63 protein-coding genes (1 of these 63 only partly in view) are annotated in these 56,335 nt (G+C 62.3%); 59 read left to right on the forward strand and 4 right to left on the reverse strand.

What is annotated here, in order from left to right; translation table 11 throughout:
• Positions 1–43 precede the first annotated feature (43 nt).
• From ABD283_RS02360 to rpsI, 48 genes are all read left to right on the forward strand, one after another.
• Positions 44–667 (forward strand): CueP family metal-binding protein, encoded by a 624-nt coding sequence (locus tag ABD283_RS02360; RefSeq protein ID WP_344223464.1) that lies wholly within the window; start codon positions 44–46, stop codon positions 665–667.
• 121 nt (positions 668–788) lie between these two features.
• Positions 789–1,985: a 4-hydroxybenzoate 3-monooxygenase gene (locus tag ABD283_RS02365; RefSeq protein ID WP_344223465.1), complete on the forward strand. Its 1,197-nt coding sequence runs from the start codon at positions 789–791 to the stop codon at positions 1,983–1,985.
• A gap of 45 nt (positions 1,986–2,030) precedes the next feature.
• Positions 2,031–2,846, forward strand: coding sequence for a protocatechuate 3,4-dioxygenase subunit beta (gene pcaH, locus ABD283_RS02370; protein ID WP_129702470.1), 816 nt, complete (start codon positions 2,031–2,033; stop codon positions 2,844–2,846).
• A complete protein-coding gene (gene pcaG / locus ABD283_RS02375) occupies positions 2,839–3,414 on the forward strand; it encodes a protocatechuate 3,4-dioxygenase subunit alpha (RefSeq protein WP_095796573.1) in 576 nt (191 codons plus the stop codon). Before pcaH ends, pcaG begins: the two co-directional genes overlap by 8 nt.
• The gene (locus ABD283_RS02380; protein WP_344223466.1) at positions 3,411–4,856 is read left to right on the forward strand and encodes a lyase family protein; all 1,446 of its coding nucleotides are present in this window, start codon (positions 3,411–3,413) and stop codon (positions 4,854–4,856) included. The genes pcaG and ABD283_RS02380 overlap by 4 nt, the downstream gene beginning before the upstream one ends.
• On the forward strand, positions 4,853–5,641 hold the full coding sequence (locus ABD283_RS02385) for an alpha/beta fold hydrolase (protein ID WP_344223467.1): 789 nt from the start codon (positions 4,853–4,855) through the stop codon (positions 5,639–5,641). The genes ABD283_RS02380 and ABD283_RS02385 overlap by 4 nt, the downstream gene beginning before the upstream one ends.
• Before the next feature lie 14 nt (positions 5,642–5,655).
• On the forward strand, positions 5,656–6,063 hold the full coding sequence (locus tag ABD283_RS02390; protein ID WP_344223469.1) for a carboxymuconolactone decarboxylase family protein: 408 nt from the start codon (positions 5,656–5,658) through the stop codon (positions 6,061–6,063).
• A gap of 173 nt (positions 6,064–6,236) precedes the next feature.
• Entirely contained in the window at positions 6,237–7,448 is a 1,212-nt protein-coding gene (locus tag ABD283_RS02395) for a thiolase family protein (protein ID WP_344223470.1), read from the forward strand.
• Between the two features lie 41 nt (positions 7,449–7,489).
• Entirely contained in the window at positions 7,490–8,188 is a 699-nt protein-coding gene (locus ABD283_RS02400) for a 3-oxoacid CoA-transferase subunit A (RefSeq protein WP_344223471.1), read from the forward strand.
• On the forward strand, positions 8,185–8,844 hold the full coding sequence (locus ABD283_RS02405) for a 3-oxoacid CoA-transferase subunit B (protein WP_344223472.1): 660 nt from the start codon (positions 8,185–8,187) through the stop codon (positions 8,842–8,844). Before ABD283_RS02400 ends, ABD283_RS02405 begins: the two co-directional genes overlap by 4 nt.
• 103 nt (positions 8,845–8,947) lie before the next feature.
• Positions 8,948–9,742: an IclR family transcriptional regulator domain-containing protein gene (locus ABD283_RS02410; RefSeq protein ID WP_344223473.1), complete on the forward strand. Its 795-nt coding sequence runs from the start codon at positions 8,948–8,950 to the stop codon at positions 9,740–9,742.
• A 252-nt stretch (positions 9,743–9,994) separates the two neighbouring features.
• The gene (gene rpsL, locus ABD283_RS02415; RefSeq protein ID WP_016998029.1) at positions 9,995–10,369 is read left to right on the forward strand and encodes a 30S ribosomal protein S12; all 375 of its coding nucleotides are present in this window, start codon (positions 9,995–9,997) and stop codon (positions 10,367–10,369) included.
• Positions 10,369–10,839 carry a 30S ribosomal protein S7 gene (gene rpsG / locus ABD283_RS02420; RefSeq protein WP_016998030.1) on the forward strand — a complete coding sequence of 157 codons (471 nt, stop codon included), beginning with the start codon at positions 10,369–10,371 and terminating at the stop codon, positions 10,837–10,839. The genes rpsL and rpsG overlap by 1 nt, the downstream gene beginning before the upstream one ends.
• A gap of 79 nt (positions 10,840–10,918) precedes the next feature.
• Positions 10,919–13,033, forward strand: coding sequence for an elongation factor G (gene fusA, locus ABD283_RS02425; protein WP_344223474.1), 2,115 nt, complete (start codon positions 10,919–10,921; stop codon positions 13,031–13,033).
• Positions 13,034–13,192: 159 nt separating this feature from the next.
• Positions 13,193–14,383, forward strand: coding sequence for an elongation factor Tu (gene tuf, locus ABD283_RS02430; RefSeq protein ID WP_344223475.1), 1,191 nt, complete (start codon positions 13,193–13,195; stop codon positions 14,381–14,383).
• A gap of 537 nt (positions 14,384–14,920) precedes the next feature.
• Positions 14,921–15,229, forward strand: a complete 309-nt coding sequence (rpsJ, locus tag ABD283_RS02435; RefSeq protein ID WP_003803825.1) for a 30S ribosomal protein S10 — start codon at positions 14,921–14,923, stop codon at positions 15,227–15,229.
• Between the two features lie 16 nt (positions 15,230–15,245).
• On the forward strand, positions 15,246–15,902 hold the full coding sequence (gene rplC, locus ABD283_RS02440; protein WP_344223476.1) for a 50S ribosomal protein L3: 657 nt from the start codon (positions 15,246–15,248) through the stop codon (positions 15,900–15,902).
• Positions 15,903–15,908: 6 nt separating this feature from the next.
• Positions 15,909–16,538, forward strand: coding sequence for a 50S ribosomal protein L4 (rplD, locus tag ABD283_RS02445; RefSeq protein WP_344223477.1), 630 nt, complete (start codon positions 15,909–15,911; stop codon positions 16,536–16,538).
• Positions 16,535–16,840 carry a 50S ribosomal protein L23 gene (gene rplW, locus ABD283_RS02450; protein ID WP_016997045.1) on the forward strand — a complete coding sequence of 102 codons (306 nt, stop codon included), beginning with the start codon at positions 16,535–16,537 and terminating at the stop codon, positions 16,838–16,840. The genes rplD and rplW overlap by 4 nt, the downstream gene beginning before the upstream one ends.
• Before the next feature lie 31 nt (positions 16,841–16,871).
• Positions 16,872–17,711, forward strand: coding sequence for a 50S ribosomal protein L2 (rplB, locus tag ABD283_RS02455; RefSeq protein ID WP_344223478.1), 840 nt, complete (start codon positions 16,872–16,874; stop codon positions 17,709–17,711).
• A gap of 12 nt (positions 17,712–17,723) precedes the next feature.
• Complete coding sequence (gene rpsS / locus ABD283_RS02460; RefSeq protein ID WP_016997047.1) at positions 17,724–18,005, forward strand: 30S ribosomal protein S19; 282 nt, start codon at positions 17,724–17,726, stop codon at positions 18,003–18,005.
• A 51-nt stretch (positions 18,006–18,056) separates the two neighbouring features.
• Entirely contained in the window at positions 18,057–18,422 is a 366-nt protein-coding gene (gene rplV / locus ABD283_RS02465; protein ID WP_016997049.1) for a 50S ribosomal protein L22, read from the forward strand.
• Positions 18,423–19,265, forward strand: a complete 843-nt coding sequence (rpsC, locus tag ABD283_RS02470; protein ID WP_344223479.1) for a 30S ribosomal protein S3 — start codon at positions 18,423–18,425, stop codon at positions 19,263–19,265. It abuts the gene before it with no gap.
• Positions 19,265–19,681 carry a 50S ribosomal protein L16 gene (gene rplP, locus ABD283_RS02475; RefSeq protein ID WP_016997053.1) on the forward strand — a complete coding sequence of 139 codons (417 nt, stop codon included), beginning with the start codon at positions 19,265–19,267 and terminating at the stop codon, positions 19,679–19,681. Before rpsC ends, rplP begins: the two co-directional genes overlap by 1 nt.
• A 3-nt stretch (positions 19,682–19,684) precedes the next feature.
• Positions 19,685–19,990, forward strand: a complete 306-nt coding sequence (gene rpmC, locus ABD283_RS02480; protein WP_344223480.1) for a 50S ribosomal protein L29 — start codon at positions 19,685–19,687, stop codon at positions 19,988–19,990.
• Positions 19,987–20,271, forward strand: coding sequence for a 30S ribosomal protein S17 (rpsQ, locus tag ABD283_RS02485; RefSeq protein ID WP_016997057.1), 285 nt, complete (start codon positions 19,987–19,989; stop codon positions 20,269–20,271). The genes rpmC and rpsQ overlap by 4 nt, the downstream gene beginning before the upstream one ends.
• Positions 20,272–20,843: 572 nt before the next feature.
• A complete protein-coding gene (gene rplN / locus ABD283_RS02490; RefSeq protein ID WP_095796586.1) occupies positions 20,844–21,212 on the forward strand; it encodes a 50S ribosomal protein L14 in 369 nt (122 codons plus the stop codon).
• Position 21,213: 1 nt separating this feature from the next.
• On the forward strand, positions 21,214–21,558 hold the full coding sequence (rplX, locus tag ABD283_RS02495; RefSeq protein ID WP_344223481.1) for a 50S ribosomal protein L24: 345 nt from the start codon (positions 21,214–21,216) through the stop codon (positions 21,556–21,558).
• Positions 21,558–22,127 (forward strand): 50S ribosomal protein L5, encoded by a 570-nt coding sequence (rplE, locus tag ABD283_RS02500; RefSeq protein WP_344223482.1) that lies wholly within the window; start codon positions 21,558–21,560, stop codon positions 22,125–22,127. The genes rplX and rplE overlap by 1 nt, the downstream gene beginning before the upstream one ends.
• A gap of 75 nt (positions 22,128–22,202) precedes the next feature.
• Positions 22,203–22,601: a 30S ribosomal protein S8 gene (rpsH, locus tag ABD283_RS02505; protein WP_344223483.1), complete on the forward strand. Its 399-nt coding sequence runs from the start codon at positions 22,203–22,205 to the stop codon at positions 22,599–22,601.
• A gap of 31 nt (positions 22,602–22,632) precedes the next feature.
• Positions 22,633–23,169: a 50S ribosomal protein L6 gene (gene rplF, locus ABD283_RS02510; RefSeq protein WP_344223484.1), complete on the forward strand. Its 537-nt coding sequence runs from the start codon at positions 22,633–22,635 to the stop codon at positions 23,167–23,169.
• 2 nt (positions 23,170–23,171) lie between these two features.
• Complete coding sequence (rplR, locus tag ABD283_RS02515) at positions 23,172–23,543, forward strand: 50S ribosomal protein L18 (RefSeq protein ID WP_344223485.1); 372 nt, start codon at positions 23,172–23,174, stop codon at positions 23,541–23,543.
• Positions 23,540–24,265 carry a 30S ribosomal protein S5 gene (rpsE, locus tag ABD283_RS02520; RefSeq protein ID WP_344223486.1) on the forward strand — a complete coding sequence of 242 codons (726 nt, stop codon included), beginning with the start codon at positions 23,540–23,542 and terminating at the stop codon, positions 24,263–24,265. The genes rplR and rpsE overlap by 4 nt, the downstream gene beginning before the upstream one ends.
• A complete protein-coding gene (rpmD, locus tag ABD283_RS02525; protein ID WP_344223487.1) occupies positions 24,265–24,474 on the forward strand; it encodes a 50S ribosomal protein L30 in 210 nt (69 codons plus the stop codon). The genes rpsE and rpmD overlap by 1 nt, the downstream gene beginning before the upstream one ends.
• Positions 24,475–24,476: 2 nt before the next feature.
• Entirely contained in the window at positions 24,477–24,947 is a 471-nt protein-coding gene (gene rplO / locus ABD283_RS02530) for a 50S ribosomal protein L15 (protein WP_095796666.1), read from the forward strand.
• A 196-nt stretch (positions 24,948–25,143) separates the two neighbouring features.
• Positions 25,144–26,457: a preprotein translocase subunit SecY gene (secY, locus tag ABD283_RS02535; RefSeq protein WP_344223488.1), complete on the forward strand. Its 1,314-nt coding sequence runs from the start codon at positions 25,144–25,146 to the stop codon at positions 26,455–26,457.
• 99 nt (positions 26,458–26,556) lie between these two features.
• Entirely contained in the window at positions 26,557–27,123 is a 567-nt protein-coding gene (locus ABD283_RS02540; protein WP_344223489.1) for an adenylate kinase, read from the forward strand.
• Positions 27,124–27,239: 116 nt separating this feature from the next.
• Positions 27,240–28,073 carry a type I methionyl aminopeptidase gene (gene map / locus ABD283_RS02545; RefSeq protein WP_344223490.1) on the forward strand — a complete coding sequence of 278 codons (834 nt, stop codon included), beginning with the start codon at positions 27,240–27,242 and terminating at the stop codon, positions 28,071–28,073.
• Positions 28,074–28,111: 38 nt separating this feature from the next.
• On the forward strand, positions 28,112–29,257 hold the full coding sequence (gene rlmN, locus ABD283_RS02550; protein ID WP_344223491.1) for a dual-specificity RNA methyltransferase RlmN: 1,146 nt from the start codon (positions 28,112–28,114) through the stop codon (positions 29,255–29,257).
• 263 nt (positions 29,258–29,520) lie between these two features.
• On the forward strand, positions 29,521–29,742 hold the full coding sequence (infA, locus tag ABD283_RS02555; RefSeq protein ID WP_016997072.1) for a translation initiation factor IF-1: 222 nt from the start codon (positions 29,521–29,523) through the stop codon (positions 29,740–29,742).
• Between the two features lie 90 nt (positions 29,743–29,832).
• Complete coding sequence (gene rpmJ / locus ABD283_RS02560) at positions 29,833–29,946, forward strand: 50S ribosomal protein L36 (RefSeq protein ID WP_016997073.1); 114 nt, start codon at positions 29,833–29,835, stop codon at positions 29,944–29,946.
• A gap of 161 nt (positions 29,947–30,107) precedes the next feature.
• Complete coding sequence (gene rpsM / locus ABD283_RS02565; RefSeq protein ID WP_035959599.1) at positions 30,108–30,476, forward strand: 30S ribosomal protein S13; 369 nt, start codon at positions 30,108–30,110, stop codon at positions 30,474–30,476.
• Between the two features lie 59 nt (positions 30,477–30,535).
• Positions 30,536–30,940 (forward strand): 30S ribosomal protein S11, encoded by a 405-nt coding sequence (gene rpsK / locus ABD283_RS02570; RefSeq protein ID WP_012397714.1) that lies wholly within the window; start codon positions 30,536–30,538, stop codon positions 30,938–30,940.
• A 144-nt stretch (positions 30,941–31,084) separates the two neighbouring features.
• Positions 31,085–32,104 (forward strand): DNA-directed RNA polymerase subunit alpha, encoded by a 1,020-nt coding sequence (locus ABD283_RS02575; RefSeq protein ID WP_344223492.1) that lies wholly within the window; start codon positions 31,085–31,087, stop codon positions 32,102–32,104.
• Between the two features lie 73 nt (positions 32,105–32,177).
• The gene (gene rplQ / locus ABD283_RS02580) at positions 32,178–32,939 is read left to right on the forward strand and encodes a 50S ribosomal protein L17, sunset domain variant (protein ID WP_344223493.1); all 762 of its coding nucleotides are present in this window, start codon (positions 32,178–32,180) and stop codon (positions 32,937–32,939) included.
• Positions 32,940–33,012: 73 nt separating this feature from the next.
• Positions 33,013–33,903 carry a tRNA pseudouridine synthase A gene (locus ABD283_RS02585; protein ID WP_344223494.1) on the forward strand — a complete coding sequence of 297 codons (891 nt, stop codon included), beginning with the start codon at positions 33,013–33,015 and terminating at the stop codon, positions 33,901–33,903.
• A 389-nt stretch (positions 33,904–34,292) separates the two neighbouring features.
• Positions 34,293–34,736 (forward strand): 50S ribosomal protein L13, encoded by a 444-nt coding sequence (gene rplM, locus ABD283_RS02590; protein ID WP_016997080.1) that lies wholly within the window; start codon positions 34,293–34,295, stop codon positions 34,734–34,736.
• A 32-nt stretch (positions 34,737–34,768) separates the two neighbouring features.
• Positions 34,769–35,278, forward strand: coding sequence for a 30S ribosomal protein S9 (gene rpsI / locus ABD283_RS02595; RefSeq protein WP_344223495.1), 510 nt, complete (start codon positions 34,769–34,771; stop codon positions 35,276–35,278).
• 378 nt (positions 35,279–35,656) lie between these two features.
• Here rpsI and ABD283_RS02600 read toward each other — a convergent pair whose 3' ends face one another.
• Both ABD283_RS02600 and ABD283_RS02605 read right to left on the reverse strand, forming a co-directional pair.
• Positions 35,657–36,433 carry an amino acid ABC transporter ATP-binding protein gene (locus ABD283_RS02600; protein WP_344223496.1) on the reverse strand — a complete coding sequence of 259 codons (777 nt, stop codon included), beginning with the start codon at positions 36,431–36,433 and terminating at the stop codon, positions 35,657–35,659.
• Entirely contained in the window at positions 36,430–37,839 is a 1,410-nt protein-coding gene (locus ABD283_RS02605; protein ID WP_425552788.1) for an amino acid ABC transporter substrate-binding protein/permease, read from the reverse strand. The genes ABD283_RS02600 and ABD283_RS02605 overlap by 4 nt, the downstream gene beginning before the upstream one ends.
• Positions 37,840–38,246: 407 nt before the next feature.
• Here ABD283_RS02605 and ppk2 point away from each other — a divergent pair, with 407 nt between their 5' ends.
• Together ppk2 and glmM are read left to right on the forward strand one after the other, a co-directional pair.
• Positions 38,247–39,299 carry a polyphosphate kinase 2 gene (ppk2, locus tag ABD283_RS02610; RefSeq protein ID WP_344223497.1) on the forward strand — a complete coding sequence of 351 codons (1,053 nt, stop codon included), beginning with the start codon at positions 38,247–38,249 and terminating at the stop codon, positions 39,297–39,299.
• Between the two features lie 48 nt (positions 39,300–39,347).
• Complete coding sequence (glmM, locus tag ABD283_RS02615) at positions 39,348–40,700, forward strand: phosphoglucosamine mutase (protein WP_344223498.1); 1,353 nt, start codon at positions 39,348–39,350, stop codon at positions 40,698–40,700.
• An 86-nt stretch (positions 40,701–40,786) separates the two neighbouring features.
• On the opposite strand, the gene mscL is transcribed toward glmM, so the two are convergent.
• Positions 40,787–41,215, reverse strand: a complete 429-nt coding sequence (mscL, locus tag ABD283_RS02620; protein WP_344223499.1) for a large conductance mechanosensitive channel protein MscL — start codon at positions 41,213–41,215, stop codon at positions 40,787–40,789.
• Between the two features lie 150 nt (positions 41,216–41,365).
• Positions 41,366–42,322: a type I pantothenate kinase gene (coaA, locus tag ABD283_RS02625; protein WP_344223500.1), complete on the reverse strand. Its 957-nt coding sequence runs from the start codon at positions 42,320–42,322 to the stop codon at positions 41,366–41,368.
• Between the two features lie 75 nt (positions 42,323–42,397).
• Between coaA and glmS the strand changes: the two genes are divergently transcribed.
• The 9 genes from glmS to ABD283_RS02670 all read left to right on the forward strand — a co-directional run.
• Positions 42,398–44,281 carry a glutamine--fructose-6-phosphate transaminase (isomerizing) gene (gene glmS / locus ABD283_RS02630; protein WP_344223501.1) on the forward strand — a complete coding sequence of 628 codons (1,884 nt, stop codon included), beginning with the start codon at positions 42,398–42,400 and terminating at the stop codon, positions 44,279–44,281.
• A 101-nt stretch (positions 44,282–44,382) separates the two neighbouring features.
• A complete protein-coding gene (locus ABD283_RS02635) occupies positions 44,383–44,754 on the forward strand; it encodes a holo-ACP synthase (RefSeq protein WP_344223502.1) in 372 nt (123 codons plus the stop codon).
• Entirely contained in the window at positions 44,747–46,402 is a 1,656-nt protein-coding gene (locus ABD283_RS02640) for a bifunctional ADP-dependent NAD(P)H-hydrate dehydratase/NAD(P)H-hydrate epimerase (RefSeq protein ID WP_344223503.1), read from the forward strand. Before ABD283_RS02635 ends, ABD283_RS02640 begins: the two co-directional genes overlap by 8 nt.
• Positions 46,403–46,499: 97 nt before the next feature.
• Complete coding sequence (glgX, locus tag ABD283_RS02645; RefSeq protein WP_344223504.1) at positions 46,500–48,689, forward strand: glycogen debranching protein GlgX; 2,190 nt, start codon at positions 46,500–46,502, stop codon at positions 48,687–48,689.
• Between the two features lie 170 nt (positions 48,690–48,859).
• Positions 48,860–51,223: a malto-oligosyltrehalose synthase gene (gene treY / locus ABD283_RS02650; protein WP_344223562.1), complete on the forward strand. Its 2,364-nt coding sequence runs from the start codon at positions 48,860–48,862 to the stop codon at positions 51,221–51,223.
• A gap of 2 nt (positions 51,224–51,225) precedes the next feature.
• Complete coding sequence (gene treZ / locus ABD283_RS02655; RefSeq protein ID WP_344223505.1) at positions 51,226–53,046, forward strand: malto-oligosyltrehalose trehalohydrolase; 1,821 nt, start codon at positions 51,226–51,228, stop codon at positions 53,044–53,046.
• 249 nt (positions 53,047–53,295) lie between these two features.
• On the forward strand, positions 53,296–54,264 hold the full coding sequence (locus ABD283_RS02660) for a bile acid:sodium symporter family protein (RefSeq protein WP_344223506.1): 969 nt from the start codon (positions 53,296–53,298) through the stop codon (positions 54,262–54,264).
• A 173-nt stretch (positions 54,265–54,437) separates the two neighbouring features.
• On the forward strand, positions 54,438–55,766 hold the full coding sequence (locus tag ABD283_RS02665; protein WP_344223507.1) for an enolase C-terminal domain-like protein: 1,329 nt from the start codon (positions 54,438–54,440) through the stop codon (positions 55,764–55,766).
• Positions 55,767–55,853: 87 nt separating this feature from the next.
• Positions 55,854–56,335, forward strand: partial view of a sugar porter family MFS transporter gene (locus tag ABD283_RS02670; protein ID WP_344223508.1) — the start only. The gene runs 1,003 nt beyond the window's last position; only the first 482 of its 1,485 coding nucleotides appear in the window; its start codon is at positions 55,854–55,856; its stop codon lies beyond the right edge, outside the window.

Genomic DNA, 56,335 nt, shown 5'->3' on the forward strand with positions numbered 1-56,335 from the left:
TAAGATGATGTGTGTACGTGCCAGTTCATTGGAGGAGCACCGCATGACTAAGCTTCAGTCAGGCCGTCGACAGAAGCTGATTCTTGCATCTTCGGCAGTCTGTTTCGCATCCGCTCTTGCACTCTCGGGCTGCACAATATCTGCCCCTGAGGCAGTGCCTACATCGTCGGGCGACCTTGCAGTAAAGAGTGACCTCTTGGCTAACCATGGCTTGGAAGGACTTGGTGCGGCGGAAGTCATTGAGCGCTTGGACACTATGCCTGTTTCCAATCGGCCCGCTGGCCTGCAGGCGTCAGTGCAGCCTGATGCGGTCGTGCTTTCTGACACGCAGCAGCGCGAGGCTCGGCTCCCCCTGCCTGAGGATGGGATGTATGTCTCAATCGCTCCTTACAAGAGCCAGACACACGATTGTTATTTTCATAGCCTGACTACTTGTGTCGGCGAGCTGGGTAACACGGACGTGCAGGTCAGACTCACGAGCGGCAGCGGTGAGGTTCTTGTCGATGAAGTGCGCAAGACGTACGACAATGGCTTCCTTGGACTTTGGGTACCGCGTGATATGGACGCCACGCTCAGAATTAGTCACGCAGGTCAGATCGGAACCGCAAGCATCTCGACTAAAAACGAGGACGATCCCACTTGCATCACCAACTTGCGCCTCGCATGAACGATTGACGGGCCTGTGTCGCCAGCGGCTTTCGCATGCGCCATTCCATTCAATGGAAGCACTGTGATGCGAGCCATGTCCGCCACGCATAATGTGAGTCACACGTGCGCAAGGAGGACACATGGTCAAAGAGCGAACAATCGTGGAAACCCAGGTCGGCATCGTGGGCGCAGGCCCCGCCGGGCTGATGCTTTCCCACCTGCTGTACAAGGCAGGTATCGACAGCGTGGTTGTGGAGAAGCGTTCCCACGACGAGATTGCCAACACGCACCGCGCCGGCATTCTCGAGGCCGGCACCGTCAAGATGCTGGTGGAATCCGGCGTTGACGGGAGGGTCCTGACAGAAGGCCACGAACACGAAGGCACCACGTTGCGCTTCGAGGGTGTCAGCCACCGCATCGATTTCCAGAAGCTCGTGGGGGAGTCCGTGTGGCTCTACCCGCAGAACGAGGTGTTCGTCGATCTGGCCGCCGCTCGCAAGCGCGACGGCGGAGACGTCCGCTACGAGGTGACGGACACCCAGATCGTTGACCTCACGTCCGAGCAGCCCAAGATCCTGTGTACCTCGGCTGACGGAGAAGACCTCGAGATCCGCTGCAAGATCCTGGTCGGTGCAGACGGCTCCAAGGGTATTTCCAAGCGTCAGATCCCCGAGGACATCCGTACGGACAACTTCATTGAGTATCCGTTCGCGTGGTTCGGCATCCTGTGTGAGGCTCCGGCCTCGGCTCCCGAACTGATCTACGCGAACTCGGAGCACGGCTTCGCATTGATCTCCCAGCGCAGTGACACCGTTCAGCGCATGTATTTCCAGTGCGATCCCAACGAGAACATCGACGACTGGGACGACGAGCGCATCTGGGCGGAGCTGCAGCGCCGCATCGACGGCCCGGACGGGCTCCAGTTGCAGCGCGGCAAGATCTTCGACAAGACCGTGCTGCCCTTCCGCTCCTATGTATGCGAACCGCTGCGCTACGGGAACATGTTCCTGGTGGGGGACGCCGGGCACACGGTTCCGCCCACCGGCGCCAAGGGTCTGAACCTGGCCTTCTGCGACGTGCGCGTGTTGGCCCCGGCCATCGTCGACTTCTTCGATGAGGGTGACGAGAGCGGTCTGGCCGAGTACTCGGCCAAGGCGCTGGAACGCATTTGGAAGGCGCAGAACTTCTCGTACTGGGCCACCAACCTCATGCACATCCAACCGGGCGAGAACCCGTTCAATCAGAAGCGTCGCCGGGGTGAGTGCGCGTCCATCACCGGATCGGACCGCGGTGCGGCTTACTTCGCCGAGTGCTACACCGGCTGGCCGGACAAATGAGCCACGTATCAACCACCGCAGCTATGTCCCCTAAGGAGATGAATCATGGCAGCTGAAAATCCAGAAGACGCCTTCGAGCCGCTCACGGCCAAGGGCGCCGACGACGCCGCTGACAGCCAGGACCAGCTCAACAACGAGATGGCCCAGATCACCAAGCAGTACGAGGAATCCGGTCGCACGGAGACCCAGCCGCGGCTGGACTACGCGCCCTACCGCAGTTCCATCCTGCGCCACCCCACCAAGGACCCGCGCCACACGGATCCGGAGACCATTGAGCTCTACGCTCCGGCCTTCGGCGAGCGGGACGTGCACAAGCTCGAGTCGGATCTGACCATTCAGGACGGCGGCGAGCCGATCGGTGAGCGCATCCGCATCACCGGCCGCATCCTTGACGGCGATGGCCGCCCCGTGCGCAATCAGCTGGTGGAGATCTGGCAGGCCAACGCCGCGGGTCGTTACATCCACAAGCGCGATCAGCACCCCGCACCCATCGACCCGAACTTCACGGGCGTGGGTCGCTGCCTGACCGGTGACGACGGGTCCTACTCGTTCGTGACCATCAAGCCCGGACCGTACCCGTGGAAGAACCACCAGAACGCATGGCGTCCGGCGCACGTGCACTTCTCGCTCTTCGGCACGGACTTCACCCAGCGCATGATCACCCAGATGTACTTCCCGGGCGATCCGCTGTTCGCGCTGGATCCCATTTACCAGTCGATCGTTGACCCCAAGGCCCGTGAGCGCCTCGTGGCCGACTACGACCACAACGTGTCCGAGCACGAGTGGCTGCTGGGCTACAAGTGGGACATCGTGTTGAGCGGTTCCAACCGGACCTGGACGGAGGATGACAGCAATGTCTGAGAACACCCAACGCCTGGTACCCACCCCGGGCCAGACCATCGGCCCGTTCTACGGGTACGCACTGCCGTACGAGAACGGCGAGAACCTGGTGGATCGCTCGCACCCCGGTTCCGTGCGACTGCACGGCACCGTGTACGACGGCCACGGCGTTCCCGTGCCGGACTCCATGCTGGAAATCTGGCAGGCGGACGAGAACGGCAACGTCTCCCAGGAGACCGGTTCGTTGATTCGTGACGGCTACACCTTCACCGGATTCGGCCGTGTGGCCGTGGACAACGAGGGCCACTACACCTTCACGACCGTCAACCCGGGCCCGACCGAGGCAGGCAAGGCACCGTTCATCTGCCTGACCGTGTTCGCCCGCGGCCTGCTCAACCGGTTGTTCACGCGCATTTACCTGCCCGAGGACACCGAGGCGCTCGCCAACGACCCGCTGCTCTCGGGGCTGTCCGAGGACGAGCGCGCCACCCTGGTGGCCACCCGCGAAGCGGACGGCTCGTTGCGCTTCGACGTGCACCTGCAGGGTGACGGCGAGACCGTGTTCCTGGCCTACCCGGGGCTTGAATGATCAACACAGGTCTTCTCACACCGGGAAGCCACCGGGCGGCTGAGCTGCTCGACGACCGTGCCGTGGCCCGCGCCGTCCTCCTCACGGAGGCGGCGTGGGTCGCGGCCCAGTCACGTCTGGGGCTCGTTCCGGAAGACATCGCTCACACCTGTCGTGAGGCGGTCGACCGCGTCACTCTCGACGAGGTGTCGCTGAACCGACTGGCAGTAGCCTCCGAGGGCGGCGGCAATCCGGTGATTCCGTTGCTCGCCGATTACCGCGCCGCGGTCAAGGAACTGCACGGTTCACCGGTGGCCGCGGTGCACAAGTCCCTCACGAGCCAGGACGTCATGGACACCGCGCTCGCCCTGGTGCTCAAGGCCGCGCAGGACAGTCTGGTGCCGGATCTGCAGCGCACCGGTGACGCGCTCGCCGGCCTGGTCGAGACGCACGCGGAGACCGTCATGGTCGGCCGGACCCTCACCCAGCACGCGCTGCCCATTTCATTCGGCCTCAAGGCGGCCTCGTGGCTTGCGGGGATCGACGACGCCGCTCGCGACGTCCTCGACCGCGCTCACCTTTCCGTCTCCTACGGGGGAGCCGCCGGAACCCTGGCGGCGGGCATGGCCCTGTGTGAGCAGGGTGGCAGCACGGCGGAAACCGCAGAACGACTTTTCACCCTCATCGGTTATTGGGCCGAGGAGCTCGGATTGGCCGTACCGGATCAGGTGTGGCACACCGACCGAGTCCCCGTGCTTCGGGTGGCCGGTTCGCTGGCGGAATCGACCGCAGCAATGGGCCGCATGGCCAATGACGTGCTGTTGATGTCCCGCCCGGAAATGGGGGAGCTGCGCGAACCCACCGCAGAGGGGCGGGGTGTTTCCTCCGCGATGCCACAAAAACAGAATCCGGTGCTGAGCGTGCTGCTCAAGCGGACGGCATTGGCCGCGCCCCACCTGCTGGGGCAGGTCATCTCTGGTGCAGCTGCCGCCGCGGATGAGCGACCGGACGGCGGCTGGCACGCCGAATGGCCTGCGCTCCGCGAGCTCGCGGTATTGACCACCGCGGCGGCGTCGCACGCTGCGGAACTTACCGAAGGCCTGACCGTCAACGCCGATCGGATGGCGCAGAACCTGCGTGAGGCGGGCACCGGCGTGATGGCCGAGCGGCTGAGCGCCGCACTGACCCCCGTGCTCTCCGAATCCGGCGGGTCTACCGCCAAGCACCGGGTACAGAGCGCCGTGCGCGAACACCCGGTTGACGCGGAGGCGCTCGCCGAACACCTGACCGGCATGGTCATTGCTGAGGATGCGCCGTCGTTGCCGGAGGGTGTGAACCCGCAGGAGCGGGACAGTGTGAGCGCCTGGCTGCGACAGCTACTTGACCCGCGTGGCTACTTGGGTGCAACGCAGCAACTCTGCGCTCGCGCCGTGAAGAACCACCGAGAAAGGTTGATTACATGAGTGTGCCCGAGCTTGGGCTCGTGGAGTTCTCGAACCCTGAACAGCTTTCCGACAACGCGTCCTTGGTGGTCCTGGGGCCGGGCATCGGCACGTCCGTGACCAATCTTTACGGCGGTCTCGCGGCGCAGTTGACCGGTGACGTGCACGTGGTGGGCTGGGATCTACCCGGCCACGGAACGAGCGGACCCGCCGAGGACTTCACGGTCGCGGAACTTGCCCAGGGCGTCTTGGGCGCGGTCGGCGGACATGTTTCATCAGGGCCTTTTCACTACGTGGGCACGTCCATTGGCGGCGCGGTGGGGCAGCAGCTGCTCCTGGCTCACCCGGACCAGCTGGCCTCACTGACGCTCATTGCAACGACCGACTACTTCCCGGATCCGGCAGGCTGGCATGAACGTGCGGATCTCGTGGCCCAGGCCGGAACCCCCACCCAGGTGATCAACTCCGCCAAGTTGTGGTTTGCCCCGGACTTCCTGGCGCACCACGCGGAAGTCGGTACCGCTCTGCTCCACGATCTGCAGAACGCAGATCGGCTCAGTTACGCGGCGGCGTGCCGCTCACTGGCCAGCTTCGACCTGCGCGAAGCCGAGCCCGCTACCAAGGTGCCCGTTCAGACGCTGTCCGGACCGAGCGACGTCGTCACCGGTCCTGAGACCGTGCAGGAACTGGCCGACAAATTAGGCGCCCGCCACGAAACCGTGGCGAACACCTCCCACCTGCTGGCGGTCGAGGCGCCGCAGGTCACCGCAGAGCACATTTCCCGATTCATCTCGGCCCACCGCTGAGCAGAAAGGACATCATGACGGATCGTTCAGAACGCACCCAGTCCCAGGCCCACGGCGAGGGCATGACCGTGCGCCGCGAGGTGCTCTCCGACGCCCACGTGGATCGTGCGGAGGCGGGCAAGACCGAGTTCACCGAGGAGTTCCAGGACTTCATCACCCGCTACGCGTGGGGCGAGATCTGGACCCGCCCGGGCCTGGATCGACGCATGCGCAGCGCGTGCGTGCTCACCGCTCTGATCGCGGCGGGGCACTGGGAAGAGTTCGAGATGCACGTGCGCTCGGCCATCGGTAACGGTCTGACGCCGGACGAGATCAAGGAGATCCTGCTCCAGTCGGCCATCTACCTTTCCGTGCCGTCTGCCAACAACGCGTTCAAACACGCCCAGAAGGTGCTCTCGGACATGGGCGTGCTGGGGGAGTAGTCCCAAGGGCGCCGCGACGAGGGCAACAGTTCATCAATTATGTTCGCTATACGAACAGGTGTTCACATGGCGCGCATATTGGGTTATTGTGAAAACACGCAACGCGGCGTCGTCGGTCGATGGAGACGGTGTCGCCCCGGGGAACCGGGTGAGCCCAAACCGTGAGGATTCACATGAACCACGCTTACGTGTACGACGCAGTCCGCACCCCGTTCGGCAAGGTGGGCGGCGCACTGTCCAGCCACCGCCCCGACGATCTGGCCGCTCTCGTGGTCAAGACCATGGTGGAGCGCGCTCCCCAGCTGGACGCGTCGAAGATCGACGAGGTTTACTTCGGTAACGCCAACGGCGCCGGCGAAGAGAACCGCAACGTGGCCCGCATGGCCACCCTGCTTGCCGGCCTGCCGACCTCCGTGCCCGGTTCCACGATCAACCGCCTGTGCGGTTCGTCCCTGGATGCCGCGATGATGGCGTCGCGTCAGATCGAGGTGGGCGAGGGTGACCTGCTGCTCGTGGGAGGCGTGGAATCAATGTCCCGCGCTCCGTGGGTATTGCCCAAGACCGAGCGCGCTTTCCCGATGCAGGACCTCAAGCTCGCCAACACCACCCTGGGCTGGCGCCTGGTCAACCCGGAAATGCCGGATGCCTGGACCGTCTCGCTGGGTGAGGCCACCGAGCAGCTGCGCGAGAAGCACAACATTTCCCGCGAGAATCAGGACGAGTTCGCCGCTCGCTCGCACCAGCTTGCCGCCAAGGCCTGGGACGAGGGTAAGTACGACAACCTCACCGTGAGCGTGAAGCCCAACACCAAGCGCGGCGTCGAACTGACTCGCGACGAGACCGTTCGTGCGGATTCCACCGCAGAAACCCTGTCCGGTCTGCGCACCGTGTTCCGCGCTGGTGAGGACGCCACCGTCACCGCCGGCAACGCGTCCCCCATGAACGACGGCGCTTCCGCCGTGTGGCTCGGCAGCGAGAAGGGCGCGGATCTGCTCGGCAGCGCACCCATCGCACGCATCGCCGGTCGCGGTGCCGCGGCCAACGAACCGCAGTACTTCGGTGAGGCACCCGTGGAGGCAGCCAACCTCGCGCTCAAGCGCGCGGGTATCACCTGGAACGACGTCGCCGCGGTAGAACTCAACGAAGCTTTCGCCGCGCAGTCGCTCGCTTGCCTGCGCCAGTGGGGAGTGGATCAGAGCCTCGTGAACACATGGGGCGGCGCCATCGCGATCGGTCACCCGCTGGGTGCCTCCGGTACCCGCGTGCTCGGCACCTTGGCGCGCCGTCTTGAAGAGTCCGGCGAACGCTGGGGTGTGGCCAGCTTGTGCATCGGTGTTGGCCAGGGCCTCGCCGTGGTGCTCGAAAACCAGAACGCCAAGGGCTAAGCGCTCAGTCCCAGACCACAACGAAGAAAGGCATACAGCTCATGCTGAATATTGCAGACAGCGTGGCCGCGGCCGTGGAGCCCATCCACGACGGCGCCTGCGTGATGATCGGTGGCTTCGGTGTTGCCGGGCAGCCCGTTGAGCTCATTGACGCGCTCATCGAGAACGGCGCCAAGGACCTCACCGTGGTCAACAACAACGCCGGCAACGGTGACGTGGGACTGGCCAAGCTCATCCAGCTCGGTCGCGTGAAGAAGATCATTTGTTCCTTCCCGCGACAGGCGGACTCCTGGCACTTCGACGAGAAGTACCACGCCGGGGACATCGAGCTCGAGGTCGTGCCGCAGGGCAACCTGGCCGAGCGTATTCGCGCCGCGGGCGCCGGCATCGGCGCGTTCTACACGCCCACCGGTTACGGCACCCCGCTGGCCGAGGGTAAGGAAGTCCGTGAACTGGACGGCAAGCACCAGGTACTCGAATATCCGATTCATGCGGATTTCTCCCTGACCAAGGCGCACACCGCAGATACTGCGGGCAACCTGGTCTACCGCAAGACCGCGCGGAACTTCGGCCCCATCATGGCCGCGGCCGCCAAGCACTCCATCGTGCAGGTGAGCGAGATCGTGGAACGCGGTCAGATCGACCCCGAGGTCGTGGTGACCCCCGGTATCTACGTGGACACCGTGGTCAAGCTCGAAGCTCCCAAGCAGGTAGACCCGCGAGAGGAAGGTGCGGCATGAGCGCCCCGCAGAACAGTGATCACGCCCTGAGCCCTGAAGAGCTCGCAGAGGTCGTAGCCCGAGACATCCCCGCTGGTGCCTACGTCAACCTGGGTATCGGCCAGCCCACGCTGGTCTCCAACTACCTCTCTCCCGAGGACGACGTGACCCTGCACACCGAGAACGGCATGCTGGGTATGGGAGCGGAGGCCAAGGGTGAAGAGATCGATCCTGACCTCATCAATGCGGGCAAGATCCCCGTGGTGGAGACCGAAGGTTGCTCTTACTTCCACCACGCTGATTCCTTCGCGATGATGCGCGGCGGTCACCTGGACTGCTGTGTCCTGGGTGCCTTCCAGGTGGATCAGAAGGGCAACCTGGCAAACTGGCACACCGGCAAGCCCGGTGCCATCCCCGCGGTGGGCGGTGCCATGGATCTGGCTACCGGTGCCAAGCAGACCTTCGTGATGATGACCCTGCAGACCAAGAAGGGTCAGCCCAAACTGGTGGCAGAGTGCGATATGCCGCTGACCGGTGTTGGTTGCGTTTCGCGCATCTACACGGACAAGGCCGTGTTCCTCATCGAGGAGGACGGCGTGCGTGTGCGCGAGACCTTCGGCATCGGTTTCGACGAACTCACCGAGTTGGTCGACATCGAGCTGAAGCCCGCCAACTGACGCTGGCGCGGGGGCGGAACTTTCATGGTTCCGCCCCCGCCTTGCTTCAATCGAGCTCGCTACCTGCAAGACCATTGTTCGACCCGTGTGATTGGGAGCCCCCTTGAGTGCTGACGCAGACTCCGCCGACAAGAGCCAGTACGTCCAGTCGCTCGCGCGTGGACTGTCCGTCATTTCCGCCTTCGACGCCGCTCAGCCCGTCATGACGCTCTCCGACGTCGCGCGGCACACGGGTTTGACGCGCGCTACCGCTCGGCGGTTCCTCCTCACGCTCGAGTCCTTGGGCTACGTGCGGTCCGACGGGCGCATGTTCGAGCTCACGCCCAAGGTATTGCAGCTGGGATACTCGTACCTCTCTGCGCTTTCGCTGCCCCAGATTGCGAGTCCGCACCTGAAGAAACTGTCGGACACGCTGCAGGAATCCACCTCCATGTCCGTGCTCGACGGCCAGGACATTGTCTATGTGGCCCGCGTAGCCACCCACCGCATCATGACCGTTGCTATCGCCGTGGGAACCCGGTTCCCCGCCTACGCCACCTCCATGGGGCGCGTGTTACTCGCCGGGCTGGATGCCAACGAGCTGGGGGAGTACCTCAACACGGCAGAGCTTTCCCCGCTGACCCGGCGCACCACCACCGAGCGGGAAGCTTTGCTGCAGCAACTGCAGCGAGTGCGCGAGCAGGGCTATGCCGTGGTCGACCAGGAACTCGAAGTGGGCCTTCGCTCGGCTGCGGTTCCCGTCAATGACCTCACCGGGCGCACCGTGGCCGCGATCAACGTGTCCATGCGCGTGGGCATGCCCGGGGTGGACACCGATCACCCGGAAGCGCAGGTCATCCCCGAGTTGCTCGCGTGTGCGGCAGCGATCTCGCAGGACCTGGCGGCGTCGGGGAACTGAACGCCCGCCATTACCCGGTGGGTCCGAGATGAACCGGTTCGCGGCGGCGTGAAGCAGCTGCTACACTGGATGAGAATTGCTCGGTCACGAGCGTGTGCATTTTCGATTCAATGGCAAATTGGACCCTGTCCTTTGGTACGCACCTTGTACCTAGATGCCATTTTTTGTCATGCCCGCATCAGTGACTCACCAATCCGCAGTCAGCAGACCGTTCACCGGGTGAACGCAAGGTCTGCCCAAACAGGAGGCACTGTGCCAACTATTCAGCAGCTGGTCCGTAAGGGCCGGACGTCCAAGGTCGTCAAGACCAAAGCCCCCGCGCTCAAGGGCAACCCCATGAAGCGCGGCGTGTGCACCCGTGTGTTCACCACCACCCCCAAGAAGCCGAACTCGGCTCTTCGTAAGGTGGCTCGTGTCAAGCTCAACGGCGGCGTGGAAGTTACCGCGTACATCCCCGGTGAGGGACACAACCTGCAGGAGCACTCCATCGTGCTGGTGCGCGGTGGTCGTGTGAAGGACTTGCCGGGTGTTCGCTACAAGATCGTGCGCGGCGCACTCGACACCCAGGGTGTCAAGGGCCGCCAGCAGGCTCGTTCCCGCTACGGCGCCAAGAAGGAGAAGAAGTAATGCCTCGTAAAGGTCCCGCTCCCAAGCGCCCCCTCGTCGTAGACCCCGTCTACGGTTCGCCCGTGGTCACCCAGTTGATCAACAAGGTTCTGCAGGACGGCAAGAAGTCCACCGCAGAGCGCATCGTCTACGGTGCCCTTGAAGGCGTTCGTAACAAGACCAACTCCGATCCCGTCGCAACCCTGAAGAAGGCCCTTGACAACGTCAAGCCGGCCCTCGAGGTTCGCTCCCGCCGTGTCGGTGGCGCCACCTACCAGGTGCCCGTCGAGGTCAAGGCAGGCCGCGCCACCGCGCTGTCGCTGCGTTGGCTCGTCGGCTACGCCAAGGTCCGCCGCGAAAACACCATGACTGAGCGTCTCCAGAACGAGATCCTCGATGCCTCCAACGGCCTGGGTGCCGCTGTGAAGCGCCGCGAGGATACTCACAAGATGGCTGAGTCCAACAAGGCCTTCGCCCACTATCGCTGGTAAAATCCGATAGTCGTGTCGGCCCTGCCAACAGCGGGGCCGACACCTGGGCCCGGCACCAACCTTTACGAAGGGAACCATCGTGGCACTTGACGTGCTTACCGACCTGAACAAGGTCCGCAATATCGGCATCATGGCTCACATCGATGCTGGTAAGACCACGACCACCGAACGAATCCTGTTCTACACGGGCATCAACCACAAGCTCGGCGAGACGCACGACGGTGCATCCACGATGGACTGGATGGCGCAGGAGCAGGAACGCGGCATCACCATTACCTCCGCCGCGACCTCGTGCTACTGGCACGACAACCAGATCAACATCATCGACACCCCCGGTCACGTGGACTTCACGGTCGAGGTCGAGCGCTCCCTGCGTGTGCTCGACGGCGCCGTTGCAGTCTTCGACGGCAAGGAGGGCGTTGAGCCCCAGTCCGAGACCGTGTGGCGTCAGGCTGACAAGTACGAAGTTCCGCGCATCTGCTTCGTCAACAAGATGGACAAGCTCGGTGCGGACTTCTACTTCACCGTTGACACCATCAAGTCCCGCCTGGGCGCAACCCCGCTCGTTCTGCAGCTGCCCATCGGCGCCGAGAACGACTTCGTGGGCGTTGTCGACCTGCTCACCATGAAGGCCTTCGTGTGGGAGGGCGACTCCAAGGGTGACGTTTCCCTGGGCGCCAAGTACGAGATCCGCGAGATCCCCGAGGATCTGAAGGACCGTGCTGAGGAATACCGCAACCAGCTGGTCGAGTCCGTGGCAGAAGCCGACGACGAGCTCATGGAGAAGTACCTCAACGGTGAAGAGCTGACCCAGGACGAGATCAAGCACGGTATCCGTGAACTGACGATCAACTCCAGGGCTTACCCGGTGCTGTGTGGTTCCGCGTTCAAGAACCGCGGCGTGCAGCCCATGCTCGATGCAGTTGTGGATTACCTCCCCACCCCGCTGGACGTGCTCTCCGTGCAGGGCCACGCCGTCAATGACGAGGAAGAGGTCATGACCCGCCCGGCAGACGCGAACGCTCCGTTCGCCGCTCTGGCGTTCAAGGTCGCGGCGCACCCGTTCTACGGTCAGCTCACCTACATCCGCGTCTACTCCGGTAAGGCCAAGGCCGGCGAGCAGGTGCTCAACTCCACCAAGGGTAAGAAGGAGCGCATCGGCAAGCTGTTCCAGATGCACTCCAACAAGGAGAACCCGGTGGACGAGATCTCCGCCGGTCACATCTACGCGGCTATCGGCCTGAAGGACACCACCACCGGTGACACCCTGTGCGAATCCGCGAACCCCATCGTGTTGGAATCCATGAGCTTCCCCGAGCCCGTGATCTTCGTGGCCATCGAGCCCAAGACCAAGGGTGACCAGGAAAAGCTCTCCACCGCTATTCAGAAGCTCTCCGCTGAGGACCCCACCTTCACGGTGTCCCTCAATGATGAGACCGGCCAGACCGAGATCGGCGGCATGGGCGAGCTCCACCTGGACATCCTGGTGGATCGCATGAAGCGCGAGTTCAAGGTGGAAGCCAACGTGGGTAAGCCGCAGGTGGCTTACCGCGAAACCATCAAGAAGGCCGTGGACAAGGTCGACTACACCCACAAGAAGCAGACCGGTGGTTCCGGTCAGTTCGCTAAGGTGCAGGTCGCTTTCGAGCCGCTTCCGCTGGATGCCGAGGAACTCTACGAGTTCGACAACAAGGTGACCGGTGGCCGCGTGCCTCGCGAGTACATTCCTTCCGTGGATGCCGGTATCCAGGACGCCATGCAGTTGGGTGTTCTCGCCGGTTACCCCATGGTCGGTGTGAAGGCCACCCTGCTCGACGGTGCCTACCACGATGTTGACTCGTCCGAAATGGCGTTCAAGATCGCCGGTTCCATGGTGTTCAAGGAAGGTGTTCGTCGCGCCAACCCTGTGCTCCTCGAGCCGTTGATGTCCGTGGAGGTCCGTACTCCTGAGGAGTACATGGGCGAAGTGATCGGCGACCTGAACTCCCGTCGTGGTCAGATCCAGTCCATGGAGGACGTCACCGGCGTCAAGCTGGTGAAGGCCCTCGTGCCGCTGTCCGAAATGTTCGGTTACATTGGCGACCTGCGTTCCAAGACCCAGGGCCGCGCTGTGTACTCGATGCAGTTCGACAGCTATTCGGAGGTTCCCAAGGCTGTTGCCGACGAGATCATCCAGAAGAATCGCGGCGAGTAAGCCCACCGGGGACTCGTCCCCAAATTTCGATAAACCACTCAAGCCAAAGTAGACTTGCACAGGTTTCGACTGCAGCAGTGCTATGCGCTGTGATAGCAGACTCCGGACATTCGGAGTCGTCGAGTAAGTCTCACCTCAATGTTCTAGGAGGAACACATCATGGCGAAGGCCAAGTTCGAGCGCAACAAGCCGCACCTCAACATCGGCACCATCGGCCACGTTGACCACGGCAAGACCACGCTCACCGCTGCCATCTCCAAGGTGCTTGCTGACAAGTACCCGGATCTCAACGAGCAGCGCGACTTCGGCGCCATCGACTCCGCTCCGGAGGAGAAGCAGCGCGGCATTACCATCAACATCTCTCACATCGAGTACCAGACCGACAAGCGTCACTACGCACACGTTGACGCCCCCGGTCACGCGGACTACGTGAAGAACATGATCACCGGTGCTGCTCAGATGGACGGCGCAATCCTCGTGGTTGCCGCCACCGACGGCCCCATGGCTCAGACCCGCGAGCACGTTCTGCTCGCCCGCCAGGTGGGCGTTCCCTACCTGCTGGTCGCACTGAACAAGTCCGACATGGTCGACGACGAGGAACTGCTGGACCTCGTTGAAATGGAAGTTCGTGAGCTGCTGTCCGACCAGGGCTTCGACGGCGACAACGCACCCGTGGTGCGCGTCTCCGCTCTGAAGGCTCTCGAGGGCGACGCTCAGTGGGTCAAGTCCGTCGAGGACCTCATGGAGGCCGTGGACGAGAGCATCCCGGAGCCGGAGCGCGACACCGACAAGCCGTTCCTGATGCCCGTTGAGGACGTCTTCACCATTACCGGTCGTGGCACCGTCGTGACCGGCCGTGCCGAGCGTGGCACCCTGCCGATCAACTCCGAGGTCGAGATCGTCGGCATCCGCCCGATCCAGAAGACCACCGTGACCGGTATCGAGATGTTCCACAAGCAGATGGACGAAGCCCTCGCGGGCGAGAACTGTGGTCTGCTGCTGCGTGGCCTCAAGCGCGACGATGTCGAGCGTGGCCAGGTTGTCTGCAAGCCGGGTTCCATCACCCCGCACACGGACTTCGAGGCAAACGTCTACATCCTGTCCAAGGAAGAAGGCGGACGTCACAACCCGTTCTACTCGAACTACCGTCCGCAGTTCTACTTCCGCACCACCGACGTCACCGGCGTCATCACGCTGCCCGAGGGCACCGAGATGGTTATGCCCGGCGATAACACCGAAATGACCGTTGAGCTGATCCAGCCCATCGCCATGGAGGACGGCCTCGGCTTCGCTATCCGTGAGGGTGGCCGCACCGTTGGTTCCGGTAAGGTGACCAAGATCATCAAGTAATCCTCTGATTACTGAAGTGATCGTCGGCTAGTCCGACACACTGCGTCAGGCCCCGTCAGTCTTGTACTGGCGGGGCCTGACGCGTTCCCGCTCTCCTGGGACGTGACGACCCGCCGGCCGGCTGCCGCGCCGTCGTCAGGGGCGATCGCACGCGGCCGCTCAGAGGAGGGGAAGGGCTCGTTTGCAATGACGTGCAAACCTCTGGCAGAATGGTCGCTGTTGTTCACGTGTCGGCGTGTGCCCGTAAAAAGGTCCCGACCGCGTCGGGCGAACCGGTACACCGAAGCAGCCTCAACGAGCCATGGTCTCCATGGGAACCACGTGAATAGCCATCCAATCGACACCAATGAAATTATTTGTGCGAACTCGTGTTTGCGTTTTACGCGACACGCCCGAGTTCGGGTGTCGGTGCTTCAGCAGGGTGAGGAACCCGGTTTTACCGGATTCAGCCTGTGTGAAGTGGCGGTATAAGCGCCAAAACACAAGGAGCTAACGCTCCACACAGGGAAGTACTTGAAGAAAGAGAGTCACGACGCCATGGCGGGACAAAAAATCCGCATCCGGCTGAAGTCCTATGACCACGAGGTCATTGACGTCTCGGCCCGGAAAATCGTTGAGACGGTGACGCGCGCAGGCGCCACGGTAGTGGGACCCGTCCCGCTGCCCACGGAGAAGAACGTTTACTGCGTGATCCGCTCGCCGCACAAGTACAAGGACAGCCGTGAGCACTTCGAAATGCGCACACACAAGCGGCTGATCGACATCATCGACCCCACGCCCAAGGCAGTCGACTCGCTCATGCGTCTTGACCTGCCGGCTGACGTGAACATCGAAATCAAGCTGTAAAAAGGATCGCACCCCAATGACTACCACTTTCGAACGCCAGGTTAAGGGCCTGCTGGGCACCAAGCTCGGCATGACCCAGGTCTGGGACGAGAACGGGAAGTTCGTGCCGGTGACCGTGGTCAAGGCCGACTCCAACGTCGTGACGCAGCTGCGCAACGAGGACAAGGACGGTTACAACTCCGTTCAGATCGGCTTCGGTGCGATCGATCCCCGCAAGGTTTCTAAGCCGCTGGCTGGCCACTTCGCCGCCGCCGGAGTTACCCCGCGCCGCCACGTCGTCGAACTTCGTACTTCCGATTCCGCTGACTACGAGCTCGGCCAGGAACTGTCCGTCGAAATCTTCGACGCCGGTACCAAGGTCGACGTCGTCGGCACCACCAAGGGCAAGGGCACCGCCGGTGTTATGAAGCGTCACGGCTTCGCCGGTGTTGGCGCCTCCCACGGTGCTCACAAGAACCACCGCAAGCCGGGATCCATCGGCGGCGCGTCTTACCCCGCACGTGTTTTCAAGGGCATGAAGATGGCCGGCCGGATGGGCAACGTCCGACAGACCACCATGAACCTCACCGTTCACGCTGTTGACGCCGACAATTCCCTGCTGCTCATCAAGGGTGCCCTGCCGGGCCCCAAGGGATCGGTCGTCCTCGTCCGAACCGCAGTGAAGGGAGCCTGATAAGCCATGGCAACTGAAACCGTAAACGTCGAGCTGCCCGCTGAGATCTTCGACGCGCAGACCAACGTGGCACTGCTTCACCAGGTCGTCGTCGCTCAGTTGGCCGCTGCTCGCCAGGGAACGCACAAGACCAAGACCCGCGCCGAAGTTTCCGGTGCTGGCCGTAAGCCGTTCAAGCAGAAGGGTACGGGTCGCGCTCGTCAGGGCTCCATCCGTGCACCTCACATGACCGGCGGTGGCGTTGTCCACGGTCCGACCCCGCGTGACTACTCGCAGCGCACGCCCAAGAAGATGAAGGCAGCTGCACTGCGCGGCGCACTCTCGGACCGGGCTCGCAACAACCGCATTCACGTGGTTGCCGATCTGGTGACTGCTTCCGAGCCGTCCACCAAGGCCGCCAAGGAAGCACTGCGTTCGGTCACCGAGCGCAAGAACGTGCTGGTTGTTCTGGACCGCGGTGACGATGTCACTGCATTGTCCGTGCGCAACCTGGTCAACACGCACGCCGTGTACGCAGACCAGCTCAACACGTACGACGTGCTCGTCTCGGACGACGTGATCTTCACCAAGGCCGCTTACGACTCGTTCGTTGCTGCTGCGTCCGCTACGGGTAAGAACCAGGAGGACGCCAAGTGAGCGCGATCTACAACAAGGACCCGCGCGATGTGATCATTCGCCCGGTCGTCTCCGAGAAGTCCTACGGACTGATCGACGAGGGCAAGTACACCTTCCAGGTGGACCCCTCGGCCAACAAGACCGAGATCAAGTACGCCGTGGAGAAGATCTTCGGCGTCAAGGTCGAGTCCGTCAACACCCTTAACCGTCCCGGTAAGCGCAAGCGCACTCGCTTCGGCTGGGGAACGCGAAAGGCCACCAAGCGTGCCATCGTGTCCCTTCGGGAAGGTTCCATCGACATCTTCGGCGGTCCGCTCGCCTGAGCGGAGACCACTTTAACGAGGAATATCAATTATGGCTATCCGTAAGCACAAGCCGACAACCCCGGGCCGTCGTGGCTCGTCGGTTGCCGACTTCGTAGAAATCACGCGTACCACGCCTGAGAAGTCACTGGTGCGTCCGCTGCCCAAGAAGGGCGGTCGTAACAACACCGGTCGTATCACCACCCGTCACAAGGGCGGTGGACACAAGCGTCAGTACCGTGTCATCGACTTCCGTCGTCACGACAAGGACGGCATTGATGCCAAGGTCGCTCACATCGAGTACGACCCCAACCGTACGGCTCGCATTGCGCTGCTGCACTACGTTGACGGCACCAAGCGCTACATCGTGGCTCCCAACAAGCTCAAGCAGGGCGACGTTGTCGAGTCCGGTCCGTCCGCCGACATCAAGCCCGGTAACAACCTGCCGTTGCGCAACATCCCCGTGGGTACCGTTCTGCACGCTGTGGAACTGCGCCCCGGTGGCGGTGCCAAGCTGGCTCGTTCAGCCGGTGCCTCCGTGCAGCTCGTCGCCAAGGAAGGCAAGTACGGCCAGCTTCGTCTGCCTTCCGGTGAAATCCGCAACGTCGACGTGCGCTGCCGCGCAACCGTCGGCGAGGTCGGAAACGCCGAGCAGTCCAACATCAACTGGGGCAAGGCCGGCCGCAACCGCTGGAAGGGCGTCCGCCCGACCGTCCGCGGTGTCGTCATGAACCCCGTTGACCACCCGCACGGTGGTGGTGAGGGTAAGACCTCCGGTGGTCGCCACCCGGTCAACCCGAACGGCAAGCCCGAGGGACGCACCCGTCGCCCCAACAAGGAAAGCGACAAGCTCATCGTCCGTCGTCGTCGTACCGGCAAGAACAAGCGCTAAGGAGCCTGACTAATGCCACGCAGCCTCAAGAAGGGCCCTTTCGTTGATCAGCACCTCTACCTGAAGGTCGCCAAGGAGAACGAGAAGGGCACCAAGAACGTCATCAAGACGTGGTCCCGCCGCTCGATGATCGTGCCCGACATGCTCGGCCACACGATCGCCGTGCACGACGGACGCAAGCACATCCCGGTGTTCATCACGGAGTCGATGGTCGGGCACAAGCTCGGCGAATTCGCTCCGACCCGCACATTCCGCGGCCATGTGAAGGACGACAAGAAGGGCAAGCGTCGCTGACCCTCGGGTTAGCACGTAGCACTTCTTCGACAAGACGAGAGAAGGAAAGCAATGGAAGCCAAGGCATCTGCGCGCTACATCCGCGTGACGCCTATGAAGGCCCGGCGCGTCGTCAACCTGATTCGTGGCCAGCAGGCGAATGAGGCATTGGCGATTCTGAAGTTTGCCCCCCAGGCAGCTTCTGAGCCGGTATTCAAGGTTCTCGAATCCGCCGTAGCTAACGCACGGCAGAAGGCCGACCGTGAAGGCCTCGCGTTCAAGCAGGAAGACCTCGTTGTCTCCGCTGCTTACGTGGACGAGGGACCCACCATGAAGCGGTTCCAGCCGCGCGCCCAGGGCCGTGCGTACCGCATCAACAAGCGCACGAGCCACGTGACCGTGGTCGTGGCGACCCCGGAGAAGGAGGAGGTCCGCTAAGTGGGACAGAAAATCAACCCCAACGGATTCCGTCTGGGCATTACCACCGACCACATCTCGCACTGGTACGCAGACTCCAACCAGCCGGGTCAGCGCTACAAGGACTACATCCGCGAGGATGTGAAGATCCGCGAGCTCATGTCCAAGGGCATGGATCGCGCCGGTATCTCCAAGGTCGAGATCGAGCGCACCCGTGACCGTGTGCGTGTGGACATCCACACCGCTCGTCCGGGTATCGTGATCGGCCGCCGCGGCGCCGAAGCTGACCGCATCCGCGGTGAGCTCGAGAAGCTGACCGGCAAGCAGATCCAGCTGAACATCCTGGAAGTCAAGAACCCCGAGACCGACGCTCAGTTGGTCGCTCAGGGTGTCGCCGAGCAGCTCGCTTCACGCGTGGCCTTCCGCCGCGCCATGAAGAAGGCCATTCAGTCCGCTCAGCGTGCGGGTGCCAAGGGTATTCGTATCCAGTGCGCCGGCCGCCTGGGTGGCGCTGAAATGTCCCGCTCGGAGTTCTACCGCGAAGGCCGTGTGCCCCTGCACACCCTGCGCGCGAACATCGACTACGGCTTCTTCGAGGCAAAGACCACCTTCGGCCGTATCGGCGTGAAGGTCTGGATCTACAAGGGCGACTTGACCTCCAAGGAACTGGCTGCACAGCAGGCCGCTGCTCCGTCTTCGCGCGGACGCAACGACCGTCGCGGTGGCGCTGGTGGCGGCGAGCGTCGTCGTCGTGGTGGCAATGACCGTAACGACCGTGGCGGACGCCGTGAGCGTAACGACTCCGCCGCAGCCCCCCAGCAGAAGACCGCTGCGGAGGCACCCAATGCAGAGGGTGGTAAGTAATGCTTATCCCACGTCGTGTTAAGTTCCGCAAGCAGCACCACCCGAAACGTCGGGGCCAGGCTAAGGGCGGAACCCAGGTATCGTTCGGCGAATGGGGCATCCAGGCACTGAGCCCGGCATATGTCACCAACCGTCAGATCGAGTCCGCGCGTATCGCAATGACCCGTCACATCAAGCGTGGCGGTAAGGTCTGGATCAACATTTACCCGGACCGTCCCCTGACCAAGAAGCCTGCCGAAACCCGTATGGGTTCCGGTAAGGGTTCTCCCGAATGGTGGGTCGCCAACGTCAAGCCCGGACGCATTATGTTCGAGATCTCCGGCGTTTCCGAGGAAGTTGCCCGTGAGGCGCTTCGCTTGGCAATCCACAAGCTCCCGATGAAGGCACGTATCGTGCGTCGCGAAGGTGGTGAATGATCAATGGCCATTGGATCTAAGGATCTGAACATGGAAAACCTCGCGGAACTCGACAACGGTGCTCTGACCGAGCAGTTGCGGAAGTCCAAGGAAGAGCTGTTCAACCTGCGCTTCCAGTCCGCTACCGGTCAGCTCGAGAGCAACGGTCGTCTGAAGTCCGTCAAGCGTGACATTGCCCGTATCTACACCGTGCTCCGTGAGCGCGAGCTGGGCATCCGCGAAGAGGTCGAGGCGACTGCTGTAGAGACCGACAAGAAGGCAGCCAAGAAGAGCAAGAAGGCCGCCAAGTCTGAGGATGATGCCAAGTGAGCGAGCAGGTTAACAACGAGGCCACGGCCGAGCGCGGTGACCGTAAGACCCGTCGCGGCTACGTAGTCTCCGACAAGATGGACAAGACCGTGGTCGTGCAGGTCGAGGATCGTGTCAAGCACGCCCTCTACGGCAAGGTCATGCGTAAGTCCAAGCGCATCAAGGCGCACGACGAGGAGAACACCGCTGGTGTCGGTGACCTCGTACGTATCGCCGAGACGCGTCCGCTGTCCGCCAGCAAGAACTGGCGCATTGTGGAAATCATCGAGAAGGCCAAGTAAGGCTTTCGAGATCGACAAAGCATGCCGGCTCTGAGCCGACACACGGGCCCCCATCCACGGATGGGGGCCCGTTGCTTTGCGGTCATCGCCCAGTTGGACCTAACAGTCCATGGGCTGTAGAGTGGATCAGTACGCGTGTGGTACACGTGTGCCCACAACACTGACTTCGACACTGCTGAGTCAGAATCCACAATGCTCCATAGCCCGTTCTGACGGGCCTGGACTTCCTTAGAGAAGTTGGGGCATGAACCAGCGTCTTCGTGCATTTTCACGCATGAAGTACCACGCGGCATCGCCAAGCGATGTTCACCGCGTGCCGTTGCCCGTTCACGGATTCTGGTTGAGCAGACCGATCCTCAGTGGGGCAGCGAAGCAGACGGCTCGTCCGTCTGGAATCACTTCGAATCACTCACGCCACAAACCCAGCGCGTACATGCTTCGCGAAAACGCCTCGGGCCCCTCCTACGGCCACGGGGAACACCGTTCAGTGAAGCGTTCAAATATCTACCGTTCCGCAAGGCTCGACATCGTCCAGATATGGATGAGAACCGGCGCGACGACAGGAGTAATCAGTGATTCAGCAGGAGTCGCGGCTTAGGGTCGCCGATAACACGGGTGCAAAGGAAATCCTCACCATCCGTGTACTCGGTGGATCCGGACGCCGTTACGCAGGCATTGGCGACGTCATTGTCGCCACCGTTAAGGACGCAATCCCCGGTGGCAACGTCAAGAAGGGCGACGTTGTCAAGGCTGTTGTGGTCCGTACCAAGAAGCAGAGGCGCCGTTCCGACGGTTCCTACATTCGTTTCGACGAGAACGCCGCAGTGATCTTGAAGACCGACGGGGATCCCCGTGGCACGCGTATCTTCGGCCCCGTGGGCCGCGAGCTGCGCGACAAGAAGTTCATGAAGATCATCTCGCTGGCTCCGGAGGTGCTCTGACATGGCGAAATTCAAGATCAAGACCGGAGACCTGGTTCAGGTTATTTCCGGCAACAAGCAGAACAAGGGCAAGCAGGGCAAGGTTCTGCGTGTGATCACCGAGACTTCCCGCGTGGTTGTCGAAGGTGTCAACGTGGTGACCAAGCACCAGCGCGCCAGCGCCCAGGGCGAAGCCGGCGGCATCGTCAAGACCGAGGCTCCCATTCACATCTCGAACGTGATGCTCGTGGACCCGGAGACCGGCAAGCCGACCCGCGTGGGCTACCGCACCGAGACCGTGGAGCGTGACGGCAAGCAGAAGACCGTTCGCGTTCGCGTGTCCAAGAGCACCGGCAAGGATCTGTGATGAGCGAAACGACCGAAACCAAGATGACCCCGCGGTTCAAGACCAAGTACCAGGAAACCGTTGCACCGGCACTCCAGGAAGAGTTCGGTTACACGAACGTCATGGAACTGCCCCGCATCACCAAGGTTGTCGTGAACATGGGTCTGGGCGAGGCGGCCAAGGATTCCAAGCTGGTGGATTCCGCCATCAAGGACCTGACCGCCATCACCGGCCAGAAGCCCGTGGTCAACCGTGCCAAGAAGTCCATCGCACAGTTCAAGCTGCGCGAAGGTATGCCCATCGGCGCTCACGTCACCCTGCGTGGCGATCGCATGTGGGAATTCCTGGACCGTCTGGTCACGCTGGCCCTGCCGCGTATCCGTGACTTCCGTGGTTTGTCCGATCGTCACTTCGACGGCAACGGCAACTACACCTTCGGTTTGACGGAACAGTCCATGTTCCACGAAATCGACCAGGACAAGATCGATCGTGTGCGCGGTATGGACATCACCGTGGTGACCACCGCAAAGACTGACGACGAGGGTCGTGCGCTGCTCAAGTCGCTCGGCTTCCCGTTCAAGACCAACTAATTCCCGCGACGTCAGAGGTCCCGACTGGCTGTAACCGGTCTGGAAACCGTGACGAGGAAGGGCATGTGCCCAAACATGACAATGACAGATCCTGTCGCAGACATGCTGACGCGTCTGCGTAATGCGAACTCCGCATACCACGACACCGTGAGCATGCCGTACTCCAAGCTGAAGGCTCGGGTTGCGGACATCCTCAAGGCCGAAGGTTACATTGCGGACTGGAGCGAGGAGCCGGCCAAGGTCGGTAAAACCCTCATCCTGTCCCTGAAGTTCGGTCCCAACCGTGAGCGCTCCATTGCAGGCGTTCGCCGTATCTCCAAGCCGGGTTTGCGCGTTTACGCGAGGTCCACCAACCTGCCGAAGGTTCTCGGCGGCATGGGCATCGCGATCCTCTCCACCTCTTCGGGTCTGCTGACTGACAAGCAGGCCGGCAAGAAGGGCGTGGGCGGGGAAGTCCTCGCGTACGTCTGGTAATCGGTAGCACAGAACAAGAAAGGAAGAGAACATGTCACGTATTGGACGTCTCCCGATCTCTGTGCCCGCCGGTGTGGAGGTTGCTGTGGACGGTTCCGTGGTGAAGGTCAAGGGCCCCAAGGGCGAATTGACTCAAACCGTGGCCGCTCCCATCACCGTGGTTGTTGAAGACGGCACCATTCAGGTTGCCCGCCCCAACGACGAGCGCGAGTCCCGCGCTCTGCACGGTTTGACTCGTACCCTGATCTCCAACATGGTCCAGGGTGTCTCCGAGGGTTTCAGCAAGCAGCTGGAAATCGTCGGAACCGGTTACCGCGTGCAGGCCAAGGGCGCCAACCTGGAGTTCGCTCTGGGCTACAGCCACCCTGTCCCGTTCGAGGCTCCGGACGGCATCACGCTGTCCGTGGAAGGTTCGAACAAGGTCACCGTCGCCGGTATCGACAAGCAGCGGGTTGGCCAGGTTGCCGCAAAGATCCGCAAGCTGCGTCTGCCCGATCCCTACAAGGGCAAGGGCGTGCGTTACGCCGGCGAGCAGATCCGCCGCAAGGCCGGAAAGGCTGGTAAGTAATCATGGCTCTCGTAATCAAGGGCAAGTCGAAGTCCGCTCAGCGCGCACGTCGTCACCGCCGCGTACGCAAGTACGTTTCCGGAAGTGCACTGCGTCCCCGTCTCGTAGTGACCCGTTCCGCGCGTCACATGGTCGCCCAGGTGATCGACGACGACAAGGGTGTAACCCTGGCGTCCGCTTCCACCATGGAAGCTGACCTGCGGGCCGCCTCGGAGGACAAAACCGCCAAGGCCAAGCGTGTCGGCGAACTCGTCGCTGAACGCGCCAAGGCTGCCGGAATCGAAACCGTTGTGTTCGACCGTGGCGGCAACAAGTACCACGGCCGTGTGGCCGCGGTGGCCGATGGTGCCCGTGAAGGAGGTCTGGCGCTGTGAGCGAGCAGAACAATGAGAAGGAAACCAAGGTGAGCGAAGCCACCAACGCTTCCAACGAAGCTACCGAGGCTCAGCAGGGAACCGAAGACAACCGCGGTGGCCGCGGCGGTCGCGGTAACCGCAATGAGCGCGGTGGCCGTGGCGAACGCGGCGGTCGTAACGAACGCGGCGGCCGTGGTGGCCGTGGCGGTCGCGACGAAGAGAAGGACAAGTTCCTCGAGCGCGTCGTGACCATCAACCGTGTCTCCAAGGTGGTCAAGGGTGGCCGCCGCTTCAGCTTCACCGCCCTCGTGGTGGTAGGCGATGGCAACGGCATGGTTGGCGTGGGCTACGGCAAGGCCAAGGAAGTTCCCGCCGCCATCTCCAAGGGCGTCGAGGAAGCCAAGAAGAATTTCTTCCGGGTTCCTCGCGTGGAAGATCGCACCATTCCGCACCGCGTGCAGGGCGAAGCCGCTGCCGGTGTCGTGATGTTGCGTCCGGCCACCCCGGGTACCGGTGTTATCGCCGGCGGTCCGGTGCGTGCCGTACTCGAGTGCGCGGGCATCCATGACGTGTTGTCCAAGTCCTTGGGTTCGTCCAACCAGATCAACATCGTGCACGCAACCATCGAGGCCCTGCGTATGCTCGAAGAGCCCGCTTCCGTGGCTGCCCGTCGTGGCCTGCCCATGGACGAGGTTATTCCGGCCCCGCTGCTGCGCGATATCCAGAAGGCAGGTGCCTGATGAACGTAAAGCGCATTCAGGCCGACGGTGCAAACCTGCGTATCAAGCAGATCCGCTCCGTGGTCGGTCAGAAGCAGAACATGCGTGACACCCTGCGTTCCCTCGGTTTGAAGAAGCCGGGCAACGTGGTGGAGCGCAAGGCCGATGCAGCGACCGCGGGCATGATCAATACCGTGTCGCATCTCGTAGAGGTTGAGGAGGCCGAGTGACCATGGCTGAAAACACTGGGAGCAAGAAGCAGCACGCTCTGAAGGTTCACCACCTGCGTCCGGCCCCCGGATCTCACCAGTCCAAGACCCGTGTGGGTCGTGGTGAGGCTTCGAAGGGTAAGACGGCCGGTCGTGGTACCAAGGGCACCAAGGCGCGTTACCAGGTGAAGGCCGGTTTCGCCGGCGGTCAGCTGCCGTTGCACATGCGTCTGCCCAAGCTGCGTGGTTTCAAGAACCCGTTCCGCGTGGAGTACCAGGTTGTGAACCTGGATCGTCTGGGCGAACTGTTCCCCGAGGGCGGCACGATCGGTATTTCCGATCTCGTTGCCAAGGGTGCAGTGCGCAAGAACCAGCCGGTCAAGGTTCTGGGCACCGGAGAGATCTCCGTTGCACTGAACATCACCGCGGACAAGTTCTCCGCCTCCGCGGCTGAGAAGATCGCAGCTGCCGGCGGTTCCACGCAGACCGCGTGAGACTGTACGCAGTAATCGGTTGTAGGGTGTAACCCTGAACTGAAGCGGGCCCCGTGCCGTATTGTCGGCACGGGGCCCGCTGCTTTTTATCAGGGTGTTGGTGCTCACCTCGGGCGTGAGCGGGCAACATCCTTCGCTAGACTTGCCCGGGGTCGGGACCGGCCGGGCCAACACTGAAGTTTTTGGAGGAGGACCTGTGCTCAGTGCTTTCGCACGGGCGTTCACAACGCCGGAACTGCGCAATAAGCTGCTGTTCACCCTCGGGATCATTGTGATCTACAGGTTGGGCACTTTCATCCCTGCGCCTGGCGTGGATTACGGCAATGTGCAGCAGTGTCTGGCGCTGGGCAACACCACCGGCGGCGTGTACGACTTGGTCAACCTGTTCAGTGGCGGTGCGCTCCTGCAGTTGTCCATCTTCGCCTTGGGCGTGATGCCCTACATTACGGCGAGCATCATTGTGCAGCTGCTGCGCGTGGTCATTCCGCGCTTCCAAGAGCTCCATGAAGAGGGCGCCCAGGGGCAGACCAAGCTGACGCAGTACACGCGTTATCTGACGATCGGACTGGCTGCACTGAATGCCACGACCGTGGTGTCGCTGGCACGTTCCGGATCGCTGCTGGGTGACTGCCCCTTGCCGATCATCCCGAACGATTCCCTGATGGTCCTCGTGATCATGATCCTCACGATGACCGCCGGTACCACGCTGATCATGTGGTTGGGTGAGCGCATCACCGACAAGGGCGTTGGCAACGGCATGTCCTTGTTGATCTTCACCTCGATCGCCGCAACCTTCCCGTCCGCACTGGGTGACATCCTGCGCACCCGCGGTTGGGGCCTGTTCTTGGCGGTATGCGCGGTTGGGCTTGTAGTCATCACCTGTGTGGTGTTCGTTGAACAGTCACAGCGCCGCATTCCCGTCCAGTACGCCAAGCGGATGGTGGGCCGTCGGACGATCGGCGGCACCAGTACTTACATCCCGCTCAAGGTCAACATGGCCGGCGTGATCCCCATTATCTTCGCCTCGTCCATGCTCATGCTGCCGACCATGATCGCGCAGTTCGGTATGCCCAACGACGGCTCCCCGGTACCGGGTTGGGTCAACTGGATCAATACCTATTTCGCCTCCGGCGACCACCCGATCTACATGGCCACGTACTTCCTGATGATCGTGGCGTTCACGTACTTCTACGTGTCCATCACGTTCAACCCGGAAGAGGTCTCCAACAACATGAAGCGCTACGGCGGCTTCATCCCGGGCATCCGTGCCGGCCGCCCCACGGAGAACTACCTGCGTTACGTGCTGTCCCGCATCACGCTTCCGGGTGCTCTGTACCTGGGTATCGTGTCCATGATTCCGCTGATCGCGCTGGTGCTGTTCGACGCCAATCAGAACTTCCCGTTCGGTGGCCCGTCGCTGCTGATCATGGTGGGCGTGGGTCTGGATACCGTGAAGCAGATCGACGCGCAGCTGCAGCAGCGTCACTATGAGGGGTTGCTGCGTAAGTAGTTATCCACCCAGTCCCACGGATCCGTGTGATCCGCCCCGCTCGCGAGCTGGAGCCAGTAAAGTGGTGGGGGACCAGAGAAGTTCATGCAAGGAGAAGCCATGACCCGTATGTTGATCATTGGACCGCCAGGCGCTGGCAAGGGCACTCAGGCGGCTCGCATTTGCGAACGGTTGAACGTTCCTGCGATCTCCACCGGGGACATTTTCCGAGCCAACATCAAAGAGCAGACCGAACTCGGCAAGGAAGCCCAGCGTTACACTGACGCGGGCAATCTGGTGCCGGATTCGGTGACCAACTCCATGGTCCGAGACCGTCTGGCGCAGGATGACGCAAACAGCGGATTCCTGTTGGACGGCTACCCTCGCAACGTAGCTCAGGTCGAGGAACTGGACAGCATTCTTGAGGCCAACGGGACGCACTTGGATGTCGTGCTGTTGCTGACCGCTGACAACGACGAGCTGGTCAAGCGATTGCTCGGCCGCGCTCAGGATCAGGGCCGCACGGATGACACGGAGGATGTCATCCGTCATCGCCTCGACGTTTATGACGAGCAGACCGCTCCGGTCGTGGGTGTTTACGAAAAGCGTGGCATCGTCACCGAGGTAGACGGCCTGGGAGACATTGACCAGGTCACCGAGCGGATCATGGCGGCCCTGGCCAGCTGAAATGCGGGCTCACTGACAGAAAATATTGGGTGCAAGCCCTCGGAATCGCGCGATGCAGCGCGTTCCGAGGGCTTAGCCGTTGAAAGAACACACCACTACGAAGGGAAGCGCGCACCGTGTTTGGCCGCCGCAAGGTAGAACTGAAGTCCGACGCCCAGCTCGCGATGATGTCACGAGCCGGGGTGGTGACTTCGCGCGCGCTCGACGCCGCTGTGGCAGCATCCATTCCGGGGGCCACCACCGCTGATGTGGACGCCGCGTTCCGCGAGGTTCTGGCTGCCAATAACGCGGAATCAAACTTCCTGGGCTACTACGGATATCCGGCCACCGTCTGCGTGTCCGTCAACGACCGGGTCGTTCACGGCATCCCTGGTGAAGAGGAGTTGGCGGAGGGCGACATCGTCTCCATCGACGGTGGTGCCATCGTGGACGGTTGGCACGGCGACTCGGCCCGCACCGTGTTGGTGGGGGAGAAGCACGACCCCGCAGACGTCGAGCTGTCCAAAGTAACTCGCGGAGCCATGTGGCGCGGTATTGCGGCGATGGCCACCGGAAGCCACGTGGGCGACATCGGTCAGGCCGTGGAGAACTACGTTCACGGGGCGGTCGGACAGCGGCTGGGGATCCTCGAGGACTACGTGGGACACGGTATCGGCACCGCGATGCACATGGCTCCTGACGTTCCCAACTACGCCGTGCGCAATCGCGGTCCCCGGCTGGTCCCGGGAATGGCGCTAGCGATCGAACCCATGCTGGTGCGCGGTGGAATCGAAACCAAAGTGCTGGAAGACGACTGGACAGTGGTGACCGTTGACGGCTCCAACGCGAGCCAGTGGGAACACAGCGTGTGCCTGCACTCCAAGGGCCTGTGGGTCCTGACCGCCGAAGACGGCGGCGCATCCGAACTCGAACCCCTGGGGGTTCATCCCGTCCCGATAGCCGCATCCTGAACCGCACGCGCGGTACGCACGAGCGAAAGGACCTGAACATGGCCACCGACGTAGAAATCACCGAACGACCGAAACCCGGACAGCTGGTGTTCAAGCCCGCACGGCGGGGTAAGCCCCCGCAGCACCTGGCGGACCTGGATCTGGCCGGGCGCAAAAAGATGCTGCAGGACGCGGGCTATCCGGCATTCCGTGCGGCACAGCTTTCCAAGCACTACTTCGAGCGCTTCGAGACAGACCCGGAAAAGATGACGGACCTGCCGGCCGGGCAGCGCGAGGAGTTGGTGAGCGCGGCCATGCCGCCGCTGTTGACCACGGTCAAGAACCTCAAGGCGGATCAGGGTATGACGGTCAAATCCGTCCACCGTTTGTTCGACGGCGCCATGGTCGAGTCCGTACTCATGAGATACACCAAGCGTGTGACCATGTGCATTTCGTCTCAGGCCGGCTGCGGCATGAACTGTCCCTTCTGTGCCACCGGACAGGCCGGTCTGACTCGTAACCTCTCCGCGGCGGAGATCGTCGACCAGGTTGTCCAGGGTATCCGTGCCCTGCGTGATGGAGTGGTGGGCCCCGCGGAGGAAGCGCCCCTGCGGGTGTCCAACATCGTGTTCATGGGTATGGGGGAGGCCCTGGCCAATTACAAGGCCACCATGGGCGCGGTGCACCGCCTGATTGATCCCTCTCCGGAAGGCTTGGGTCTGTCCGCACGCGGACTGACCATGTCCACGGTGGGATTGGTACCCGGTATGCGGAAGTTCACCCAGGAGAAGTTGCCCATCACGCTGGCGCTGTCCCTGCACGCACCGGACGATGAACTGCGCGATGAGCTGATCCCGGTCAACAACCGGTGGAAGGTGGACGAGGCCCTGGACGCAGCCCGGGAGTACTACGACGCCACCGGCCGTCGCGTGTCGATCGAGTACGCGTTGATCCGTGACATGAATGATCAGGGCTGGCGTGCTGACTTGTTGGGGGAGAAGCTCAATAAGCGAGGTGCCGGCTGGGTGCATGTGAACCCCATTCCTTTGAACCCCACCCCGGGTTCCAAGTGGACTGCTTCGCGCCCGGGCGTGGAGCAGAACTTCGTGGAGCGGTTGCGCGCACACGGTATCCCGACCACGGTGCGTGATACCCGCGGTTCCGATATCGACGGCGCGTGCGGCCAGTTGGCCGCGGACGTCTAGGCGCCGCAGCGGCGTCGTCCCAGTAGCAATGCGGTTCCAGGGTGGTGAGTGAGTCACTACCCGTTACCGGATTGCATATCAAGTCCCAACCGCGTAAAGTATTGCGTTGGTTGTCTGTGCTCGCTCCACTGAGCCCTGCCCGTCCACAAATCCACCCCAAGCTTGCGCTGTAGGGGAGAGTTGTGACCGCGGTCAGCCTGTGGAGGGAGTTCTGTAAACCGTCCGGATAGATAACCGGACCCCTCGAAAAGTTAGCGGAGGATATGGCCAAGAAAGACGGAGTCATCGAGATCGAAGGCACTGTGGTCGAGGCTCTGCCCAACGCGTCGTTCCGTGTTGAGCTGAACAACGGTCACAAGGTGCTTGCCCACATCTCTGGGAAAATGCGCCAACACTACATCCGAATCCTTCCTGAGGACCGGGTCGTGGTGGAGCTAAGCCCGTATGACCTAACCCGAGGCCGGATCGTCTACCGCTACAAGTAGAAATTCGCGGCACCACGCACCGCGCGGATCGTTGTGATCTGCGGGGTGTTTGCTGCGTTATTCACCACCACTAGTACGCGAAGGAATGCGATGAAGGTCCAACCGAGCGTCAAGCAGATCTGCGACAACTGCAAGGTGATTCGCCGTAACGGCCGAGTCATGGTGATCTGCTCGAACCCCAGGCACAAACAGCGCCAGGGCTGACGGGAGCGCTCCCGCCCACGCAAGTGGATTGACAGAACGGATACTGCAGCCAGCACCGTAGGGCGCGGCAACCCCCGGCTCGGAGGCCGGAGACCGAACGGAATGAATTGTTCGGGACGCAGTGTTCAAGACCTCCGGACAGTACAAGGAGAACCGCCAATATGGCTCGTCTCGCAGGCGTAGACCTCCCCCGCGAAAAGCGGCTGGAAATCGCGCTGACTTACATCTACGGCGTGGGTCGTACCCGCGCACTGGCAACCCTTGACGCCACTGGCATCTCGGGTGACGTGCGCGTGAAGGATCTCACCGACGCCCAGCTCGTTGAGCTGCGCGACTACATTGAAGGCAACTACAAGGTCGAAGGCGATTTGCGCCGTGAGGTTGCCGCCGATATTCGCCGCAAGGTCGAAATCGGCAGCTACCAGGGACTGCGTCACCGCCGTGGCCTTCCGGTCCACGGTCAGCGCACCAAGACCAACGCACGTACCCGCAAGGGTCCCAAGCGCACGGTCGCCGGCAAGAAGAAGTAATCGTGGTCGCCACCCAAGCCGGTGGCTGATCAACGTCGAAGATCTTTGTAGGAGAATTCATGGCTCAGAAAACTCGCGCGACGGCTGCTCGCAAGCCGCGTCGCAAGGTGAATAAGAACGTGACTCAGGGCCAGGCCCACATCAAGTCCACGTTCAACAACACCATCGTTTCCATCACCGATCCCTCCGGTGCCGTTCTGTCGTGGGCTTCCGCCGGCGGCATGGGCTTCAAGGGATCCCGTAAGTCCACCCCGTTCGCCGCTCAGCAGGCTGCCGAGGCTGCCGCCAAGGGTGCTCAGGAGCACGGCATGCGCAAGGTCGACGTGTTCGTCAAGGGACCGGGTTCCGGACGCGAAACCGCAATCCGTGCGCTGCAGGCCACCGGGCTCGAGGTCGGTTCCATTCAGGACGTCACCCCGTCTGCTCACAATGGCTGCCGTCCCCCCAAGCGCCGTCGCGTTTGATGCGTGCCGCGTGAGCACCGAACCGATCCGGTTCGGTGCCTGCGCATCGACGCGGTGATCTCGCCTGATCACCGCGTACTCCACCCCTTGTTTTCCACCACCTGCGTGCGTCATATGGCGGAGGCACGCTGAAAGGAAACATCAGTGCTCATCGCACAGCGCCCCACCCTCACCGAAGAGGTAGTGGCCGATAACCGCTCCCGGTTCGTGATTGAACCGCTCGAGCCCGGTTTCGGCTACACCCTCGGCAACTCCCTGCGTCGCACTCTCTTGTCCTCTATTCCCGGTGCCGCCGTGACCAGCATCCGCATTGACGGTGTGCTGCACGAGTTCTCCACCGTGGAAGGTGTCAAGGAAGATGTCACCGAGCTGATCTTGAACATCAAGAAGCTCTCGCTCTCCTCCGAGGAGGACGAGCCCGTGACTGCATGGCTGCGCAAGCAGGGACCCGGCGAAGTGACCGCTGCAGACATCTCGGCTCCGGCCGGTGTCGAGGTCCACAACCCGGAACTGCACATCGCCACCTTGAACTCCAACGGTCAGCTGGAGATCGAACTGGCGATCGAGCGCGGCCGCGGCTACGTTTCTGCTTCGCAGAACAAGTCCCTGGACGCTGAAATCGGTCGTGTACCGGTCGACTCCATCTACTCCCCGGTGCTCAAGGTGACGTTCCGCGTGGAAGCCACCCGTGTGGAGCAGCGCACCGACTTCGACAAGCTCGTTCTGGACGTGGAGACCAAGGAAGCTATCACCCCGCGTGATGCTGTAGCTTCCGCCGGTACCACCCTGGTCGAGTTGTTCGGTCTGGCTCGCGAGCTCAACACCACGGCTGAGGGTATCGAGATCGGTCCGTCGCCCACGGATGCTGCTGCCGCCGCTGACATGGCCCTGCCCATCGAGGATCTCGAACTGACGGTTCGTTCCTACAACTGCTTGAAGCGTGAGGGCATCCACAGCGTGGGTGAACTGGTTGCACGTTCAGAGGCAGACCTAATGGACATCCGTAACTTCGGCGCAAAGTCCATTGACGAGGTCAAGGCAAAGCTCCAGGAGCTCGGCTTGGCACTCAAGGATTCCCCGCCAGGTTACGACCTCGCCGCGCACGCAGCTTCGTTGGAGGACGAGGACGAGAACAACAACCCGTTCGACGTCGACCTCGACTGAAGTCTTACAACTTTCCCGTTTCTCACGAGACCGTTCCTAGTCACGTGAGAGACCGACCACCAGGAGACCTACTATGCCTACCCCTACCAAGGGACCCCGTCTCGGCGGAGGGCCTACCCATCAGCGCATGATGCTCTCGAACATGTCTCAGCAGCTGTTCGAGCACAAGCGCATCACCACCACGGTGACCAAGGCCAAGCGCCTTCGCCCGGTGGCAGAGCGCCTGATCACTTTCGCCAAGCGCGGTGACCTGGCTTCTCGCCGCCGCGTGATGCGCCAGCTCAACGACAAGTCCGTGGTGCACGAGCTGTTCACCGCCATTGCTCCGGCCATGGACGGCCGCGACGGTGGTTACACCCGTATCACCAAGATCGGTAACCGCAAGGGCGATAACGCCCCCATGGCTGTCATCGAGTTGGTCATGGAGCCCGTGGCTTCCAAGTCCACCGTTGCAGAGGCTGAGAAGGCCACCGAGAAGGCTGCTGCAGCTCCGGCTGCTCCGGTCGATACCCCGGCCGAGACCACTGAGGAAGAGGTCAAGGCTCAGGAGATCCCCGCTGAAGAGCGGGCTCCGGAGACTGCCGATGAGGCGGCCGAGGTTGCAGCGGAGAACCAGGACGCTGAGTTCCCCGGTTCCCACGCACCATTGGAGTCCGGTGAGGCCCCCGAGGGCTTCTCCATCAAGGGCAACAAGAACTCCATGAAGTACCACGTTCCCGGCTCTCGCTGGTACTCCGGTACCACCGCCGAGATCTGGTTCGATTCCCCGGCCAACGCCGAGGCCGCTGGTTTCCAGCCGGCCGGTGGCGCTGCCGCTCAGAAGATCTCTGAGTAAGCACGTAGCTGCTTGACCGACGCCGCCGCAGGTAACCTGCGGCGGCGTCGTCGTTTTTCGGGAGGGTAGAAACATGTCGGGTGAGTTGGTGCGCCTGCGGATCGATTTGGCGTACGACGGCGCTCCGTTCAACGGGTGGGCGGCGCAGCCTTCCCTGCCCACGGTCCAAGGCGCGGTGGAGACGGCGCTCGAGCTGGTGCTCCGCCATCCTTTACGCACCGTGGTGGCCGGTCGCACGGATACTGGTGTGCACGCCCGCCGGCAAACCGTGCACGTGAACGTGCCTGTCAATGCGTGGAGTGCAGTTGCGCGCCGCGCGGAGCTGGACCCGGGGCCAGCCCTGGTGCGCAGGCTCAATGGTGCGCTCAACCGGGTACTCGGCAAGGATCGGACCTCTGTTGGCCTCCAACCTGCGCTCGGTGCCGTGGTGGTTCACGACGCCGCCGTGGCACCGGCCGGTTTTGACGCTCGCTTCTCTGCGTTGTCGCGTAGCTACGCGTACCGAATTTCCGACGCTGCGAGCGGACACGATCCCCTGACCCGGGGATTCGCCTGGTGGGTCAACGAGGAGCTCGATGTTCCGGCAATGAATACGGCCGTGGCGGACCTATTGGGTTTGAATGACTTCCTGAGTTTTTGTAAACCTCGTGAAGGCGCGACAACCATTCGAGAACTTCAATCCGCAACGGTGGAACGTGATGCTTCGGGTCTGGTGACCGTGCGGCTACAGGCCGATGCGTTCTGCCATCACATGGTCCGTTCCGTGGTGGGCGCCGCAGCCCGGGTGGGCCAGGGTCGTTACGAACAGGACTGGCTGGGGGAACGGTTGGAGGCCCGCGTGCGCGATGCTCGCGTGTTGCTGGCGCCCCCGCACGGTCTGGTCCTGGAATCCGTGGAGTATCCTGTGGATCACGAACTAGCCGCTCGCGCGGAACAGACTCGGGCCAAGCGACCGGAAGACTGACCCTCTAGTTGCCGAATGGTTGAACGCGTAGCCCCGATAGAAGAGCGCACATCATCGCGGCACTCGTGCTGCCCCTGGCGATCGCCTTAACGGGGTTCTGAGCGCGGTACGCGAGCACGCGTCGTCGCCGGTCGTTACGTGGCTGCCAAAGCAAGATCCGTTAATTGGCGCGGATTTGATGCTTCCGGTAACATTGATTGCTGTTGTGCGTGCCCGCCTCGGTCACGTGTACCCAAGGCGGTTGCTCATGTTGCAGAGCGCAAGACCGATTAGTGCACCGAGATGCGGGAGCGCGGATGCCGCCAGGCTCTCACCCTGGCCCCGAAGCACAGCGAAACAACCCGACACGGTCTCTCGTGTCATCAGTAGACAAACGAAGGCAGATCAACGTGCGTACGTACACTCCGAAGCCCGGTGACGTCCAGCGTCAGTGGCACGTCATCGACGCCACCGACGTAGTCCTGGGTCGTCTTGCCAGCCAGACCGCAACACTGCTGCGCGGGAAGCACAAGCCGACCTTCGCTCCCCACGTGGACATGGGCGATTTCGTCATCATCATCAACGCAGAAAAGGTCGCACTGACCGGCGCCAAGCTGGAACAGAAGCGTGCCTACCGCCACTCCGGTTACCCGGGCGGTCTGAAGTCCACCAACTATGCAGAGTTGCTGGAAAAGAACCCCACCCGTGCAGTGGAAAAGGCCATCAAGGGCATGCTGCCCAAGAACAAGCTGGCCGCTCAGCAGCTGTCCAAGCTGAAGGTCTACGCAGGCCCCGAGCACCCGCACTCGGCACAGCAGCCCAAGCCCTACGAATTCACCCAGGTCGCCCAGTAATTCGGGCCAACGAGAGCACAACAAGGAGAATCGTGGCTCAGAATACTGAAGAAGTAGAAGTTACCGAAGGCACCGAGGAGCTCAGCAGCTACACCTCGGAATCCACCGGCCCCGTCGAAGGTGGTGCCCCCGCTTCCGAGCGTGCACCCCTCACCGTTTCTGGTCAGGCTGTCGGCCGTCGCAAGCAGGCCATCGCCCGCGTGCGCCTGGTTCCCGGCTCCGGCAAGTGGATCGTCAACGGCCGCGAACTGGCCGAGTACTTCCCGAACAAGCTCCACCAGCAGGAAGTGAACGACCCGTTCCGTCTGCTGGACCTCGAAGGCGCTTACGACGTGACCGCTCGCATCTCCGGTGGTGGCCCCTCGGGCCAGGCCGGTGCCATGCGTCTCGGCATCGCCCGCGCGCTGAACGAGATCGATCTGGAGCACAACCGCCCGGCGCTCAAGAAGGCCGGCTTCCTGACTCGTGACGCCCGCGTCATCGAGCGCAAGAAGGCAGGCCTCAAGAAGGCCCGCAAGGCTCCGCAGTACTCCAAGCGCTAAACGAATCAACCCACGCTTCGGCCAGCGTTTACGAACCGGGTCCCGCATTTCGGCATTGGCCGAAGCGCGGGACCCGGCTTCATTTACGGCTTGGCTCCACAAGCGCTAAACGAAGCAACCCACGCTTCGGCCGGCGTTTACGAGCCGGGTTTCGCATTTCGGCATTGGCCGAAGCGCGGGACCCGGTTTTGTTTTAAGCGCAGTTAGAGCCACCGGCCACATTTCATGTGTCTTCCGAACCCTTGCGCGGCATCAGAAGGGTTCTACCGACGTTGAGGTGCGACTTCTGGCTCCTTCGGTGCCCAGCCTGTCTACTCATCAGCTGCTGACTGGGCACCGTGCGGGCGGCGCTGTATAACGCCTGGGTATGTGGCGGAGTCACAGCACCTTGGACAGGAAATCCTGAAGTCGGGGCTGCTGGGGGTTTTCGAAGATCTGCTCCGGATCGCCGTCCTCGATGATTGAGCCGTCGGACATGAACATCACGCGGTCACACACCTCACGGGCGAAACCCATCTCGTGGGTGACCAGGACCAAGGTCATACCCGACTCGGCGAGGTCGCGGATCACTTGCAGGACTTCGCCCACCATTTCCGGATCCAGGGCACTGGTCGCTTCGTCGAACAGCATGATGTCAGGGTTCATGGCCAGTGCACGCGCGATGGCCACGCGTTGCTTCTGCCCGCCGGACAGGGATGCCGGTCTCGCATCAGCTTTGTCCTTCAGGCCCACCCGGTCCAGCAACCGTAGGGCCGCCTCCTTGGCCTCGGACTTGCTGAGTTTCTTCACCTCGGTGGGCGCCAGCATGATGTTCTCCGCCACGGTCATGTGTGGGAACAGATTGAAGTGCTGGAACACCATGCCAATGTGCTGACGAACGGCGTTGATATCCACCTTGGGATCCGTCAGGTCGTACCCGCTGACGGACACTGACCCAGCTGTCACGTCTTCGAGCCGATTGAGGCAGCGGAGGAATGTGGATTTTCCTGACCCGGAGGGCCCGATCACGCACACGACCTCACCCTCGTGGACGTCTGTGGTGATCCCTTTGAGCACCAGGTTGTCCCCGAAGGCCTTCTCCAGGTCCCGAACAACGATCTTCTGGTTCCGCTGGTCCTGGGGCGACTCAGCTCGATCGGTAACTGAAGTGCTCATTTGTTGATCTTCCTATCCGCGAAGTTGGCGAGCTGGGTCAGGAGCGTGATGGCCACGAAGTAGATGACTGCCACGATCAGCAGCACTTCGGTGACACGGAAATTGGAAGCGTAGATCTGCTGGGCTTGGTACAGCAGCTCGGCGAAACCGATGGCCAACAGCAAGGAGGAGTCCTTGAGCATGATGACCAGCTGGTTGATCAGCGACGGGGTCATGATCTTGAAGGCCTGCGGCAGGACGACTTTCTGCATGGACTTACCGTGGCCCAGCCCCAGTGATCGGGCCGCTTCCATTTGCCCCGGATCAACGGACTGAACGCCGCCGCGCACGATTTCCGCAATGTAGGCAGCGCCGTTGAGTGCCAAGGTCAGCACGCCGGCCACCCAGATGTTTACCGGTGTACCAATGAGCTGGGGGAGGCCGAAGTAGAAGAAGAAGGCCCACACCAAAATGGGAGTGCCACGGAAGACACTCACGAACGCGGTGGAGATCCCCCTGAGGAAGCGATTGCGCGAAATCTTCATGAAGCCGAACACCAGACCCAGCACCATGGCGATGAGGAAGGCAATGGCAGTGACGATCAGCGTGTTTTTCAGACCCGTCAGAAGTGCTGGCATGGCGGTAACCACCAGTCCAGCGAAGGTAGAGCGATCTACTGCTTCATCGTCGCTGGCGAGGAACTCGTCCAGGATCTCCTGGTACTCACCACTGTCCCTCAGTTCAGCCAGTCCGACGTTGAACTTTTCGAGCAGTTCGGCATTGCGACCCTTGTTCACGGCGAAACCGTAGTCGCCGGCCTCAACCTGTTCGCCCACGGTGACGAGTCCGGAGCCTTGCTGCACGCCGTAGGCGATGACCGGGTAATCGTCCATCAGCACGTCCGCGTTACCGGACTTCACGGATTCCACCAGCGTGGTGGTTTGATCCAAGGAGGTGATCTCGTAGCCGTACTCGTCCTGCCGTTCGCGTGCCACTTCCTCAGACATGGAGCCGGTCTTGACCACCAGGCGTTTGTCCTGCAGATCGTCCCAGCCCTGGATCTCATCCCCTTGGTCCTCATTGACGGCCAGGGTCATGGTGCCGGTGAAGTACGGATCGGAAAAGTCGTAGACCTCCTGGCGTTCATCCGTGATGGACATGCCCGCAATCACGCCGTCCGCCTGATCCGCACTCAAAGCTTGCAGGGCGGCGTTGAAACCGAGGGAACGCCATTCGACCTGGAAGCCTTGATCCTCCGCAATGGCTTCCATGATCTCGATGTCGATTCCGGTGAGCTCACCGGAAGAGTCACGGAACTCGAAGGGCGCGAACGTGGTGTCAGTGGCTATGACGTACGTTTCAGCCGAACCGCCGTCGGTTTCCTGCGGGACAGTCATCGGCGATGCCACGGCGCCGGGTAGATTCACGGCGATCAGTGTGAACAGCGCTAAAAGTACTGCTGGTAATGATGTAAGACGGCGTGGATACGCCATGGATCACTCCTCGCTCGTGGTGGTCCAAACGCGCGGGAGGTCCGTGCTCGTTAGAACGTGAGCGATCACTGGATGGTGACCGGGCAGTCGCGCGGGGCCTTGAATGACAAAAAAGTTTGCCGTGTGTGATCCACAGCATATCGAGAGGTCAGGGTATCCCCGGGAGGCTCCGGGGGCGTTTTGGATAACGAAGCCGGGAAGAGGATGGCATCTGGTGGGGGAGCGGCGTCGGCGACTCAGGCCCCGTAACCGGCCAACGAGACCCGAACGAGAAACGAATGGGGCGTAAAATGGCAGGTGGAGCAGAGTGGCTCCGAACCCGAATCCACGAGAGGGCCCGGATGAGTACGCAAGCGGACCAGAATCAGAGCAAGACCTCGGCGAAGAAGAACGATGACAAGAAGGCTCTCGCCGATGAGCTCACCCAGGAAAAGGATCTCGCCACGGACGAGTTCACCGAGGCGGAGCACCACCGTGTGTCGGTGGTCGAGGACTACGCGGCAGAACTGGACGAAATTGCGGAACTCGGTCGCAAGCTCCACGACGACGCCGGGCTGTCCCGTTCCGATGCCTGGAAGCGTGGCTACCCTTACGACGAGAAGATGAGCCGTAAGGAGTACGAGAAGACCAAGCGTGCCCTGCAGATCGAACTGCTCAAGCTTCAGCTCTGGATCAAGGAAACCGGCCAGAAACTGCTGATCATCTTCGAAGGCCGCGATGCCGCTGGTAAGGGTGGCTCGATCAAGCGGTTCACCGAGCACCTCAACCCGCGTGGTGCGCGCGTGGTGGCATTGGAGAAGCCCACCGACATCGAGCAGACGCAGTGGTACTTCCAGCGTTACATCAAGCACCTGCCCTCGGGTGGAGAGATCGTGCTGATGGACCGGTCCTGGTACAACCGTGCGGGTGTGGAACGCGTGATGGGCTATTGCACCTCGCAGCAGTACTACGAGTTCATGCGTCAGGCTCCCGAGTTCGAGCGCATGCTGGTGAACTCCGATACCCACCTGATCAAGTTCTGGTTCTCGGTGACCCGTGCGGAGCAGTTGGCCCGCTTCCAGGCCCGCCGCACCGATCCCGTGCGTCAGTGGAAGCTCTCGCCCACTGACGTGGCGTCCCTGGACAAGTGGGATGACTACACCGAGGCCAAGGAAGCCATGTTCTTCTACACGGACACCGGGGATGCCCCATGGACCGTGATCAAGTCCAATGACAAGAAGCGCGCACGCGTGGAAGCCATGCGCCATGTCCTGTCCCAGTTCGACTACCCGAACAAGGACCACTCCGTAGTGGGCACACCCGACCCCAAGATCGTGGGTGGATCCAACGACGTCATGGACGACAACGGGTCCAACCCGGATGGGTTCCCTGTAGTCCGACCCGGCAACGACTAGTCGATGCGCTTCGCGGTTCTCGCGTGGCACGTCGTAGGATGACAGGCGATGTCTAGAATTTTTGGAACGGACGGTATTCGCGGACTCGCGAACGGCCTCCTCACAGCTGACCTTGCAATGGAGCTGTCTCAAGCAGCCGCGATCGTGTTGGGGCACGGGCATGCTAAGCCCGGCGCCCGACCGCGAGCCGTGGTTGCCCGGGATGGTCGCGCGAGTGGCGAGTTCATCGGAGCTGCGGTCACCGCTGGTCTGGCAAGCTCGGGCGTGGACGTGTACGACGCCGGGGTGATCCCTACCCCTGCCGCGGCGTACCTCGTGGCGGATATCGACGCCGATTTCGGCGTGATGATTTCCGCGTCCCACAACCCCGCTCCGGACAATGGCATCAAGTTCCTGGCCCACGGCGGCAAGAAACTGCCGGACGCCATTGAGGACAAGATCCAAGAAATCTACGAGAAGCGCGAGTTCATGCGCCCCACGGGCGCGCAGGTCGGTCGTATCAACCGTCTCTCGGATGCTGAGGACCGTTACATCCTGCACCTGGTCGGCGCCATTCCGCAGCGGCTGGACGGACTCACGGTGGTCCTGGACTGTGCCCACGGCGCGGCGTCCGGTGCCTCGCCGGATGCCTTCCGCGACGCCGGTGCCAATATCCACGTGATCGGCGCTCAGCCGGATGGCCTGAACATCAACGACGGCGTGGGGTCCACTCACTTGGAGCCTCTCAAGGAAGCCGTGCTCAAGCACGGCGCGGACCTGGGCATTGCTCACGACGGAGACGCCGATCGGTGCCTGGCCGTGGATCACACGGGTACTGAGGTGGACGGTGATCAGATCATGTGCATCCTGGCGATGGCCATGAAGGATGCGGGCAAGCTCAACCAGGACACTCTGGTGGCCACGGTCATGAGTAACTTGGGCCTGCAGCTGGCTCTTGAGAAGCAGGGTATCCGGTTGGAACGTGCGGCAGTGGGTGACAGGTACGTTCTGGAATCCATGGTCGCCAACGGTTACAACCTGGGTGGCGAGCAGTCCGGCCACGTGATCATGGCTGACTACGCCACAACCGGTGATGGTCTCCTGACCGGCCTGATGCTGGCCTCACGGGTTGCTCAGACCGGGATGCCATTGTCAGAGCTGGCTTCCGTGATGACTCGGATGCCGCAGACGATGATCAACGTGGCCAACGTGGACAAGGCTGCCGCCAAGACTCACCCCGAGGTGCTGGCCGCAGTCGCGGACACGGAGGAACGGTTGGGTGGAAAGGGCCGTGTGCTGTTGCGGCCCTCCGGCACGGAGCCGGTGGTGCGCGTGATGGTCGAGGCCGCAAGCCACGAGGAAGCACGACACGAAGCTGAAGCGCTCGTCAAAGTGGTCGAGCAGCACCTGCGTTTGAGCTGACCCGTTCCGGTTGACCTCGTAAATACTCAGGCCCCGCTTCCTTCTGGAAGCGGGGCCTGAGTAGTAGTTGGGATGGTTGGAAAGAACTACAGGGTCTTGGAGCCGGGGCCGTCCACGGGGCCGCCCTTGCCGGCGACGAGTGCGTCGCGGATTTCGGTCAGCAGCAGGGTGTTGGGGTCAGCCTCTTCCTCGGAGGGATCGATGCCCAGGCGGCGGTTGCGAGCTTCGATCATCTTGTTCATCGGCAGAACGATGGCGAAGTAAACAGCGGCTGCGATCAACAGGAAGTTGACGATGGCGGTCAGCAGGACACCGAACTTGATGTCGTTGCCGTTGAAGGTGACCAGCGCGAAATTGTCGAAGTTGGGGGAGCCCACAACACCGGAGATGGCCGGCATGAGGACGGACTCGACCAGAGCGTTGACGATCTGGCCGAAGGCAGCGCCGATGATGACGGCGACGGCAAGGTCGAGGACGTTGCCCTTCATGATGAATTCTTTGAAACCATTAAGCATGGCGATAAATTACCCACAGGAAGGGCCAACAGGAAACAAAAAAGACCAAAGTTATCCAACATCACACTTAAAAAGGAAAGTTACCTTACGAGTTTCCTGATTGTTGGCAAACATACTAGTGACAACTCATCAATTAGTCATCGAAAGGTATCAATTCTTTCGAAGCAGCACGCGTCTGATCTTGTGGTCTTGGTCCTTGGAGAGTATGAGACGCGCCCGTCCTCGGGTGGGGCGAACATTTTGTTCCAAGTTGGGCTCATTGATGCGTCGCCAAATATCCGTGGCCACTTCTACCGCCTCGGGGTCCGTGAGGTTCGCGTAGCGGTGGAAGTAGGACTGGGGGCTCGCGAAAGCTGAGCTGCGCAGCGCCTGGAACCGCTCCACGTACCAGCGTTCAATATCGCTGGTACGAGCATCCACGTAAATGCTGAAGTCGAAGAAATCGCTCAGTGCCAATGCCGCGCGATTGCCGGGGCCCAGCTTGGCGGGCGCGAGCACATTCAGGCCCTCCACGATGACGACGTCGGGTTTGGTCACGACAATTTCCTCGTCCGGGAGGATGTCGTAGGTCGTATGTGAATACTTGGGGGCCCGCACCTCGGGAGCACCCGACTTGATCTCTGACATGAAGCGCAACAGGGCTCGGCGGTCATAGGACTCCGGGAACCCCTTGCGGTCCATGAGCCCGCGGCGGACCAACTCGGCGTTGGGGTAGAGGAACCCGTCCGTGGTGACCAGCTGGACGTTGGGGGTGGACGGCCAACGCGCGAGCATCTCGCGCAACAAGCGGGCCGTGGTCGATTTACCAGCCGCAACGGAACCAGCAATACCAATGACAAAGGGTGTGCGCGCGTGATCCTCGCCCAGGAAGGCGTTGGTCTCCGAGTTGAGGTGATTCGCAGAAGCGTCGTAGAGGGTGAGCAAACGGGAGAGGGGAAGGTAGACCTCGCGTACCTCATCAACGTCCAGGCGGTCACCAAGACCGCGCAGGTTCTCGATTTCCTGCGCGGTGAGTGGCACGTCTATTTCGTGCGACAAGCGCGACCACGTCTGCCGGTCCAGCTCTACAAACGGGGATGCGCGATGAGTCAGTGACTGTGTGCTCATGTTCAGACCAGTCTAGGGCCGGTGATGTGGCGGATAACAGCAGTGACGCGGGTGGTTTCCGGTAGAGTTCTCCGCATGTGTGGAATTGTGGGCTATGTAGGATCCCCGGACGTCAAAGCCGGTGGACACAACGCGTTGGACGTGATTCTCGAGGGGTTGCGCCGTCTCGAGTACCGCGGATATGACTCCGCCGGTGTCGCGGTCATCGCGGACGGAAAAGTGGACTACCGCAAGAAGGCCGGGAAGCTGACCAACCTTCTGAACGAACTGGAGGCAGACCCGCTGCCGAATTCCCAGATCGGCATTGGTCACACCCGCTGGGCAACGCACGGTGGTCCGTCTGACCTCAATGCTCACCCGCACGTGGTGGACGGCGGCAAGCTCGCCATGATCCACAACGGCATCATTGAGAACTTCAACGAGATCAAGCGCGAACTAGCGGCTGAGGGCGAGACCTTCGTGTCCGAAACCGACACCGAGGTCGCCGCAGTGCTGTTGGCCCGTACCTACAACGCGCAGCCCGCTGATTCCAAGGATCTGACCGTGGCTATGCAGGACACGAGCCGCCGTCTGGAAGGTGCTTTCACGCTGCTGGCCGTGCACGCTGATCACCCGGACCGCGTGGTTGCATCTCGCCGTAACTCCCCGTTGGTCATCGGCCTGGGCGAGGGCGAGAATTTCCTGGGCTCGGACGTCTCCGGTTTCATCGACTACACCAAGAAGGCTGTGGAGATGGGGCAGGACCAGATTGTCACCATCACCGCAGACGACTACAAGATCGTGGACTTCAACGGCAACCCCGCAGAGGGCAAGCCCTTCGATATCGAGTGGGACGCTGCCGCGGCGGAAAAGGACGGCTACCCCTCCTTCATGGAGAAGGAGATCCACGATCAGCCCTCCGCCGTTGAGCAGACACTGCTGGGTCGCTTGGACGAGACCGGCCGCTTGACGCTGGACGAGCTCAAGATCGATGAGGCCGTGCTGCGCTCCATCGACAAGATTGTGGTCATCGCGTGCGGTACCGCCTCCTACGCTGGTCAGGTCGCTCGTTATGCCATTGAGCACTGGTGCCGCATCCCCACCGAGGTGGAGTTGGCCCACGAGTTCCGTTACCGCGACCCGATTGTGAACGAGAAGACCCTGGTCGTTGCTGTGTCCCAGTCCGGCGAGACCATGGACACCCTCATGGCCGTGCGCCACGCGCAAGAACAGGGTGCCAAGGTGGTTGCCATCTGCAACACCAACGGTTCCACGATTCCTCGCGAAGCGGACGCCGTGCTCTACACCCACGCCGGCCCCGAGATCGCCGTGGCCTCGACCAAGGCGTTCCTCGCACAGATCACCGCCGCTTACCTGTTGGGCCTGTACCTGGCTCAGCTGCGCGGTAACAAGTACAAGGACGAGATCGCCACGATGCTCGCCGAGCTCGAGGCCATGCCCGCCAAGATTCAGCGTGTCCTCGACGAGATCGAGGGCGACGTCAAGGATCTCGCTCAGTCCATGAAGGACGCATCCTCGGTGTTGTTCCTGGGCCGTCACGTGGGCTTCCCCGTGGCCATGGAGGGCGCTCTCAAGCTCAAGGAGATCGCCTACATCCACGCCGAGGGCTTTGCCGCCGGCGAGCTCAAGCACGGTCCGATCGCCCTGATCGACGAAGGCCAGCCGGTATTCGTGATCGTTCCCTCGCCCCGGGGTCGCGATTCACTGCACGCCAAGGTGGTCTCGAACATTCAGGAGATCCGCGCTCGCGGTGCAGTCACCATCGTGATTGCGGAAGAGGGCGACGAGGCCGTCAAGGACTTCGCAAACCACATCTTCTACGTTCCCGAGGCACCCACGTTGCTTCAGCCGCTGCTGGCCACCGTGCCGCTGCAGATCTTCGCTGCGGAACTTTCCGCAGCCAAGGGCTACGACGTCGATCAGCCGCGTAACCTCGCCAAGTCCGTGACCGTCGAGTAAGACTTTCCCACCACGCATTCACGACGGCGGGTGCCCACCGAAATTTCGGCGGGCACCCGCCGTCGTTATTCGTGTCCGCACCCGCGGGTAGGCTAGCGGGCATGATCGTGGGAACTGGCGTGGATATCGTGGACGTCGAGCGGTTCAAACGGCAGTTGGAACGGACGCCCCGGCTGCGGGAACGCTTGTTCGTGGAGCATGAACGTGGCCTGTCCCTGAACTCGCTCGCCGCGCGATTCGCCGTGAAAGAAGCAGCTGCTAAGGCGCTGTTGGCACCTCCTGGGATGATCTGGCAGGACTGCTGGATCACCAATGACGAACACGGTGCCCCTCGTTTACACACCACGGGTACGGTGGCAGAAGTGGCCGAGCGCCGCGGTGTGGAGTCGTGGCACGTGACGATCTCCCACGACGGCGGGATGGCCGTGGCATTTGTCGTGGCCGAAGGATCGGGAGGTCCCAGGAGTGATTGACGCATATACCGGTGCCAGCGTGCGCGCTGCAGAACAACCCCTGCTCGATGCGGGGTACGGGGATATCCTGATGCGCCGCGCGGCTCTGGGACTGTCCCGGGTGTGCGAAACCCATTTACGCCGCGCCAACCGTAAAGGGTTGCTGTCTGGCACTACCGCCGTCATTCTGGTGGGCTCGGGGAACAACGGCGGCGACGGCCTGTGGGCCGGTTCGTTCCTGCGGCGCGCGGGCGTGATGGTCACGGCAATCCTGACCGGTTCCAAAGCGCACCCGCAGGGGCTCAAGGCATTGCGGGCGCTGGGTGGATCCGTGGTCAGACTGGAGGGCCAGGACGCGGCGAGTAATCCGGACGCTGATCCCCATGAGTCGATCGCGGGTTTCCACACCGTGGACCGCGGCCAGGCCCTGTCGAAGATGACGTCCGCGCACCTTGTCCTCGACGCCATGCTCGGTACCGGTGCGTCTGGTGGGCTGCGCGGGGAAGCCGCGGCGCTTGTCGAGAACTTCAATACATTCCAGCGCACCAGTCCCACGGGCCCCCGAATCGTCGCGTGCGATGTGGTGTCAGGCGTGGACGCGGATACCGGAGAGTCTCCCGAACCCGTGCTGGAGGCCCACGCCACCGTGACGTTCGGTGCGGCCAAAGTAGCCCACGTCGTTGCCCCGGGCGAACAAGCATCGGGCCAGCTCACCGTGATTCCCATCGGCATCGAGGACCGGTTGCAGAACCCGTCCGTGTTCCGGCTCGAGGCCAAGGACATTCTGAAGGCGTGGCCACGCCCCAAGCCCACGGACACCAAGTACACCCGCGGGGTGTTGGGTGTGGTGGCAGGAACCCCCAGTTATCCGGGCGCGGCCACCATGTCCACGAACGCCGCGGTGAACTCCGGCGCGGGCATGATTCGTTTCCTGGGGGACGCCACGACCCGCGGCATGGTCTTGGCCCAGAGCCCCGAGGTCGTGTGCTCCGACGATCAGCCCTGGGACGTGCACGTGCAAGCGTGGTTGGCCGGTCCCGGCGTGGCAGACGACGAAAGCCAATCCGCCCGCGTCCAAGCCGTGATCGAGGCTCAAGAGCCCGCCGTTCTTGATGCCGGGGCCCTCACTCCTGCGGCGCAGGCCGTGGTGGACGGTCGGCTCGGGGCCCACAAGATTCTGACCCCGCACGCCGGAGAACTGGAGCAGGTCTTCGAATGGCTCAAGGGATTCGGCATCACGGACGACGCCCCGGATCGCGTGCGCATCGAGGCCGCTCCCGTGTACTGGGCACGTGAGGCGGCGCGATTGACCGGAGCCACGGTGCTTCTCAAGGGGGCCACCACGATCATCGCGTCACCGGGTTCCGAGGAAGAGAGGATCGGCCAGGTGTGCCTGAGTGTCGGTCAGGCCAGCCCGTGGCTGGCCACCGCCGGATCGGGCGATACACTCGCCGGAATTCTAGGCACCGTGGTTGCCCACGTGGCCGAGCACCCGGACGCTCTCCGCAGCCTGGGGGAGTGGGCCCGCGGCGACAGTCGGTGGGCTGCCGCGGCCGCTCTGGGAGCCGGCGTGCACGCGCTCGCCTCTCGTGTAGATGGTGAGGGCCCGGTGCCCCCCACGGTATTGGCTGCCAACGTGCGCACAGTATTGCGGAAAACGAGACAGTAAGTACCCGCTATTCTTGGGTGTTGGCCAATGACGCCCCAACGCGCCCGCGCGTACGCAACGTCGTTCGCCATGACATCAATCTCTAGGAGACAACCCCATGGAAGTTTGGCCCGGTCACGCCTACCCGTTAGGCGCCACATTCGACGGCACAGGCACCAATTTCGCTCTCTTCTCGGAAGTAGGCGAGAAGGTCGAGCTGTGCTTGTTCGACGAAGACGGCCAGGAAACCCGCGTGGACGTCACCGCCGTGGACAGCTACGTATGGCATTGCTACCTGCCCCAGGTGCAACCCGGACAGCGCTACGGCTACCGCGTGCACGGCCCGTGGGATCCCTCCCAGGGTCTGCGCTGCAACCCCAACAAGTTGTTGCTCGACCCTTACGCCAAGGCCGTTGAAGGCGGCATGGACTGGGACGAGTCCATGTTCTCCTACCACTTCGGTGACGAGGATTCCTACAACGATCAGGATTCCGCCGAGCACATGATGAAGGGCGTGGTGATCAACCCGTTCTTCGACTGGGAGGGTGACCGCACCCCGCACACGCCCTACCACAAGTCCGTGATCTACGAAGCTCACGTCAAGGGTCTGACCATGCAGCACCCGGACGTTCCGGAGGAGCAGCGCGGCACCTATGCGGGAGTGGCCCACCCCTCGGTCATCGAGCACCTGCAGAAGCTGGGTGTGACCGCCATTGAGCTCATGCCCGTGCACCAGTTCGTGCAGGATTCCACTCTGTTGGACCAGGACCTGCGCAATTACTGGGGCTACAACACCATCGCGTTCTTCGCCCCGCAAAACGAGTACAGCTCTGCTTCCCACCTGGGCAGTCAGGTGCAGGAATTCAAGGCGATGGTGCGAGCACTGCACCAGGCGGACATCGAGGTGATCCTCGACGTGGTTTACAACCACACTGCCGAGGGCAACCACATGGGCCCCACGCTGTCCATGAAGGGCATCGACAACAACGCCTACTACCGCACCGTTGACGACGACCACAAGTTCTACATGGATTACACCGGCACCGGTAACTCCCTGAACGTGCGCCACCCGCATTCACTGCAGCTGATCATGGATTCGCTGCGCTACTGGGTGACCGAGATGCACGTGGACGGTTTCCGCTTCGACCTGGCCGCAACCCTGGCCCGTGAGTTCTACGATGTGGACAAGCTCTCCACGTTTTTCGAGCTCGTGCAGCAGGATCCGATCGTTTCCCAGGTCAAGCTCATCGCTGAGCCGTGGGACATCGGCCCCGGCGGTTACCAGGTGGGCAACTTCCCGCCGCAGTGGACCGAATGGAACGGTAAGTACCGCGACACCGTGCGTGACTTCTGGCGTGGTGAGCCCGCAACCCTGGGCGAGTTCGCGTCCCGCATCACCGGTTCCGCTGATCTCTACGAGAACAGCGGCCGCCGCCCGTTCGCGTCCGTCAACTTTGTGACCGCCCACGACGGCTTCACACTGCGCGACCTGGTCTCGTACAACGAGAAGCACAACGAGGCCAACGGTGAGGGAAATAACGACGGCGAGTCCCACAACCGTTCCTGGAACTGCGGTGAAGAGGGCCCCACGGATGATCCCGAGGTCTTGGCTCTGCGCGCCCGTCAGCAGCGTAACTTCCTGACCACGCTGCTGTTGTCCCAGGGCACGCCCATGCTCTTGCACGGTGACGAGTTGGGCCGCACGCAGGACGGTAACAACAACACGTACTGCCAGGACAACGAGATCTCGTGGATCAACTGGGACCGTATGGACGGCCCGCTGGTCGAGTTCACCGCCGCGATCACGCACCTGCGTCAGAACCACCCCACGTTCCGCCGTTCGCAGTTCTTCGACGGTCGCCCCGTGGACATGGGAGAGCGTTCCGACGAGGATCCCATGCCGGATATCGCGTGGCTCAACGCTGACGGCACTCCCATGGTGCCGCAGGACTGGGACGAGCCGCTGACCCGCTCCATGGGTATGTGGCTCAACGGCCAGGGCATCGCGGGTGTGGACATGCGCGGTCGTCAGATTGTGGACGTGAACTTCATCGTGTACTTCAACTCGGCCCCCGAGGAAGTGGAGTTCACCCTGCCCGCCGCTAACTACGGCGAGAAGTGGGAGGAAATCCTGGATACCGCCGGTGAACACGGTGACGGTGAGATCCGCGATCATTCCACGCAGATCACGCTGGCCGGTAAGTCCACCGTGGTCCTGCGTGCGTGGGAAGCTCCCGAGGAGGAGCCGGATGCGTCCGTGGCCGCTTCGGTCGCCGCGTACGCCCAGGCGCCGCACGACCACCAGTAATTCCGTGATCGGTCGCGTCCCGTTGTAGGCCGAGCCTTAGACGACCGACGACGTCGCCCGCACGGGCGGCGTCGTCGGTTGCGTTAACACTCGCGAAAATTCCGGACGACGCGTTCTCGCTTCTGGCGGAGTCACTGGCATTGCGGGGCATGAGCGACAAGACTGGAAGGGTGCTGACTCCCACCTCAACGTACCGGTTGCAAATCACCTCACAGCAGGACCTGTTCCGCGCGGCAGAACTCGTCCCGTACCTGAAGCGCCTGGGCGCCGATTGGGTGTATCTCTCGCCCATTCTGCGCGCCACGAGCGGTTCGGATCACGGTTATGACGTGACCGACCCGACCGAGATCGACCCCGAACGCGGGGGAGCGGACGGTCTGACCGCGCTCTCGAAGGCCGCCCACGACGCCGGAATGGGCGTGGTGGTGGACATTGTTCCCAACCACCAGGGTGTGGCCGTTCCGCAGGAGAACCCGTGGTGGTGGTCGCTGCTCAAGGACGGCAAGAACAGCCCGCACGCAGAATCCTTCGACGTGGACTGGGCAGCCGGTCACGGCAAGATCCTGATTCCGGTGCTCGGCGACGGGGACGAGGACCTCTCCGCGCTGACCGTGGAAGACGACACTCTGCGCTACTACGAGAACGTCTACCCGATTGCGGAAGGCACCTACCGGGACGGAGACTCGGCGAAAGACGTCCACGCCAAGCAGAACTACGAGCTGGTGAATTGGCGCCGCGGGGACTCCGAGTTGAACTACCGCCGGTTCTTCACTGTCACCACGCTGGCCGGGGTGCGAGTGGAAGACCAGAGGGTCTTCGACGAATCCCACGCGGAAGTGCGCCGCTGGTTCGACGAGAAGCTCGTGGACGGGCTGCGCATCGACCACCCGGACGGCGTGCGCGACCCCGAGGACTACCTTGAGAAGCTCGCGGACGTCACCGGCGGCGCGTGGACCACGGTTGAAAAAATCCTGGAACCAGGGGAGTCGCTGCCGCAGCAGTGGAAAACTGCGGGCACCACGGGCTATGACTCGCTGGGCTGGATCGACCGCGTGCTGACCAATCCCGAGGGGCATTACGAGCTGGCCTCCTTGGACACCAAGCTGCGCGAGGGCGATCCCGTGCGCTGGGAAGAACTGATCCACGACACCAAGCGCCGTATGGCAGACGTGGGTCTGTCCGCCGAGGTGCGCCGACTGGTGCGCGACCTTCCCGAGGATTTCGGGCATTCGGATGAGCAGGCCTACGATGGTCTGTCGGAAATCTTGGCAAACTTCCCGGTCTACCGCACGTACTTGCCATTCGGCGTCGACTACCAGCGCGAGGCCGTGGCCGCAGCGAAGCAGGCCCGCCCGGAACTGAGCGCCGTGATCGACGACCTGGCGGCAGTCTTGGGTGACGCAGCCACGTCGGCGGAAGAATTGACCGAGGTTGCGAAGCGTTTCCAGCAGACCTCCGGAATGGTCATGGCCAAGGGTGTGGAGGACACCGCGTTCTATCGGTTCACCAAGCTGACATCTCTCACGGAAGTGGGCGGTGATCCGTCCGTGTTCTCCCTGACCCCGGCCGAATTCCACGAGCTGGCCGTTGAGCGGCAGCGGGAGTCCCCGGACACCATGAACGCCCTGACCACGCACGACACCAAACGTTCGGCCTCGGTTCGTGCCCGCATCACGGTGCTGTCCGAATCGGCCAAGGCGTGGTCCGAGGTATTGGCCACGTTGTTCCCCCGCGCTCGTGAGGCTGGCATTTCCATCACTGACGGCCCGGCCATCAACCTGGTTCTGCAGGCCATCGTGGGGGCGTGGCCGCTCGAACGTGATCGCGCGGTCGATTACGCCATGAAGGCAGTGCGTGAAGCTTCCGTGTCCACGGCGTGGGTGGACGGTGACGAGGAGTTCGAGAAGGAGCTGACCCGCTTCATCGACTTCGTGTTCACCAACCCCCGGGCCCGCGGCATTGTGGAGGGTTTCGTGGAACGCGCCACGGCACCGGGCTGGTCCAACGGCATGGCCGCGACCGCCTTGCAATTGACACTGCCGGGTGTGCCGGACGTGTACCAGGGGCAGGAACTCTGGGAGCCGTCCCTGGTGGACCCGGACAACCGCCGCCCCGTGGACTTCGAAGTTCGCGATGAACTGCTGACCACTTTGGACTCGGGCCTTCCCGGCACCGACAGCGGCTCGCCATCGGTGGACGAAACCGGTGCCGCCCGCATGCTGCTGACCTCCCGGGCACTGCGATTGCGCCGTGAGCACCCGGAACTGTTCACCAGTTATGAACCGCTCGAGTTCACCGGCGCGCTGGCCGACCACGCCCTGGGTTTCGACCGCGGTGGCGCGGCAACCGTGGTCATCCGGTTCCCCGTGGGCCTTGCCAAGGCCGGCGGCTGGACGGATGAAGCCGTGAGCCTGAGTGACGGCGAGTGGGAAGACATTCTGACCCGCCGCACCTTCACCTCGACCGGCAGCGTTCAGCTCGCCGAACTTCTCGACACCTACCCCGTGGCGTTGCTGCGCCGAAAGGACCGCTGAGTATGACCAACGATCACCGTTTCGACGTGTGGGCACCCCACGCCCGCGAAGTCACCGTCCGAGTGGAAGGTGTGGACCACCCCATGGAGGGATTGGCCGACCGCCCCGGGTGGTGGACGCTCGCGGAAGGTGAGCAGGCGGCGTCGGGAACCGTGCGCTACGGCTACCTGCTGACCAAGGTCTTCGACGAGGGCACGGACAAAGAACGCACTTCGGTGTCCGAGGTGCTGCCGGACCCGCGCTCTCGTCGCCAGCCGCAGGGTGTGCACGATTTGTCCTGCACGTTCGATCCCGAAGAGTTCCAGTGGAGCGACGCCGCCTGGCGGCCGCCGTTGCTCCAGGATTCCGTGCTGTACGAACTGCACCCTGGCACGTTTACGTCCGAGGGAACGCTGGACTCGGCCATCGACAAGCTCGACTACCTGGCCGAGCTGGGCGTGGACTACGTGGAGCTGCTGCCCGTCAACGGCTTCAACGGTGACCACAACTGGGGTTACGACGGCGTGGCCTGGTACACCGTGGACGAGTCCTACGGTGGGCCAGAGGCCTACCAACGGTTCGTGGATGCTTGCCATGCCAAGGGGATCGGCGTGATCCAGGACGTTGTCTACAACCACCTGGGACCCAGCGGCAACTACCTGCCGTTGTTCGCCGACTACTTCAAGACCGGTGCCTCCAGCTGGGGTGACCTGATCAACCTGGACGACTGGGGCTCCGACGGTGTGCGCGAGTACATCCTGGACAACGTGACCATGTGGCTGCGTGACTACCATGTGGACGGCTTCCGTCTGGACGCCGTACACGCCCTGGCGGACACGCGCGCCAAGCACATCCTGCAGGAGATCGCCGAACGCGTTGCGGAGGAATCCGAGCGCACGGGCAAGAAACTGTTCACGATTGCGGAGTCCGATCTCAACGACCCGCGCATGATCATTCCCGCCGAGGAGCACGGGCAGGGTATGGATGCCCAGTGGCTGGACGATGTCCATCACGCCGCGCACGTGGCCTTCACCGGGGAAACCCAGGGCTACTACGGAGACTTCGACTCCCTGCACGCTCTGGAAAAGACCATGCACACGGCGTACTTCCATAACGGGACGTACTCCACGTTCCGGGGGCGTTCCCATGGTCGGGAAATCAACCCTTCCGAGGTGTCCCCGTGGCAGTTCGTCACATTCCTCCAGAACCACGACCAGGTAGGCAACCGCGCCGCCGGTGATCGCATGAACCACACGGTGAGCGTGGACCGTGCGCTGTGCGCAGCCACGTGGCTGATGACCCAGCCCTTCACCCCGCAGCTGTTCATGGGGGAGGAATGGGGCGCGAGCACCCCGTGGCAGTTCTTCACCGCCCACCCCGAACCCGAGCTGGGCAAGGCCGTAGCCGAAGGCCGCAAGGCCGAGTTCGCCTCCATGGCCTGGGACCACGCGTCCGTTCCGGATCCCCAGGACCCTGAAACTTTTGAACGTTCCAAGCTCAAGTGGGACGAGGTGCACCAGGGTGAGCATGAGCGGATCTTCACGGCCTACCGTGACCTGATCGCGCTGCGCCGGGATGCCGCAGAACTGACCAGTCAGGATTGGGCCACCGTAGCGACCCAGGCCAGTGACGACGAACAGTGGTTCGTGCTCAAGCGTATGAGCGAACCCGAGTCCGAGCACGGCGTGGTCACGGTGATCAACCTGTCCGACCAGGAGCGCGACCTGCCCCTCATGGGAGGCAACGTGCCCCAGGTGCTGTTTGCGAGCGGCGTCGAACCGGGACTGGAAACCCCCGGTAAGGCAACCCTGGCGCCGAACACCGCTGCGGTGCTGCGCGTCTGACCAGGGCTGAAGCCGCGGCGACCGGAATCGACGGATTCTTGGTTGTCGCGGCTTTTCCGTTTCTGAATTCAACGAAGCAAACGCGCACCTGATCGTTCACGTATTTGGTTGGCTCGGGGTGGGTGATCATGAGGTCATCCGATGTTCCGCCGGCGGTGCGCAATGAGCTGGTATCCACGCACCGCGTGTGTATGATCAGGCTCACGTCATAATCATCCGATGTCTGCTCCTGTTCAATCAGGAGTTCCCTTGGCGCGTCTCTCTCGGTCCAGCATGTCTGTGCTGGCCTTTCCCATCATCATCATTTTCGCGGGCCTGCTCGGCTTGGTATTCCACGAGCAGGCCTCGGCGCTCGGCCCGGCGATCACGCCGTTGCTCGGAGTGGTCATGTTCTTCATGGGTATGACCATTGCCTTACCCGATCTGAAGATTCTTGCCACCAAGCCCCACGCGGTGATCCTGGGTGCGATTGCCCAGTACATCATCATGCCCCTGGCCGGATTGGGCGTGGGTGTAGCTCTGCAGCTCGACCCGATTCTGATTGTCGGGATGGTTGTTCTGGGGTCGGCACCGGGCGGGGCTTCATCGAACATCGTGGCCTATCTGGCAAATGGCAACGTTGCATTGTCCGTGTGCACCACGGCCGTTTCGACCCTGGTCGCACCCCTCATGACACCGCTGCTGATTCTGTGGCTGGCCGGTAGCTACGTGGACGTCTCCTTTGCCGCCATGCTCAAGCAGATCCTCACCATTGTTCTGATCCCCGTGCTATTGGGTGTGCTCGTTCGCATCGTTGCAAAACGTCTGGTTTCTCGCCTCAGCTCCGTGATCCCATGGCTCTCTATTGCCGCTCTGGCCGTGGTGATCGCGGGCATTATGGCCGCGAACGCGCAGGTTCTTGCGTCCGCACTGGGGATGGTCTTTGTGGCGGTGGTGCTGCACAACGCCTTCGGGTTTGCCCTGGGTTGGGCGGCGGCGAGGTTGGCCCGACTGGGCTACCGCGAACGCCGGGCAATCAGCGTCGAAGTGGGTATGCAGAACGCTGGACTGGCTGCGGCGCTGTGTCATCAGAACTTTGAACCCATGAGCGCACTGCCCTCAGCGGTGGCCACCATCTGGCACAACGTGGCCGGTGCGCTTCTGGCTACGGGTTTCGGCGTGGTGGACTCCCATAACCATCGGACCAATCAGAAAAAAGAGCGGCAAAAAATCGCGTAATGGGCTCTTGACGGACTAAACATCAGATGTTTACTCTGTGGGAGACGTCAATCACGTGACTCCAGTCACAAGCGGTGGATGACTCGCAACAAACACCATTGAGCAGACATCGGATGAACCCGCCGCCTGGACCCGAGAGCACACTTCAGCGATCCGCCTGCGAAAGGCCAAGCATGAGCACCATTGTCGAAAGCCGAGTGCGAGACATTCGGTTCCCCACCTCCAAGGAGTTGGACGGATCGGACGCCATGAACCCCGATCCCGATTACTCAGCGGCGTACCTTGAACTACGCACCGACCACCCCGACGGATTGGAAGGTCACGGCTTCGTTTTCACCATCGGACGTGGCAACGACGTCCAAGCAGCGGCCATTGAGGTGGTCGTCCAACGGTTCATCGGACGGGAGGTCGAACCCCTCCTGGATGACCTGGGAAGTGTGTGGCGAGAACTCAATAACGATTCACAGTTGCGCTGGCTCGGCCCCGAAAAGGGCGTGATGCACATGGCCATCGGCGCTGTTATCAATGCCCTGTGGGATCTCAAGGCCAAGAAGGCCAATAAGCCCTTGTGGCTGCTGTTGGCGGAGATGTCGCCCGAGGAACTGTTCGGGCTCATCGATCTGCGATACCTCACCGATGCCGTGTCGGAGCAGGAGGCTCTGAATATCCTGCGGCGCGGGGCAGAAGAAAAGCAGGCACGCATCGACCGAGTGCGAGCGGAGGGTTACGCCGCCTACACCACCTCTCCGGGGTGGCTGGGCTACTCCGATGAGAAGCTCGAGCGGCTAGCGCGTGAAGCCATGGCCGATGGCTTCCCACAGATCAAACTCAAAGTGGGAGCCAATCTTCAGGACGACATCCGTCGAGTCCGCAAGGCTCGCGAGGTGTGTGGCCCGGATTTCCCGATCGCCATTGACGCGAATCAGCGATGGGATGTCGCAGATGCCATCGAGTGGGTTCGTGAATTGGCTCCCTACGACCTGGCCTGGGTCGAAGAGCCCACCAGCCCGGACGATGTCCTCGGGCATGCGGCAATTGCCGAGGCGATCGCTCCAATTCCCGTGGCAACAGGTGAGCACGTGCAGAACCGCGTGGTGTTCAAACAGATGCTTCAGGCAAAGAGTCTTCAAGTTCTGCAGATGGACGCTTGCCGCGTGGCAGGTGTGAACGAGAACATCACCATCCTGCTACTCGCTGCGCACTTCGGCGTGCGGGTGTGCCCCCATGCAGGGGGAGTGGGCCTGTGCGAACTGGTCCAGCACTTGTCCTTCTTTGATTCCATTGCCATCTCCGGGCAGCTGGACAACTCCCGCATGATCGAGTTCGTGGACCACTTGCACGAACATTTTCTGACACCCGTGGACGTCCATGACGGACGGTACTGGCCGCCCGAAGCGCCGGGCTCCACAGCGGAAATGTCCCAGCCATCCTTGGCCCGGTACGAGTTCCCGAACGGTGCCGAGTGGGCGACCACCGACACCCCCGTGGGTGTCAGCGTCTAGCGACGCCCGCCTCAGTTCTGATTTTTACCTCATCCAACGTGAGGGCCGGCAAAGATGCCGACCCACGAATGACCTTTAGGGGTTCTCATGTCCAATTTCGGTTCATCGCGCGCCGCTGCCGCGCCTGAAATTCACGGCGAAACGCGTGACACACGTACAACTGGCGCAGCAACGTCGGCTGCTCCCGGTAAGGCGGCCCAGGCAGACTTCATGCGCGAGCCGATCCCGCGCAAGGTGTACCTGGTCGCGGTACTGGCGGGCTTGTCCGGCCTGTTGTACGGCTTCGACTCCGGGGCCATCTCGGGTGCCTTGCCATTGCTCGAGGGCCAATTTGGCCTCACGGCATCACAGACCGGCCTCATCACCTCGCTGCTGCTCTACGGCGCGCTGCCCTCCATCGTGGTCTCCACCATTGCGGCTCGTCGCTTCGACCGGCGGCAGATCCTGCTGGTTGGTGGTGTGATCTTCATTCTCGGATCCTTGTTCTGCGCCATTGTTTCGGGCCCCGTTGGCCTGATGGCTGCGCGGTTCTTCCTGGGATTCGGTATCGGTATTGCCAACATGTTCGG

This window comes from Kocuria atrinae (genome assembly GCF_039531425.1).
Classification (GTDB): domain Bacteria; phylum Actinomycetota; class Actinomycetes; order Actinomycetales; family Micrococcaceae; genus Kocuria; species Kocuria atrinae.

Excerpts from the sequence above, each read along its gene's own strand:
- coaA (WP_344223500.1), bottom strand. The coding sequence starts at position 42,322 with ATGAGCACACAGTCACTGACTCATCGCGCATCCCCGTTTGTAGAGCTG.
- rpmJ (WP_016997073.1), top strand. The coding sequence starts at position 29,833 with ATGAAGGTCCAACCGAGCGTCAAGCAGATCTGCGACAACTGCAAGGTG.
- rplF (WP_344223484.1), top strand. The coding sequence starts at position 22,633 with ATGTCACGTATTGGACGTCTCCCGATCTCTGTGCCCGCCGGTGTGGAG.
- glgX (WP_344223504.1), top strand. The coding sequence starts at position 46,500 with ATGGAAGTTTGGCCCGGTCACGCCTACCCGTTAGGCGCCACATTCGAC.
- rplB (WP_344223478.1), top strand. The coding sequence starts at position 16,872 with ATGGCTATCCGTAAGCACAAGCCGACAACCCCGGGCCGTCGTGGCTCG.
- glmM (WP_344223498.1), top strand. The coding sequence starts at position 39,348 with ATGTCTAGAATTTTTGGAACGGACGGTATTCGCGGACTCGCGAACGGC.
- ABD283_RS02540 (WP_344223489.1), top strand. The coding sequence starts at position 26,557 with ATGACCCGTATGTTGATCATTGGACCGCCAGGCGCTGGCAAGGGCACT.
- ppk2 (WP_344223497.1), top strand. The coding sequence starts at position 38,247 with ATGAGTACGCAAGCGGACCAGAATCAGAGCAAGACCTCGGCGAAGAAG.
- rplP (WP_016997053.1), top strand. The coding sequence starts at position 19,265 with ATGCTTATCCCACGTCGTGTTAAGTTCCGCAAGCAGCACCACCCGAAA.
- rplD (WP_344223477.1), top strand. The coding sequence starts at position 15,909 with ATGGCAACTGAAACCGTAAACGTCGAGCTGCCCGCTGAGATCTTCGAC.
- ABD283_RS02400 (WP_344223471.1), top strand. The coding sequence starts at position 7,490 with ATGCTGAATATTGCAGACAGCGTGGCCGCGGCCGTGGAGCCCATCCAC.
- mscL (WP_344223499.1), bottom strand. The coding sequence starts at position 41,215 with ATGCTTAATGGTTTCAAAGAATTCATCATGAAGGGCAACGTCCTCGAC.
- rpsS (WP_016997047.1), top strand. The coding sequence starts at position 17,724 with ATGCCACGCAGCCTCAAGAAGGGCCCTTTCGTTGATCAGCACCTCTAC.
- rplR (WP_344223485.1), top strand. The coding sequence starts at position 23,172 with ATGGCTCTCGTAATCAAGGGCAAGTCGAAGTCCGCTCAGCGCGCACGT.
- rpsJ (WP_003803825.1), top strand. The coding sequence starts at position 14,921 with ATGGCGGGACAAAAAATCCGCATCCGGCTGAAGTCCTATGACCACGAG.
- pcaG (WP_095796573.1), top strand. The coding sequence starts at position 2,839 with ATGTCTGAGAACACCCAACGCCTGGTACCCACCCCGGGCCAGACCATC.
- rplE (WP_344223482.1), top strand. The coding sequence starts at position 21,558 with ATGAGCGAAACGACCGAAACCAAGATGACCCCGCGGTTCAAGACCAAG.
- ABD283_RS02380 (WP_344223466.1), top strand. The coding sequence starts at position 3,411 with ATGATCAACACAGGTCTTCTCACACCGGGAAGCCACCGGGCGGCTGAG.
- rplV (WP_016997049.1), top strand. The coding sequence starts at position 18,057 with ATGGAAGCCAAGGCATCTGCGCGCTACATCCGCGTGACGCCTATGAAG.
- ABD283_RS02365 (WP_344223465.1), top strand. The coding sequence starts at position 789 with ATGGTCAAAGAGCGAACAATCGTGGAAACCCAGGTCGGCATCGTGGGC.
- ABD283_RS02385 (WP_344223467.1), top strand. The coding sequence starts at position 4,853 with ATGAGTGTGCCCGAGCTTGGGCTCGTGGAGTTCTCGAACCCTGAACAG.
- rplX (WP_344223481.1), top strand. The coding sequence starts at position 21,214 with ATGGCGAAATTCAAGATCAAGACCGGAGACCTGGTTCAGGTTATTTCC.
- rpsM (WP_035959599.1), top strand. The coding sequence starts at position 30,108 with ATGGCTCGTCTCGCAGGCGTAGACCTCCCCCGCGAAAAGCGGCTGGAA.
- rlmN (WP_344223491.1), top strand. The coding sequence starts at position 28,112 with ATGGCCACCGACGTAGAAATCACCGAACGACCGAAACCCGGACAGCTG.
- ABD283_RS02600 (WP_344223496.1), bottom strand. The coding sequence starts at position 36,433 with ATGAGCACTTCAGTTACCGATCGAGCTGAGTCGCCCCAGGACCAGCGG.
- ABD283_RS02585 (WP_344223494.1), top strand. The coding sequence starts at position 33,013 with ATGTCGGGTGAGTTGGTGCGCCTGCGGATCGATTTGGCGTACGACGGC.
- ABD283_RS02405 (WP_344223472.1), top strand. The coding sequence starts at position 8,185 with ATGAGCGCCCCGCAGAACAGTGATCACGCCCTGAGCCCTGAAGAGCTC.
- rpmC (WP_344223480.1), top strand. The coding sequence starts at position 19,685 with ATGGCCATTGGATCTAAGGATCTGAACATGGAAAACCTCGCGGAACTC.
- rplO (WP_095796666.1), top strand. The coding sequence starts at position 24,477 with ATGGCTGAAAACACTGGGAGCAAGAAGCAGCACGCTCTGAAGGTTCAC.
- treZ (WP_344223505.1), top strand. The coding sequence starts at position 51,226 with ATGACCAACGATCACCGTTTCGACGTGTGGGCACCCCACGCCCGCGAA.
- rplQ (WP_344223493.1), top strand. The coding sequence starts at position 32,178 with ATGCCTACCCCTACCAAGGGACCCCGTCTCGGCGGAGGGCCTACCCAT.
- pcaH (WP_129702470.1), top strand. The coding sequence starts at position 2,031 with ATGGCAGCTGAAAATCCAGAAGACGCCTTCGAGCCGCTCACGGCCAAG.
- ABD283_RS02395 (WP_344223470.1), top strand. The coding sequence starts at position 6,237 with ATGAACCACGCTTACGTGTACGACGCAGTCCGCACCCCGTTCGGCAAG.
- infA (WP_016997072.1), top strand. The coding sequence starts at position 29,521 with ATGGCCAAGAAAGACGGAGTCATCGAGATCGAAGGCACTGTGGTCGAG.
- ABD283_RS02635 (WP_344223502.1), top strand. The coding sequence starts at position 44,383 with ATGATCGTGGGAACTGGCGTGGATATCGTGGACGTCGAGCGGTTCAAA.
- ABD283_RS02360 (WP_344223464.1), top strand. The coding sequence starts at position 44 with ATGACTAAGCTTCAGTCAGGCCGTCGACAGAAGCTGATTCTTGCATCT.
- rpsH (WP_344223483.1), top strand. The coding sequence starts at position 22,203 with ATGACAATGACAGATCCTGTCGCAGACATGCTGACGCGTCTGCGTAAT.
- tuf (WP_344223475.1), top strand. The coding sequence starts at position 13,193 with ATGGCGAAGGCCAAGTTCGAGCGCAACAAGCCGCACCTCAACATCGGC.
- rpmD (WP_344223487.1), top strand. The coding sequence starts at position 24,265 with ATGAACGTAAAGCGCATTCAGGCCGACGGTGCAAACCTGCGTATCAAG.
- rplC (WP_344223476.1), top strand. The coding sequence starts at position 15,246 with ATGACTACCACTTTCGAACGCCAGGTTAAGGGCCTGCTGGGCACCAAG.
- ABD283_RS02390 (WP_344223469.1), top strand. The coding sequence starts at position 5,656 with ATGACGGATCGTTCAGAACGCACCCAGTCCCAGGCCCACGGCGAGGGC.
- rpsK (WP_012397714.1), top strand. The coding sequence starts at position 30,536 with ATGGCTCAGAAAACTCGCGCGACGGCTGCTCGCAAGCCGCGTCGCAAG.
- rpsG (WP_016998030.1), top strand. The coding sequence starts at position 10,369 with ATGCCTCGTAAAGGTCCCGCTCCCAAGCGCCCCCTCGTCGTAGACCCC.
- glmS (WP_344223501.1), top strand. The coding sequence starts at position 42,398 with ATGTGTGGAATTGTGGGCTATGTAGGATCCCCGGACGTCAAAGCCGGT.
- ABD283_RS02665 (WP_344223507.1), top strand. The coding sequence starts at position 54,438 with ATGAGCACCATTGTCGAAAGCCGAGTGCGAGACATTCGGTTCCCCACC.